The sequence below is a fragment of the Gallaecimonas pentaromativorans genome (genome assembly GCF_003751625.1).
GTDB lineage: Bacteria > Pseudomonadota > Gammaproteobacteria > Enterobacterales > Gallaecimonadaceae > Gallaecimonas > Gallaecimonas pentaromativorans.
Map to the genome: position 1 here is coordinate 283,027 of NZ_RJUL01000005.1, position 56,875 is coordinate 339,901.

At 59.3% G+C, this 56,875-nt stretch carries 48 protein-coding genes and 6 tRNA genes (2 of these 54 running past the window's edge); 17 read left to right on the forward strand and 37 right to left on the reverse strand.

Translation table 11 applies throughout. From position 1 onward, the window contains the following. The 4 genes in view from kdpB to EDC28_RS11205 are tightly spaced (at most 10 nt apart) and all read left to right on the forward strand, a layout consistent with a single transcriptional unit that may run on beyond the window. Positions 1–1,118: the 3' portion of a potassium-transporting ATPase subunit KdpB gene (gene kdpB / locus EDC28_RS11190; RefSeq protein WP_123421647.1), read on the forward strand. It extends 886 nt beyond the left edge of the window; the window shows 1,118 of its 2,004 coding nt (coding positions 887–2,004); the start codon falls outside the window, past its left edge; its stop codon occupies positions 1,116–1,118. Positions 1,119–1,128: 10 nt separating this feature from the next. Beyond that, the gene (locus EDC28_RS11195; RefSeq protein ID WP_050658502.1) at positions 1,129–1,644 is read left to right on the forward strand and encodes a potassium-transporting ATPase subunit C; all 516 of its coding nucleotides are present in this window, start codon (positions 1,129–1,131) and stop codon (positions 1,642–1,644) included. Then, positions 1,634–4,222 carry a sensor histidine kinase gene (locus tag EDC28_RS11200; RefSeq protein ID WP_123421648.1) on the forward strand — a complete coding sequence of 863 codons (2,589 nt, stop codon included), beginning with the start codon at positions 1,634–1,636 and terminating at the stop codon, positions 4,220–4,222. Before EDC28_RS11195 ends, EDC28_RS11200 begins: the two co-directional genes overlap by 11 nt. After that, positions 4,219–4,899, forward strand: a complete 681-nt coding sequence (locus EDC28_RS11205) for a response regulator (protein WP_123421649.1) — start codon at positions 4,219–4,221, stop codon at positions 4,897–4,899. The genes EDC28_RS11200 and EDC28_RS11205 overlap by 4 nt, the downstream gene beginning before the upstream one ends. Here the strand turns inward: EDC28_RS11205 and EDC28_RS11210 are convergent. From EDC28_RS11210 to EDC28_RS11220, 3 genes are all read right to left on the reverse strand, one after another. Further along, a complete protein-coding gene (locus EDC28_RS11210) occupies positions 4,889–5,398 on the reverse strand; it encodes a winged helix-turn-helix transcriptional regulator (RefSeq protein WP_050658505.1) in 510 nt (169 codons plus the stop codon). The two genes, EDC28_RS11205 and EDC28_RS11210, sit on opposite strands and share 11 nt — an antisense overlap. Before the next feature lie 68 nt (positions 5,399–5,466). Then, a complete protein-coding gene (locus tag EDC28_RS11215) occupies positions 5,467–6,174 on the reverse strand; it encodes an SDR family oxidoreductase (protein WP_123421650.1) in 708 nt (235 codons plus the stop codon). A 373-nt stretch (positions 6,175–6,547) separates the two neighbouring features. Continuing rightward, positions 6,548–6,817, reverse strand: a complete 270-nt coding sequence (locus EDC28_RS11220) for a metal/formaldehyde-sensitive transcriptional repressor (protein WP_123421651.1) — start codon at positions 6,815–6,817, stop codon at positions 6,548–6,550. Between the two features lie 94 nt (positions 6,818–6,911). Here EDC28_RS11220 and EDC28_RS11225 point away from each other — a divergent pair, with 94 nt between their 5' ends. Then, positions 6,912–7,751 (forward strand): nickel/cobalt efflux transporter, encoded by an 840-nt coding sequence (locus tag EDC28_RS11225; RefSeq protein WP_123421652.1) that lies wholly within the window; start codon positions 6,912–6,914, stop codon positions 7,749–7,751. Positions 7,752–7,776: 25 nt separating this feature from the next. Here the strand turns inward: EDC28_RS11225 and EDC28_RS11230 are convergent, their stop codons facing one another. From EDC28_RS11230 to leuS, 19 genes are all read right to left on the reverse strand, one after another. Beyond that, a complete protein-coding gene (locus tag EDC28_RS11230) occupies positions 7,777–8,646 on the reverse strand; it encodes a hypothetical protein (RefSeq protein WP_123421653.1) in 870 nt (289 codons plus the stop codon). A gap of 9 nt (positions 8,647–8,655) precedes the next feature. After that, positions 8,656–8,931, reverse strand: a complete 276-nt coding sequence (locus EDC28_RS11235; protein ID WP_148049843.1) for a hypothetical protein — start codon at positions 8,929–8,931, stop codon at positions 8,656–8,658. Positions 8,932–8,964: 33 nt separating this feature from the next. Then, positions 8,965–9,864 (reverse strand): alpha/beta fold hydrolase, encoded by a 900-nt coding sequence (locus tag EDC28_RS11240; protein WP_123421655.1) that lies wholly within the window; start codon positions 9,862–9,864, stop codon positions 8,965–8,967. Positions 9,865–10,233: 369 nt separating this feature from the next. Then, a complete protein-coding gene (locus EDC28_RS11245; RefSeq protein WP_170164100.1) occupies positions 10,234–15,735 on the reverse strand; it encodes a S8 family serine peptidase in 5,502 nt (1,833 codons plus the stop codon). An 11-nt stretch (positions 15,736–15,746) separates the two neighbouring features. After that, positions 15,747–19,451, reverse strand: coding sequence for an MprA protease, GlyGly-CTERM protein-sorting domain-containing form (gene mprA, locus EDC28_RS11250; protein WP_211355737.1), 3,705 nt, complete (start codon positions 19,449–19,451; stop codon positions 15,747–15,749). Between the two features lie 637 nt (positions 19,452–20,088). Beyond that, positions 20,089–21,054 (reverse strand): lipoyl synthase, encoded by a 966-nt coding sequence (gene lipA / locus EDC28_RS11255; RefSeq protein WP_123421658.1) that lies wholly within the window; start codon positions 21,052–21,054, stop codon positions 20,089–20,091. After that, positions 21,051–21,704 (reverse strand): lipoyl(octanoyl) transferase LipB, encoded by a 654-nt coding sequence (lipB, locus tag EDC28_RS11260; RefSeq protein WP_123421659.1) that lies wholly within the window; start codon positions 21,702–21,704, stop codon positions 21,051–21,053. Before lipB ends, lipA begins: the two co-directional genes overlap by 4 nt. Beyond that, positions 21,694–21,957, reverse strand: coding sequence for a DUF493 family protein YbeD (ybeD, locus tag EDC28_RS11265; RefSeq protein WP_050660448.1), 264 nt, complete (start codon positions 21,955–21,957; stop codon positions 21,694–21,696). Before ybeD ends, lipB begins: the two co-directional genes overlap by 11 nt. A 104-nt stretch (positions 21,958–22,061) precedes the next feature. Continuing rightward, entirely contained in the window at positions 22,062–23,219 is a 1,158-nt protein-coding gene (locus EDC28_RS11270; RefSeq protein WP_050660449.1) for a D-alanyl-D-alanine carboxypeptidase family protein, read from the reverse strand. Positions 23,220–23,267: 48 nt separating this feature from the next. After that, the gene (locus EDC28_RS11275; RefSeq protein WP_123421660.1) at positions 23,268–24,095 is read right to left on the reverse strand and encodes a septal ring lytic transglycosylase RlpA family protein; all 828 of its coding nucleotides are present in this window, start codon (positions 24,093–24,095) and stop codon (positions 23,268–23,270) included. Continuing rightward, a complete protein-coding gene (gene mltB / locus EDC28_RS11280; RefSeq protein ID WP_123421661.1) occupies positions 24,085–25,026 on the reverse strand; it encodes a lytic murein transglycosylase B in 942 nt (313 codons plus the stop codon). Before mltB ends, EDC28_RS11275 begins: the two co-directional genes overlap by 11 nt. Positions 25,027–25,036: 10 nt before the next feature. Continuing rightward, entirely contained in the window at positions 25,037–26,134 is a 1,098-nt protein-coding gene (gene rodA / locus EDC28_RS11285; RefSeq protein WP_050660452.1) for a rod shape-determining protein RodA, read from the reverse strand. Beyond that, positions 26,127–28,013, reverse strand: coding sequence for a penicillin-binding protein 2 (mrdA, locus tag EDC28_RS11290; RefSeq protein ID WP_123421662.1), 1,887 nt, complete (start codon positions 28,011–28,013; stop codon positions 26,127–26,129). Before mrdA ends, rodA begins: the two co-directional genes overlap by 8 nt. A 1-nt stretch (position 28,014) precedes the next feature. Continuing rightward, on the reverse strand, positions 28,015–28,482 hold the full coding sequence (gene rlmH, locus EDC28_RS11295; protein ID WP_050660454.1) for a 23S rRNA (pseudouridine(1915)-N(3))-methyltransferase RlmH: 468 nt from the start codon (positions 28,480–28,482) through the stop codon (positions 28,015–28,017). Continuing rightward, positions 28,482–28,799 (reverse strand): ribosome silencing factor, encoded by a 318-nt coding sequence (gene rsfS, locus EDC28_RS11300; protein ID WP_050660455.1) that lies wholly within the window; start codon positions 28,797–28,799, stop codon positions 28,482–28,484. Before rsfS ends, rlmH begins: the two co-directional genes overlap by 1 nt. Before the next feature lie 36 nt (positions 28,800–28,835). Continuing rightward, on the reverse strand, positions 28,836–29,468 hold the full coding sequence (gene nadD / locus EDC28_RS11305) for a nicotinate-nucleotide adenylyltransferase (protein WP_123421663.1): 633 nt from the start codon (positions 29,466–29,468) through the stop codon (positions 28,836–28,838). Beyond that, complete coding sequence (gene holA / locus EDC28_RS11310; RefSeq protein ID WP_123421664.1) at positions 29,465–30,493, reverse strand: DNA polymerase III subunit delta; 1,029 nt, start codon at positions 30,491–30,493, stop codon at positions 29,465–29,467. Before holA ends, nadD begins: the two co-directional genes overlap by 4 nt. Continuing rightward, positions 30,493–30,954 carry an LPS-assembly lipoprotein LptE gene (locus EDC28_RS11315; RefSeq protein ID WP_050660458.1) on the reverse strand — a complete coding sequence of 154 codons (462 nt, stop codon included), beginning with the start codon at positions 30,952–30,954 and terminating at the stop codon, positions 30,493–30,495. Before EDC28_RS11315 ends, holA begins: the two co-directional genes overlap by 1 nt. Before the next feature lie 9 nt (positions 30,955–30,963). Further along, positions 30,964–33,540 (reverse strand): leucine--tRNA ligase, encoded by a 2,577-nt coding sequence (gene leuS / locus EDC28_RS11320; protein WP_123421665.1) that lies wholly within the window; start codon positions 33,538–33,540, stop codon positions 30,964–30,966. A 142-nt stretch (positions 33,541–33,682) separates the two neighbouring features. Here leuS and EDC28_RS11325 point away from each other — a divergent pair, with 142 nt between their 5' ends. Continuing rightward, a complete protein-coding gene (locus tag EDC28_RS11325; RefSeq protein ID WP_170164102.1) occupies positions 33,683–34,147 on the forward strand; it encodes a zinc ribbon-containing protein in 465 nt (154 codons plus the stop codon). A 25-nt stretch (positions 34,148–34,172) separates the two neighbouring features. Here EDC28_RS11325 and lnt read toward each other — a convergent pair whose 3' ends face one another. From lnt to EDC28_RS11360, 6 genes are all read right to left on the reverse strand, one after another. Next, positions 34,173–35,651: an apolipoprotein N-acyltransferase gene (lnt, locus tag EDC28_RS11330; RefSeq protein ID WP_123421667.1), complete on the reverse strand. Its 1,479-nt coding sequence runs from the start codon at positions 35,649–35,651 to the stop codon at positions 34,173–34,175. After that, complete coding sequence (gene corC, locus EDC28_RS11335) at positions 35,648–36,505, reverse strand: CNNM family magnesium/cobalt transport protein CorC (protein ID WP_123421668.1); 858 nt, start codon at positions 36,503–36,505, stop codon at positions 35,648–35,650. The genes lnt and corC overlap by 4 nt, the downstream gene beginning before the upstream one ends. A gap of 18 nt (positions 36,506–36,523) precedes the next feature. Beyond that, the gene (gene ybeY / locus EDC28_RS11340; RefSeq protein WP_123421669.1) at positions 36,524–36,988 is read right to left on the reverse strand and encodes an rRNA maturation RNase YbeY; all 465 of its coding nucleotides are present in this window, start codon (positions 36,986–36,988) and stop codon (positions 36,524–36,526) included. Then, a complete protein-coding gene (locus tag EDC28_RS11345) occupies positions 36,985–37,974 on the reverse strand; it encodes a PhoH family protein (RefSeq protein ID WP_123421670.1) in 990 nt (329 codons plus the stop codon). The genes ybeY and EDC28_RS11345 overlap by 4 nt, the downstream gene beginning before the upstream one ends. A 57-nt stretch (positions 37,975–38,031) precedes the next feature. Then, on the reverse strand, positions 38,032–39,474 hold the full coding sequence (miaB, locus tag EDC28_RS11350; RefSeq protein WP_050660465.1) for a tRNA (N6-isopentenyl adenosine(37)-C2)-methylthiotransferase MiaB: 1,443 nt from the start codon (positions 39,472–39,474) through the stop codon (positions 38,032–38,034). Positions 39,475–39,650: 176 nt separating this feature from the next. Further along, entirely contained in the window at positions 39,651–39,995 is a 345-nt protein-coding gene (locus EDC28_RS11360; protein WP_050660467.1) for a DUF3718 domain-containing protein, read from the reverse strand. A gap of 140 nt (positions 39,996–40,135) precedes the next feature. Here EDC28_RS11360 and EDC28_RS11365 point away from each other — a divergent pair, with 140 nt between their 5' ends. Continuing rightward, on the forward strand, positions 40,136–41,278 hold the full coding sequence (locus EDC28_RS11365; RefSeq protein ID WP_123421671.1) for an FAD-dependent monooxygenase: 1,143 nt from the start codon (positions 40,136–40,138) through the stop codon (positions 41,276–41,278). Between the two features lie 199 nt (positions 41,279–41,477). Here EDC28_RS11365 and EDC28_RS11370 read toward each other — a convergent pair whose 3' ends face one another. The 7 genes from EDC28_RS11370 to EDC28_RS11400 form a co-directional block, all read right to left on the reverse strand. Beyond that, positions 41,478–41,828: a gamma-glutamylcyclotransferase family protein gene (locus tag EDC28_RS11370; protein WP_123421672.1), complete on the reverse strand. Its 351-nt coding sequence runs from the start codon at positions 41,826–41,828 to the stop codon at positions 41,478–41,480. A gap of 88 nt (positions 41,829–41,916) precedes the next feature. After that, positions 41,917–41,991 (reverse strand) — tRNA-Gln (locus tag EDC28_RS11375). Positions 41,992–42,046: 55 nt separating this feature from the next. Then, positions 42,047–42,121: transfer RNA gene (locus EDC28_RS11380), tRNA-Gln, on the reverse strand. A gap of 9 nt (positions 42,122–42,130) precedes the next feature. After that, positions 42,131–42,207 (reverse strand) — tRNA-Met (locus EDC28_RS11385). A gap of 95 nt (positions 42,208–42,302) precedes the next feature. Further along, positions 42,303–42,377: transfer RNA gene (locus tag EDC28_RS11390), tRNA-Gln, on the reverse strand. A gap of 6 nt (positions 42,378–42,383) precedes the next feature. Beyond that, positions 42,384–42,468: transfer RNA gene (locus EDC28_RS11395), tRNA-Leu, on the reverse strand. Positions 42,469–42,476: 8 nt separating this feature from the next. Further along, positions 42,477–42,553 (reverse strand) — tRNA-Met (locus tag EDC28_RS11400). A gap of 269 nt (positions 42,554–42,822) precedes the next feature. Between EDC28_RS11400 and EDC28_RS11405 the strand changes: the two genes are divergently transcribed. Then, entirely contained in the window at positions 42,823–44,202 is a 1,380-nt protein-coding gene (locus tag EDC28_RS11405; RefSeq protein ID WP_123421673.1) for a hypothetical protein, read from the forward strand. Between the two features lie 30 nt (positions 44,203–44,232). On the opposite strand, the gene EDC28_RS11410 is transcribed toward EDC28_RS11405, so the two are convergent. Both EDC28_RS11410 and EDC28_RS11415 read right to left on the reverse strand, forming a co-directional pair. Continuing rightward, positions 44,233–45,441, reverse strand: a complete 1,209-nt coding sequence (locus EDC28_RS11410) for a DUF4861 family protein (RefSeq protein WP_123421674.1) — start codon at positions 45,439–45,441, stop codon at positions 44,233–44,235. Between the two features lie 49 nt (positions 45,442–45,490). Then, a complete protein-coding gene (locus EDC28_RS11415) occupies positions 45,491–48,238 on the reverse strand; it encodes a TonB-dependent receptor (protein ID WP_050660471.1) in 2,748 nt (915 codons plus the stop codon). 316 nt (positions 48,239–48,554) lie between these two features. On the opposite strand from EDC28_RS11415, the gene kduD reads away from it, so the two are divergent. The 9 genes from kduD to EDC28_RS11460 all read left to right on the forward strand — a co-directional run. Then, the gene (kduD, locus tag EDC28_RS11420; RefSeq protein WP_123421675.1) at positions 48,555–49,304 is read left to right on the forward strand and encodes a 2-dehydro-3-deoxy-D-gluconate 5-dehydrogenase KduD; all 750 of its coding nucleotides are present in this window, start codon (positions 48,555–48,557) and stop codon (positions 49,302–49,304) included. Between the two features lie 13 nt (positions 49,305–49,317). Beyond that, entirely contained in the window at positions 49,318–50,160 is an 843-nt protein-coding gene (kduI, locus tag EDC28_RS11425; protein ID WP_123421676.1) for a 5-dehydro-4-deoxy-D-glucuronate isomerase, read from the forward strand. 77 nt (positions 50,161–50,237) lie between these two features. Continuing rightward, complete coding sequence (locus EDC28_RS11430) at positions 50,238–51,215, forward strand: TRAP transporter substrate-binding protein (protein ID WP_211355738.1); 978 nt, start codon at positions 50,238–50,240, stop codon at positions 51,213–51,215. Positions 51,216–51,225: 10 nt separating this feature from the next. Beyond that, a complete protein-coding gene (locus EDC28_RS11435; RefSeq protein WP_050660475.1) occupies positions 51,226–51,696 on the forward strand; it encodes a TRAP transporter small permease in 471 nt (156 codons plus the stop codon). Further along, positions 51,696–52,991: a TRAP transporter large permease gene (locus tag EDC28_RS11440; protein WP_123421677.1), complete on the forward strand. Its 1,296-nt coding sequence runs from the start codon at positions 51,696–51,698 to the stop codon at positions 52,989–52,991. The genes EDC28_RS11435 and EDC28_RS11440 overlap by 1 nt, the downstream gene beginning before the upstream one ends. Positions 52,992–53,000: 9 nt before the next feature. Further along, a complete protein-coding gene (locus EDC28_RS11445; RefSeq protein WP_123421678.1) occupies positions 53,001–53,834 on the forward strand; it encodes an IclR family transcriptional regulator in 834 nt (277 codons plus the stop codon). Positions 53,835–53,836: 2 nt separating this feature from the next. Beyond that, positions 53,837–54,874 carry a LacI family DNA-binding transcriptional regulator gene (locus EDC28_RS11450; protein ID WP_123421679.1) on the forward strand — a complete coding sequence of 346 codons (1,038 nt, stop codon included), beginning with the start codon at positions 53,837–53,839 and terminating at the stop codon, positions 54,872–54,874. Between the two features lie 9 nt (positions 54,875–54,883). Next, a complete protein-coding gene (locus EDC28_RS11455) occupies positions 54,884–56,056 on the forward strand; it encodes a glycoside hydrolase family 88/105 protein (RefSeq protein WP_123421680.1) in 1,173 nt (390 codons plus the stop codon). Positions 56,057–56,120: 64 nt separating this feature from the next. Continuing rightward, positions 56,121–56,875: the 5' portion of a glycoside hydrolase family 28 protein gene (locus EDC28_RS11460; protein ID WP_123421681.1), read on the forward strand. 685 nt of this gene lie beyond the right edge of the window; only the first 755 of its 1,440 coding nucleotides appear in the window; the start codon lies at positions 56,121–56,123; its stop codon lies off the right edge, out of view.

A 56,875-nucleotide genomic window follows, 5' to 3' on the forward strand; every position in this document is an offset into this window, starting at 1 on the left:
TGCTGGATAAAACCGGCACCATCACCTTTGGCAACCGCATGGCCGATGCCTTTATCCCGGCGCCGGGTGTCGACAAAGCCCGGCTGGCCGAGGCAGCGGCCCTGGCCTCTTTGGGGGACAACACTCCCGAGGGCAAATCCATCCTGGTGCTGGCGGCCTTGCCCGGGTGTGAGGAAGCGCCTGGGGACGAGGTGGTGGCCTTTTCGGCGCAAAGCCGCCTCAGTGGCCTTGACCGGGGCGGGCAGCGCTATCGCAAGGGCGCGGTGGACGCGGTGCTGCGCCATTTGGGTCTTGCCGCAGGCGAGGCCCCTGAGCCCTTGATGCAGGCGGTGGACGCCATCGCCCGCCAGGGCGGCACGCCGCTGCTGGTGTGCCAGGGCCAAAGCCTGCTGGGGGCGGTGCACCTTAAAGACATCATCAAGCCCGGCATCAAGGCGCGCTTTCAGGCGCTGCGCGCCCTTGGGATCCGCACCGTGATGATCACCGGTGACAACCCCCTTACCGCCGCCGCCATCGCCGCCGAAGCGGGGGTGGACGATTTTGTCGCCGAGGCCACTCCCGAGAAAAAACTGGCCTATATCCGCCAGGAGCAACAAGACGGCCGGCTGGTGGCCATGTGCGGCGACGGTGCCAACGACGCCCCGGCCCTGGCCCAGGCCGATGTGGGGCTGGCCATGAACGAGGGCACCCAGGCGGCAAAAGAAGCCGGCAACCTGGTGGACCTGGACTCTAACCCCACCAAGCTGCTGGACGTGGTACAGGTGGGCAAGCAGCTCTTGGTAACCCGTGGCGCCTTGACCACCTTCTCTATTGCCAACGACTTGGCCAAGTATTTTGCCATCTTGCCAGCGCTCTTTGTGGCGGCCTATCCCCAACTGGGGGTGCTGAACCTGATGCACCTGGCGAGCCCGCAAAGTGCCATCCTCTCGGCCATCATCTTTAACGCGCTCATTATCATCGCCCTGGTGCCGCTGGCCCTTAAAGGGGTCAGCCTCAAGGGCAGCGCCAGTGCCTTGCTGCGCCGCAATCTGCTGCTGTACGGGGTAGGGGGGCTGGTGGTGCCTTTTGTTGGTATCAAATTGATTGATTTGGCTATTTCGGCCCTGGGCCTAGTGTAAGGAGCCCCTGATGAATGCTATCCGTACCCTGCTGGTGCTCACCCTGCTGCTGGGCCTTGGCTACCCCATGCTGGTCACTGGCCTTGGCCAGTGGCTGTTCCCGGCCCAGGCCAACGGCAGCCTTATTCACGACGGCGCCGGGCGCCTTATCGGCTCGGCCCTTATCGGCCAGGGTTTTACCGGCGCTGGCTATTTTCACAGCCGGCCCTCTGCCACCGGTTATGACGGCGCCGGCTCTGGCGCCACTAACCTTCCCCAAGGTAGCGCCGCGCGCCGCGCCTTTGCCGAGGCTCAGCCCTACAGCCACCCGGCCATGCTCACCAAAAGCGCTTCAGGGGTAGACCCAGATCTGCCCCTGGCGGCGGCCCTGGAGCAGGTGCCGAGGGTAGCGGCGGCCAGGGGGCTACCGGCTGCCAAGGTGCAAAGCCTGGTTCTTAGCCGGCGCCAAGCTGGTATTCTTGGCCCGCAAGTGGTTAATGTGCTGCTGTTGAACTTGGCCCTGGATAAGGAACCCTATGCGCGATGATGTCCGCGCCGACGCCCTGCTGGCCGAGCTGGAACAAGACTCGCCGCGGGGCAAGCTGAAGATATTTTTAGGCGCGGCCCCTGGCGTGGGTAAGACCTACGCCATGCTCCAGGCTCTGCCGGCGCTCATCGCCCAGGGGCTGGATGTGGTGGTAGGAGTAGTGGAAACCCATGGCCGCCAAGACACCCAAGAGCTGCTGGCGGGCCTGGCGGTAGCGCCGCGCCGGCCCTTGGCCCACCGTGGCCAAACCCTTGACGAAATGGATCTCGACGGCCTGTTGGCCCGCCGCCCGCAACTGGCGGTAGTGGACGAGCTGGCCCACAGCAACGCCCCCGGCAGCCGCCATCAAAAGCGCTACCAAGACGTAGAAGAGCTGCTGGCGGCCGGCATCGATGTCTACAGCACCCTCAACGTGCAGCACCTGGAAAGCCTCAACGATGTGGTCTGGCAGCTGACCGGGGTCAGGGTCAAGGAAACCCTCCCCGACAAGGTGCTGCTGGGGGCCGACAGCCTGGTGCTGATTGACCTGCCCCCCAGGGAGCTGCTGGCGCGCCTTAAAGAGGGCAAGGTCTACATGGAAGCCCAGGCGCGGGCTGCCTTGCAGGCCTTTTTCTCCCTGCCCAACCTCACCGCCCTCAGGGAGCTGGCCATGCAGGCGGCGGCCAGTCATGTGGAAGGCCACATGCAGCTGCAATGGCAGGCCCAGGGCCGCGAACAGGCCTCTTTGCGTGGCAAGCTGATGGTGTGCCTGGCCGACAACGGCGCTGCCAGTGCCCTGGTGCGCTATGGCCATCGCATTGCCCAGCGCCGCCAGTTGCCCTGGCTGGTGCTGCATGTGCAAACCAGAGGCACGCCTTCAGCGGCCCTCGCCGATGCCCTGGCGCTGGCCTCGCAGCTCGGCGCCCGGGTTTTGACCCTCGCCAGCCCCTGGGTGGGGGCAACCCTGGTGGATACCGCCCGCAGCCAGCATGTCTCGCAGCTGCTGCTGGGCAAGCCCAAGCCGCGCTGGTGGCGCCGCTCACTGCTTCGTTACCTGTTGGCCAAGGCCAGCCAGTTGGAGCTGACCTTGGTTGACACTCAGGCTGCAAAGCCCAGCCCCTCTCCCTTGCGCGCGCCGGCGCCGGGGCGCTGGGGGCAACTGGTCCTTGGGGGTGGCATCATGACCCTGGCAACCCTGATCGCCCTGGCGGCGGCGCCTTGGCTGCCGGCATCGGCCATGGCGCTGCTGTTTGTGCTGGGGGTGCTGGCCACCGCCCTTTCCACCAGCGTGGTGCCGGCCACCTTGGCGGCGCTGCTGGGCTTTGTGGCGTTCAACTTCTTTTTCACCGAGCCCTATTACACCCTGGCGGTGGCCAGCAACAGCGATCTGTTGACCTTGCTGGCGTTGCTGGTGGTGGGCATGGCCGCCGGCCGGCTGGCCGCCAAGCAGCGCCAGCAACTGGTGGGGCTTCGCGAATCCCACCGCATCGGCACGGCGCTGCTGGGCCTTAGCCAGGCCCTGGCATCGGCCCACAGCAAGGACGAGGTGCTGGGCCTTGGCGCCTCGGCCGTAGCCGACGCCCTGGCGCTCAAGGTGTTTTGCGTGGGTAGCGAAGAGGTGTTGCAGCAGCGCGGCCTTGGCATGACCGATCAGGCGGCGCTGCAATGGTGCCTGGCCCACCAGCAGGTGGCGGGCCACTTTACCCAGACCCTCAACGCCGCCGCCATGCAGTATCAGCCCCTGGGGGAGGGCCAGGCCTTGGCGCTTGAGCTGCCAAATGCTTTGGGTAGCGGCGCCGAGCACCAGCTCCAGGCCATGCTGGCGGATATCCGCGCGGCCCTGGCCAGGGTAGAGCTGGACAACCGCTTGCAGCAAAGCGAATTTCAGGCTGAAACCGACCGGATGCGCGCCGCTTTGTTGTCGTCGGTCTCCCATGACCTTAAAACCCCCCTTGCCAGCATTATGGGGGCCAGCACCACCTTGCTGGACTACGACGATCGCCTGGCCCCGGCTGACAAGACCGAGCTGCAATTTTCCATCTTGCAAGAAGCGCAGCGCCTGCACGGCTACGTGCAAAACCTGTTGGACATGACCCGCCTGGGCCAGCCGGATTTTATCCTTAATCGCGAGCCGGTGACCTTGGCAGCCTTGATTGACGGCGCCGCCGGGCGTTTGGCGGCGGCTCTTAGCCAGCATCCCTTGCAAACCCACCTGGACCCGGCCCTGCCCAGGCTTCGGGTACACCCGGCGCTCATAGAGCAGGTGCTGGTCAATATTTTGGATAACGCCGCCCGCTACTCGCCCCCTGGCAGCCCCATCGAGATACGCGCCATGGTGGCGGCCCCGGATCTGTTGGTAGATATCATCGACAAGGGCGCCGGCATCAACGAAGCGGACCGCACCCGCATCTTCAACCTGTTTTACACCCAGCCGGTGGGCGACGGGGGCAGCCGCGGTACCGGCCTTGGGCTTGCCATCTCCCGGGCCATGGTGGAAGCCCACGGCGGCAAGATCTGGGCCTTTGCCGGGCCCAGCCAAACCGGCACCTGCATGCGCCTGTCCCTGCCTTTGGCCTTAAATACCGAGGAAAGCCGATGATCACCGTGCTTATCGTTGACGACGAAGCGGCCATTCGCCGCTTTTTGCGGTTGAGCCTGGCCGCCGAGGGCTTTGCGGTGCTGGAAGCGGCCACGGTCCATGAGGCCCTGACCCTTTGTCGCCAGCAGCATCCGCAACTGGTGGTGCTGGATCTTGGCCTGCCCGACGGCGACGGCAGCCAGGTACTGAGTGCCATCCGCCGCGACCATGACTGGCCGGTGCTGGTGCTGTCGGTGCGTGAAGACGAAGCCGAAAAAGTGCGGCTGCTGGACGCCGGTGCCAACGACTACATGACCAAACCCTTTGGCATTCAGGAGTTTATGGCAAGGGTACGGGTGCTGCTGCGCCAGCAGCTGCGGCTGACCCAGGGAGGGCAGTTGCGTTTTGCCAGCAGTGACCTGGAATTGGATCTCCCCAGCCAAACCCTTCGTCACCAGGGCCGGGATATTCGGCTGTCCAAGAAGGAATTTGCCTTTTTGGTGGAACTTTTGCGCCATCCCGGCCAGGTACTGACCCAGCAGCAATTGCTGGTGGCGGTGTGGGGGCCAAGCCACAAGGACGACAACCATTACCTGCGCATTGTGGTGGCAAACCTCAGGCGCAAACTCGGGGACGATGCCGAGCAGCCGGCCCTTATCGAGACCCTGCCCGGTATCGGTTACCGCTTTATGGGTTGAGGCGCTCGGCCCGTAACTTGGCATAGCGGGCCAGGCGCTCGCGCTGCTCGGCCGTTGCCGCCGGGCCCGGCGCCATCATGTGGGTAGCGGAGGTCAGGGGTTTGAGGGTATGGGCATCTACCATCATCGGTTCAGCCGGGCGGCCAGTGTCGGTATCGATGATGTCGACGCTATGACCCTCAGGCGCGAAATGCTTGTTGCCCCAGGCCGCAAAGGCCATCAGCACCGGCCGAAAATCAAGGCCCGCCTGGGTCAGGTGGTAGCCATAGCGGGGCGGTTTTTGCTGGTAGAGGCGTTTTTCCAGCAGCCCTTCTTCCACCAGGGTGCCCAGGCGCCGGGTCAGCATGTTGGGGGCAATGCCGAGGCTTTTTTCAAATTCGTCAAAACGGGTCAGGCCGTAAAAGGCGTCCCGCAGGATAAGGATGCTCCACCATTCCCCCACACGTTCGAGACTGCGGGCAATAGGGCAGGGTGTACCGTCGAGTTTTTTGCGTTGCATCTAGGGCCCCTTGGACTTGTCTTCGAGGCATTGTAACAGCGGCGCCCAGAAAAGGGCGCCGCCATCGCTCAGCGCTCCATGGCGGTTAGATACACTGCCTGCTCGGGGCTCAGCCCGGCTTTGACGGCGCGGGTGACATCGTCAGCCAAAATCTCGGTCTTACCGGCTGCCACCTCGGCAATGGCCTGGCGGGCAACACTGGCAGCGCTGACCTTTTCATAGGGCACCTCTTTGGCCATGTCGGTATCCATAAAACCCACATGCAGGGCGCTGACCTGGGTCTGTTGCTCGGCCAGATGCAGGCGCAGGCTGTTGGTGTAGCTCCAGGCGGCGGCCTTGGTGGCGGCATAGGGCCCCAGCAGCGGCGAGCCCAGCCAACTGGCCACCGACAGCACGTTGAGGATGGCGCCGCCGCCATTGGCTTTAAGCACCGGCGAGAAGGCCTGGCTGACCCGGATCATGCCGTAGAAGTTGGTGTCCATCATGCGTTGGGTGGCACTGATGCTGTCTTCTTCGACAAAGCCTTTGAAGTCGGCAATGCCGGCGTTGTTGATAAGAAGCGTCACGTCGCCACAAAGGGCGACGGCTTTCGTAACCTCTTCTGGGCGGGTGACATCCAGCTTCACCGGCACGACCCCTGGCAGGGTGATGCTGGCCGGGTCGCGCGCCGCCGCATAAATTTTGGCAGCGCCCGCCGCTTGCAGCGCTTTGACAAATTCCAGGCCCAGGCCGCGGTTGGCGCCGGTAACAAAGGCAATGACAGGTTGGGTAGACATGGCAAATCCTCACATGGGTAGCGGGTGGGTGATACCCCGGCCTTGGGCATGGCGCATCACTTAACTTTCAAATGTGAAGTAACTATGATCTCGATACTTTCAAAACGCAAGTAACTATAGACGGTGCCTGCGTCTTTGGCCGGCACGTTACTTTTATGGCCTTGAAAAATAAGGGCTTTAACTCCCAGCACACCGGGCCGATTAGGGCCGCCGGAAAAAGCGATGGGACAGGTGGAGGAGGCGGCCGATGTGGGCCTGAAGCCGCAATAGCGACGACCAGCATGATGCTGGGCTATTAAAAAGCCCTTCGCGGGGAAGGGCGGGGCGGCAAAAATGGCTTAATAAGCATGACTGGTGAGGTGAAAATAAAGGCTCACTTCAAGTAGGACCTAATCACCTGCAGGATGGCCTCCGCTTCCTGCTGGCGTGCGCTAAGACTTTCTTCTTCCACCAGATGGTCCACCAGGTGGCCTTCGATTACGGCGCCCATCAGGCCGTTAACGGCGCCGCGAATGGCGGCGATTTGCTGCAAGATGGCGGCGCAGTCCTGTTCTTGGGCCAGCAGTTTTTCCAACGCGCTGGCTTGTCCCTGGATCCGTTTTACCCGTGCCAGCAGCTTGGCTTTGTCCTTGACGGTATGCATCGCTTTTACCTCGCACTCATATACTGGGGGGTAGTATTTTTATACTCGGGGGGAGTATCATCTTGGCCACATTATAAGGCGCATCGGAAAACGGATGGAAACCTTCTCTACCTTGTTGGCCCAAGGCAATGCCTGGCTGTTTATTCCCAGTGCCATTTTGCTGGGCGCCCTGCACGGCCTGGAGCCAGGCCACTCCAAGACCATGATGGCGGCCTTTATCGTGGCCATTCGGGGCACCTTGACCCAAGCGGTACTGCTGGGGCTGGCGGCTACTGTTTCCCATACCCTGGTGGTTTGGGCGGTGGCCATGACCGGGCTTTATTTTGGCAGCCACTGGAATGCCGAGCAGACCGAGCCTTACTTCCAGCTCGCCTCGGGGGGCATTATCGTGGTGGTGGCGTTGTGGATGTTCTGGCGTACCTGGCGCCCGCACCACCATCATCATCATGACCATGACCATGACCATGACCATGACCATGACCATGACCACAGCCACAGCCACAGCCATGCCCACCCTCATGGCGCGGCGCTGATCCTTGGCGACGGTGAATATCAAGACGCCCACGAGCGGGCCCACGGCGAAGACATTCGCCGCCGTTTTAGTAACCGGGAGGTCACCACCGGGCAGATAGTGCTGTTTGGCCTGACCGGCGGCCTTATTCCCTGCCCGGCCTCGATCACGGTGTTGCTGCTGTGCCTGCAACTGAAGAAGGTGGCACTGGGCGCGACCTTGGTGCTGAGTTTCAGCGTTGGCCTGGCATTAACGCTGGTGGCCTCTGGCGCCCTAGCGGCCCTTGGGGTGCGCCACGCCTCCAAACGTTTTGCCGGCTTTGGTGAATTTGCCCGCAAGGCCCCGTATTGCTCCAGCCTGCTTATCGGTATGGTCGGGCTCTATCTCGGGTACCAGGGGCTGGCAGGGTTGATGCACGGATAATAAAAAGGCGCCCTAGGGCGCCTTTTTAGTCTTGAGGCAGTGCCAGCCGCTGCACTGTGGTGCCGGTGACCACCTTGGCGGCGTCCTCTCGCGCTCGCTCCAACCAGTACTGATCGGTATCTGGCAATAGGCGGTTAAAGCTGAAATCCAGCAACAATAGATGCCCAGTATCTAAGGGGCTGGCGTAATAGAGATTATCGGGGCGAAAGCCGTGATAGCCCCATTCGAAGCGTACCCAGGGCATGGCTCCCATCGTCACTTCTTCAAAAAGCGTCGGCACATGGGCGGCATCTGCATTCACAGCGCTGTCGATGTAATCGCCGTAGTCCGCCAGAACCTGCGCCAGATGGGCAGGGTTGGCCTCGCCGTTTACCAACTGCTGGTAATAGGCCTCTACCCGAGCTGGCTCAGACAGGTATTCCCGGGTGGCGCAATAGGCAATGGCTTTTTGCCGTATTTGCCAATTGTGGCCACCCTGGTCATTGAAATGATGCTGGTAGTCGTCTTTAAGGTACTGCGCTAAGGCCGTCGAGGTCGGCTCTACCAAAGAGCGTTTGAGCTTCTCCACGCCCCAGATGGCGGTGACCAAGGTGAAAGGCTCATGTTGATGCTTGTACCAACGTGGCTGGCGATATTGCCAGAGAGTTGAGGCAATGGTGATGCGCGAGTGCAGGGTGCGGCGCAGTTGGCTGGCTTGGGCTTGGTTTGTCGCAAAGTCGGCGGCATCAAGCTGGCAAGGGTAGCTGCTTGGGACGCGCTCTTCTATCAGGCTGCCCGGTTTTAAAAGGTGGATTTGCGCTGTATCAAAGCGGACCTGATGAGACCAGCTGTGCTCAAGGTCGGGACCGCCATGGGTCCCGCTCTGCACCAGTTTTTGTTTTAACGTGTTCAGCAAGACGAGATCCTAGGAGCGGTACTTGGCAACGATACGGGCCCGGTCATGGTTGCCGGTCATGACCAGTTGGTGATAGTAGGTCTCCAGCCCCAGGTAAGGCAAGGTATGGGGGCTTGCCAGGCTGTTCTCGCCGACGACCAGGCCAGCAAATTGCAAGGAACGGATAAGCCCTGAGGGACTTAAATCATTGCCGCCAGCCAAGTTGGGTGCCATGTCGAAGGGGTTATTACGGCTTGATACCATCTGGATCAGCGCCTGTTGGCACACAATGCGTGCGTCGGCCATGCTGCAGCCGGCGCCATGCATGCTGACTTTATGTCAGTTAAGTGGGGTGCCAATTTCCTTAAGGTGCACCCGCACCGCTCTGGCAAAAATAATCGCGCCCTGGCTGTGTGCCACCCAATGGGTTTGCTGGCCGCGCTGCTGCGCTTCATTGAGCACTGCAGCCAAATGGTGGACGTTGTGGCTAAAACCATGGATACGGCCCGCCGCCCTTTTATCGAATGCGCATTCCAGCAAATCTTCCTTAGCGCTTTCACTGGGGTTATGGAACAGGGTGTAGTCGTCTATCCGATGTCCTTTATAGGCCGTTTCTAGGTGAGTGCCCATCAACCAAGTTGCCTTGGATAGCCCGTTGAGCATACCGTTGATGGCGGCGTGACGGGTTTCAATCCTGTGCACTGGCTGAGGAGTCAGGTTGTCCCAGTTGTCAGCTAATTTATCGGCGAGTTCGCTGTCACCCTTGCTTGGATCGAAGGCGGCATAGCCATTGCGTTTTACCCGGTAAAGCGCGTTGCGCTCCATATTGCTGGCCTCTTGGCTACTCAACAGTCGCTTATCAAACAGCACATCATTAACCACGATGTTTGGACCCTCCACGGCAAACATCACCAAATAGTGATACCCCTTAAAAGGATATTGGCTGCGGCGAAGGCGCTGGAAGGCATTCTTGCGCTGCACCGACACATCCGGCGCGCTGGGGTTTTTACAGATGCTGACTATCTCCTCAACCACTTTGAGGCGGTCAAAGTCGTTGAGGCTGCACAGCATTTGAAAGGCTTGGTGTTTGAGTTTTACCCGGGTCTCCAGCCAGGCCGACAGTTTGGCGGGGAGCTTTTTTACCGTCATGGGGCGCTGGGTGTCGTTATCAAACAGCTTGGAGAGCTCGGGGTATTGAACGGCGTCTTTCCAGCCAGCTGACCAAGGTGTTAGCAGCAATGCTGCGCGCTTGCGAAAGAAGCATCTGGCGTGACATGACTCTTCCTTGAGTGTGCCTAAGATCTGAACGCGAAGTATTGGGGAGGAAATTTTGGCGTGCCATGGCATATCGGACATACCTGAACCCGAAAGCCACCACCTAAGGGCGAGGTGCCTGCAGAGAGTGGATGGTTGAAAAATGCTCTGTAGTGCTAATGTTCAACTAAGGGCTTCGGCATTATTTTTACGTTGGTTGGGAATGTTGACAAGGCAATCATGGGAGGTGAGTCAACAGCTCAGCTTGCGAGCGGAACCTGTAAAAACGAAAGCCCCTTATTGGGGGGCTTTCAGTCAAAGCAACCATTTTTTGATGATGGCGTTTTACTTTATTTAATCTGGGAGTTTACGACGGCGCCAAAGCGCTATGCCTGCCAACATCAGGCTGAGTATTGGGCTGCCTGCTCCGCCTCCAGAGTTTTTGCCAGAAGGGGGCGACGAGGACTCAGGGAGCGGAGTTACTGGTAGCCCCTGTTCAGGTGGAACATTATCGGTTGGGGGAAGCTCACTTTGAGTGACCCCAGGAATGGAGACTTGCCAGACTTGCTCATCACCGGCACTGGTTTCGATGAAGTCGTCCACACCTCCGACAACTAAGAACCGTGTACCTGCAATAGTGCCGGCGGGCTGTGCAAGGCGACGATTTCCCAGTACTACCTGTTGCCAAGTATCGCCTACTAAGCGCTCTCCAGTATTGATGCCCCAAACTGTCTGGTTGTTGGTGTTAGATCGGCCAAAAAGCGCATAAACCTCATTTTTATAGCGAAGTAGTAGATGACCTTCACGTGCTTCAATCATGGGAACACCCGCTGCCCAGCTATCGCTGCCGGGTGCCCAATGCCAGACGGCATTGGTGGCCGATGTAGCCGAAGCATTTTCCCATGGCTGATAGTAGCCACCGTAGAGGCTAATCGTGCCATCTGCCGGATTAAACTCAGCTCCAGCATTAGCCACTGCTTGGGGCAGATTAGGGCCTTGACTCCAGCTCATATTACTCAGGTCCAGTATGGCTACATCTGTACTGATATCGCTGGGTAGTACCAATGGATCTGCTGTAAGTTGGCCACCCATGATAACGAGCTTGCCTTCTGCCACCACCACGGTGGCGTTAGCTAGAGGATGGGGTAATGTTGCAACCTGCTGCCAGCCCGGGGTCGCCGGGTTGAATGCGAGAACTTCATCAGTGGGATAACCATCACTGTTAAATCCCCCCACTAAATAGATCAGTCCGTTTTCTGACACAGCCTTAGCTCCGGTGAGGGGGCTAGGCAGTGCCCAGGTGCTGTCGCTGCTGACAGTTAGGCTGGTGGTGTCGACTCTTTCGACAGTGGCGCTGGCGGCGCCACTGTCCTCACCGCCCAGTAACCAGAGATTACCGTCCAGCTCGGTATAGGCCGCGCCAATACGTGGCGACAGGCTGCTGGCCACCTGCTCTGGGTATTCAGCGACGGTGAAGCAGGCACTATGACTGGGATAGGCCATGGGTGGAATGACCTGAACTTCGGCCTGGCCGAAGGGGCTTTCCACCGGAACCCTTACCTCGATGTGGTCATCGCGCCAGGAGAGCACATCCATGGTCAGCTGTTGCTCGCCTTGGATAAGCTTGACCTGACCTGCTTGGTCGCCAAAGTGGTGGCCGCTGAGAGTCAGTACCCGGCCAGGGCCTGCCGCCATGGGGCTCAGATCCCATATGGCGCTGTTGCTGATCACACCAGGAGCCAGGGCCTTGTCAGCGCGCACCATGCCCTGAGTCAGGCTGGTACGGGTCAAATCGATCATGGGTTCGCTGGCATTCATCAGCGCCGCTTTTACATCCAGGGCGCTGGCCGTGGGGTACTGGGCCCAGATCAGGGCGGAAATGCCCGAGACATAGGCGGTTGCCATGGAATTGCCGGTGTTGATGCTGTAACCCAGATCCTGCATGGGGGCCAGGCTGTAGATGTTGAAGCTTGGTGCCAGCAGGTCCACTGAGTTGCAGCCGTAGTCACTCGTGAACATCAGGCCCGGGGCGGAGCTGTCCATACCGCCCACTGCCACCATGGCGGCCAGGGCGTCGTTGGCCGGATAGGTGGGCTCGGTGTCCTCATCCAGGCTGCTGTTACCTGCAGCGGCAACCATCAGCACGCCTGCGTCCTGAGCTGCCTGCAGGGCATCATGTATGGCCTGGCTGTGGCGGTAGCTGCCCCAGCTCATGTTCAACACCACTCTTGGCAGTGCTAGTCTTTCCTTGGTGTCCAGCAGGTATTCAATAGCCTCGACGATGCGGCCATCGTCTACCAGGCCGAAGTCGTCGGCGCCGATGGCGGCCAGCGGCATCAGCTTGACTCTCCATGCTACACCTGCCACGCCCTGGTCGTTATCGCCTTTAGCGCCGATGATGCCTGCTACGGCCGTGGCATGGCTATAGAGTGTGGGGTCGTACGTACCGCCATAGACAGGGTCTTCCACTGGGCTATTGCGGTCTTTGCTTAGGTCAATGCCATGAATGTCATCAATGTAGCCATTACCGTCGTCGTCTAGACCGTTACCGGCGATCTCACCTGGATTGATCCATAGGTTGTCCACCAGCTCTGGATGGTGGGTGTCGACCTTGCCATCGATGATGGCTACCACTACGTCGTCGGCGTCGTGGCGAATGTCCCAGGCCTCGGGGGCGTTGATATCCCGGTCGACCAGACCATAGGCGTGTTGGAACTGCTGGCCATAGTTGTCAAGGCCCCAGCTACGGCGCAGCTCAGGATCATTAGGGTAGGTATTACGTAGTTCCCTCTGGAAGCTGGGTTCGGCGTATTGTACCAAGGGGCTTTGACGAAGGGCCTTGAGTGCCGCCTCGCCTTGGCCATGGACTTCTACGCTCAAAAGACCAGCGTGCTTGAACCACTTGACCGGCTTGCCGCCCACTTGCTCTAGCAGAGCGGTTAACTCGCTTGGCAGTTGCGGTTGGGCACCGCTTTGGTCTGAGACGCCTTTTTTGATCTTGACCAGCAGCAAAGCGTTGTCCACCTCGCTTGCCTGGCTGCCAAATGCCAGCAACAGGCCAAGGGCAAGAAACTTGGTCAAGCGGCGGGTCTTGCGGCGAAGGCCCGCCGCACCCAGCAGGGCCAGCAGCAGGCCGCCAGCCGCACCGCCACCACCGCTGCTTGATAGCGGGGCTGGTTCAGGGTCTGGAGTAGTAGGTTCGGGTTCAGGCTGAGCTATTTGTGGGCGCTCGGCCAGATTGAAAGCCAGCACCTGGCTTGAGAATACGCGGTCGGTAGAATACTCGCTGTTGTCATCCCCAGTGGCGATGCGCTGCTCGCCGCCGACGATAAAAGCTTGCTCCCCGTCCTGAACCACGGCTGTGCCGTTTAGGCCGATATCCACCTGAGTGGCTTTGTGCCACTGGCCGTCGACCAGTATTTCCCCTGAGTCCAGGGTCAGAGTTTGGTAGTTCTGCCAGCCGAACAGGGCATAAACAGCGTCGTTGTGGGTGAGGAGGGAGAATTTGCTGCGGGCTTCCAGCATATCAGGCAGAGCTTGCCAGCTACCAGTTCGTGGGTCGAACAACTGTACCGTCTTGACGGCGTCGCCGCTGGCATCAACAAAGCCGCCTGCCACCACTATGCCTTGGCCTCTGGGGTCGACACTGGCGGCCTGGCCCCAACTGGCTTTGGGCAGACTGGGCCCTGTAGTCCAACTGTCGGCTTTGGGATCGTAGATATAGAGAGTGTCGGAGAAATCCTCGGGCCTCATATCGTACTGGGGCCGTAGTAGGCCGCCCAGGACATAGAGCTTGCCTTGGTAGGCAGCAGCAGCTGCGTAACCGACTTTGCCGGGCATAGGGGCGCCCTGGCTCCAGCTCTGAGTGTTGGGATCGAAGATCTGAGTGTTGTTGATAGCATTGTTGTCCTTGCCAAAACCACCAGCCAGGTACACCTTGCCGTCCAGCACGGCGCTGGCGGCGCCGCTGCTGGCCTGCGGCATAGTCCAGGCACTGTCGGCCTGGACCCTGTGGCTGGCCAAATCAACCCGCTCGACGCTGGCAAGGGCACCATACTGGACCTCGCCACCAAAGACCCAAAGGGCGCCGTCCAGCAAGGCGGCGCTGGCATGGCTGCGGCTCTTGGCAAGATGGGCAAGGCTCTGAGTCTGATCACCCACAGCCAAGCAGGCTTGACCGGACTGCAGATTGCCCCGGGATACCACCAGGCCGGAGGCGCCATAAGGCGCGTCATCGGGAACCAGAACTTTGATGCTATCGTCCTGCCATTGGTCAATGGTCAACTCAGTTGCAGTGCCGTCGCTGCTAATGAGCTCCACCTTGCCTGAGGATTGGCCAAAGCGGACACCTGTTATCGTGACGCTGCTGCCTGGAGCCGCAGTCGTGCTAGACAGACCCCACACCACGGGCCTAGTGCTGTCATAACCTAGGGCAAGATCCGCTTTGATGATGCCTTGGGATAGGGAGTCACCCTGCAGATCGGCCACCGGCTTGCTACTACTCAGCAGAGCGTTTTTCACTTCTCGCCAGTCCCATTCCGGGTGTTGGGCCCAGGTCAGGGCGGCGACACCCGACACCAGGGCGGCGGCGCCCGAGGTGCCGAACAGCAGGCTGACTTCGGCGTGGTCCTTTGCATTGGCGGCCAGGCCTACGATGCCTTCGCCGGGCGCCATCACATCGACGCTGGCGCAGCCCTTGTTGGACACAGGCTCCCTACCTAGATGAGAAATGCCGCTGCCGCCGACTGAGACGATGGCGTCCACAGGGCTACTGGCTGGGTAGAAGGGAATGTGGTCATTGTTCTGGCCGGCGTTGCCGGCGGCGGCGATGATCAGCACCCCGGCGTCGGCCGCGGCAGCCAGGGCCGCGGTCAGGGCCTGGCTCTGCTGGTAGCTGCCAAAACTCAGGTTCATCACCACTTGTTTAAGGCCCAGGCGCGCCTTGGTATCGAGCACGTACTCTATGGCTTCGACCAGGTTGACGTCCTTGATAGCGCCCCAGTTGCGCACCACTTTGATGGGCATCATCTGGGTGTGCCAGGCCACCCCTGTGACCTTCTCGCCGTTGTTACCCACGGCGCCGATGATGCTGGTAATGGCCGAACCGTGGCCGCCCAGGTCATTGTCGACCGGGTCCATGTCGAGGTATTCACCGGCAGGGCCTATGCCGTTGATGTCGTCCACATAACCGTTGTTATCGTCATCGATGCCGTTGTAGGGGATCTCTGTGGGGTTGACCCAGATGTTGTCGTGGATATCGGCATTGTTGATGTCGGCGCCGGTATCCAGCACCGCCACCACCACGTCGGCGGTATCGGTGCGCACGGCCCAAGCTTCGGGAGCGTTGATGTCCCTGTCACCCAGGCCATAGGTGTCGAGGGTGACGTTGTGCTGGCCGTAGTCGTCCAGGCCCCAGAGCACGCTGTAGTACAAGTCATTTGGGCGCTTGGTTTGACCTTGGGGCTGGCGGCTGTGGTTGACTGCGGCAAAACGGGCTCCGGGCAGGCGACCAGCGGCGTCCATGGCGCTGGCAAGAGCGGTACTGGCGGTCAGTTCCACCAGGCCTGTGCGCGGGAAGACTCGGCCTATCGTCAAGCCGGCTTTGGCGGCTGCCTCGACGAAGGCCGGGCTCAGCAACCGGGATTTCAGCTCGGCCGCAGCTATGCCTGGGGCCTGGCGCCGCAGCGCCTCATAGCTTTGGCCAAGGCCGTCGACACTGACCAGTAGCTGGTTGCTGGTGCTGGCCTCCTGTGCCCAGGCCTGTGGGCTGGGGTGCTTGACGGGGCTGGCAGCCAGGGCAGGACCGGTCAGGGCGGTCAGTACCGCCAGGGTCAAAGGAGTGAACTTGTTCTGCATGTTCTTGAGCCTCATTTCGCTAAAGGCTGTTGGTCGGGGCGAGGGGCCAGAGGCACGCGGCGGCGCCTGGCCAGCAGGCCGGTGATAAGAGTCAGGAGTGCGGTCAAAGGAGACAGGGCGCCACCGCCACCGCTCTGGGGCTGAGCCGGTTGTGGGTCTGGTGTCGGCGCTGGAGGCGGTGTATCCATTATGGTGACGGTCAGACCGTCTTCCTGGATAGCGCCTTGCTGGCTGGCAGTCAGGCGGAAGCTGAGTTGAGTATCGTCATCCACAGGCGGGGCATTAAAGCTGGGTGTGGCGCTGAAAGGGTTGTCCAGCACCACTGTCGGGCCTGCTATCTGCTCCCAGCGCAGATGCACATCCTCAATACCGTCACGGTCGAGTAGATTGGCATTGAGGGTGACCAGGCTAGCCTGGCCTAGGGAGTCCAACTCGGCCACTTGCTGGTCTGGGCCAGCATCGATGTGCAAGGGTCTGTTATCGCACTGGGGAGCGTTATCGACTAAGCCTAAGAAGGGGGGAGTTGTAGTGCCGCTGATGGCAACATTGTCCACCAGCCACCCTGTGGGGGAGTTAGTGGAGTTGGACTCGTTAACCGCAGTTCGGAAACGCAGACGGGTTTGGGTGCCAGCCAGGTTGTAGCCGAAGTTGATACGGACATGACTAGAGGTGCCGCTTTGGTTGAGGGTACCGACAAAGGCGGGGCCGTAATCATTGCCAATAGCTGCGCCATTGTAACCGCCTTCCTCGAATATACCGCCCAGAAACAGACTGTTGGTGAATTCGCTGCCGTTGACGCTGACTTCCACCACGCCGCCATCTTCGCCAAGACCTTGGTAAATTTCCTCGAAGCTGTACCAATGATCGAATTCCACTATCAGTGGCTCACTGGTGCTGACATTTAGTACCGGGCCCGTCAGAGTGGTGTTGGCACTGTAGCCGTTGGCTAGACCCACCCAGAGATGGTTGACGCCGCTGGCGCTTGCCGGATCGGCCGAGGCGACCAGCGCCCAATCGTTATAGAAGGGGTAATCGACGCCGCCTGTCTGCCATTGGCGTTGGCTGGCCAAGGGCGTTTCCATGTCATCGACCTGGCTGATACGCGCCAGGCCGTAGTTAACGGTCTGGTGCAACAGCAGGGGGGCTGGCTCCAGTACTCCTTCCACACCATAAGGCTCGAAGTTGATCTGCAGTTGCAGATCCTCACCCTTGTCGGCGCTACCAAGGGTGATCAGGGTAGAAGCGGACACCTGTGCACCAGGTACAATCGGTGCTGGGAAGGTGATAAGGCCGTCATTGGCGAAGCTGGCATCGCCGTTGGAACTGACTCGGGCCATGAGCGGCTGGCTAAGATCGGCCTGCCCACCTGTGTTGAGGGTCAGGGTCAGGCGGGCTGTTTCACCGGCGTCGAGAATGCCATCGTTGCTGCAATATCCCTGTTTGCCGTCGTCAAAGCCGGTGTCCAGCTTGGTCTCGGCCAACTCAAAGTAACCTGCGTCAGCCTCGAAGCTCTCTACAACGCCACTCAGGTCTTCACTGTAACGGGCCGGCCCCTGAGCCCCTATGCCCATGCCGCGCTTGGCAAAGGCTTTGGCGGCCAGTTCCCAATCACGTTCGTCGGTGGCAGCTACCACGGCCAGAATGGCGTCCCTGGCTTCGAGAAAAGTGGGGTCCAGTGGGGTCAATTTTAGGCCACCTATGAGGTAATCCTGCATCCGTTCGCGAGCTTGATCGAAGCTGTAGCGACTGTCGTTCAATAGGCTGGCGTAGAACTCCCACAGGGTATTGGCCCAGATCTCGCCAGCGCTGTGAATTTCGCTGTTGCCTTCGCCGTCCTGACCATAGGCCAGAGGGGCCGAGGTCGGCAGCGCCTGGCCTTCTTGGATATCTTTGAAGGTCAGTGGGTTAACTGAAAAATCAGTGGAGTAGGGCGCGCGGCGAATACCAAAGTAGGGATTGGAGGTGGCATGGAGGCCGATCCCGTAAGGCCCTTGAAAGCGGTCGTTGCCAGGCACTTGGCTGTCTTCCTCACGCACTGTGAGTAGCAGAGCGGCCACATCAGACCAGCCTTCGCCCATAGCCCGTGCCTGTTGGTTACTCAGGCCGTTGCCATCTCCCACCAAACGGTTAGACACATAGTGGAAAAACTCATGGGCGATAACGCCGTTATCTAGGGTACCGTCCCTGTCGGTCATCTTTCGGCGCAGATGTACCTCTACTGGGCCATCGTCCATGGCGGCCAGCAGGGTGTCGCCAGCGGCCTTGGTGATGGACACACTGGGAATGGTGACTGAAGGGTTGTATCCCCCCATAGACATGGGCTGGTCTTGGTCGGTGTTGTCGGCGATGAGCACGGCGATGGCACCGTTTTCCTGAGCAAATTGCGCCTTGAGGTTGAAGTCGCACATGCCTCGACGCAGCATCACTATCTTGCCAGCGACGTTCGTCTGGTTGAGGTAAGGTGTTTGGCAACCGTCGTTGTAACTGCCTTCACCCCAGTCGTCGCTGTTGTCGACACCAATCACCACTTCGGACTGGATGTCGTAGGCAGTAGGACCGAAGTCGGAGGTCCCTATGGCATAGGGGCCAAGGCCGTTGCGGTTGGTGAGAGTCAGCTCACCATCGACTACGCCGTCGAACAAATACATCTGCATCACCGGGCTGGAACCGTCGGACGGGGTATACATGTTGGCGTTGTTGCGGCCAGAGAAATCCTGGCCCTCGGCGAAGATGGGATCGCCCGCCATGCCTCCCCTGCCATAGTTGTCCATTTGGGCATTGCCGGATGTCTCATCCAGGCCGTTGTCGTACCAATCGTCGTGGAGCCAGTTCACCAAATAGAAAAGGTTAACGGCGGCGGCTTTGCGAGCCTCTTCCCCTATGGGGTCGCTGAGGCTTGCGGCAAAATCGAAGCTTTGCTCGCCATTCATGGATGGCATGATGTCGCCGACGTATCGGTCGAAACCATCTAATGCGCCCAAATCGATATAGGCTACGGCGTTGTTACCCCAGGTTTCCGTGGCCCCTTCCGGTAGCCAGGGATCATTGGTGCTGATAGGACCATGTTCTAGGGTGACCAGGGGCTGGTCGGCAGGTATTTCCGTTGCGACGGGCTGGGGCGTAAAGCCCTGGGCAGGTAGGAGTGCGTTGCCGACCGGGCCGTCATAGGGTTGGTGCTTACCTTCATTATCGGCCCAGACCCGGTAGCTGGTGGCTACATCGCTCAGTTGGTTGTGGCGACGCAATACGCGGCCATCCACTGCCGATATGATAAAGGCAAAGGCCTGCTGCTCTTTATCATTGTGGGCGCGAAGCTCCACCTGGTAGGCGGGAATAAGAGCACTGCCGGTCTCGCTTGGGCTGAAGTACAGGGATTTTGTGCGAATTTGCCCCAGCAACTGCCAGGAGCTATTTCCACCAGCCAGGGTGAAGGTTTCGCGGTGGTCCTCGGCGCCCTGACTCTGCAAGTCGCCACTCAGGTTTTCGCCCGTCATCTCGCGAAAGGCGAGGCGTGCTGCCTGGCGGGCATCGACGGCGGAAGCCTCTGCCACCAAGGCGTTGCTTTGGCTGGCAGGGGCAAAATTGCCGGTCAGAGCAATGGGATTTTGGGCTTTATCGAGCAGCACGTTGAGGGTGCGGCCGAACACTTCCTTGCCGTGATAGAGCTGCTGGAAACGGGCAATGGTGGGGCCACCTTGCGGAGCATGCAAAGCCACTAATTTGGCATTGGTTGCGCTAACCACGTCAATGCCGAGGCGTCGGCTGTTGGCTATTATCTGTTGTTTTGCCTTTATTTCCAGTTGGTTTTTATCCGACTTTTTGCTGGTTTTGGAATCGATAATGGCTTTGTTTTTGGTTGCGCTATCATTTTTGAGCCATAAAAAAGTAGGGGTACCTAGTTGTTGGTCGATGTGGGAGGGGTAACCTTTGAATGTGCCTAATTCGGGGCGGCTGGTCTGGGATAAGGGCTGAGTCTGCGTCACCGCCACAGCGGTATGCTGACCCAGTAGTGCACCCAGAAGCGTCAGTGCTGTAGTACTGCGCATGGTGTTCCTCTGTCATGGTTATTAAGGGAATGGTGTTGTCGCCACGGTAGGCAGCAGCGCGTCGCAGTGCACCGAGGCAATGCCTTGGAAAATAGGCGTCTACACGGCTAATTTCTGAAGTGAAGTGTTATATGGCGGGTGGTGTTTGGTTGTCAATTTGTTAACTTGTTAATTTTGTTGTTAACAGAGTTTTTGTGAGTGTTGTTTTAAATTTGAGAGGTGGTGGCTTGGCTTGGCTTGGCTTGGCAGTGCTGGGCTGAAGCCATAAAAAAAGGCGCCCTAAGGCGCCTTTTTCATCGAAGGGCGGTTATTTAACTTCTTCCCCGGCCGCCTGTTTGTCGGCGTGGTAGCTGGAGCGTACCAGCGGGCCGCAGGCGGCGTGCTCAAAGCCCATGTCCATGGCGCTGTCGTGCAGCTCGTCGAACTCGGCCGGGGGCACGTAGCGGGCAACCGGCAGGTGGTGGCGGCTCGGTTGTAGGTATTGGCCCAGGGTCAGCATGGTGACGCCGTGGTCGCGAAGGTCCTGCATTACGGTGCGAATTTCATCGTTCTCTTCCCCCAAGCCCATCATCAGGCCGGACTTGGTAGGAATTGCCGGGTTGCGCTCCTTGAAGCGTTTCAACAGTTCCAAAGACCACTCGTAGTTGGCACCGGGACGCACCATTTTATAAAGGCGCGGCACGTTTTCGAGGTTATGGTTGAACACGTCCGGCGGCGTTTCGGAAAGGATGTCCAGGGCGATGTCCATGCGGCCACGAAAATCCGGCACCAGAATCTCAATCTTGATATTGGGGCTGTATTTGCGAATGGCCTTGATGCAGTCGGCAAAGTGCTGGGCGCCGCCGTCACGAAGATCGTCCCGGTCAACCGAGGTGATCACCACGTACTTGAGCTTCATGTCGCGGATGGTCAGACCCAGCTTTTCAGGCTCGGCAGCATCGGGGGCCAGGGGGCGACCATGGGCCACGTCGCAGAAGGGGCAGCGGCGGGTACAGATGGCACCCAAAATCATGAAAGTGGCGGTGCCGTGGTTAAAACACTCGGAGAGGTTTGGGCAGGACGCCTCTTCACAGACCGAGTGCAGGCCGTGCTTGCGCATGGCGCCTTTGATGTCGTCGATACGCTGGGTACTGGCCGGCAGCTTTACCCGCAGCCAGTCCGGCTTTCTGAGCATCTGCTTGGGCTCGGAAGGCATCACCTTAACGGGGATCAGGGCCATTTTGTCGGCATCGCGGAGTTTAACGCCGGGTTCAATGCGTACGGTCTTGCTCATGAAGCTACATCCAATCCGTCTGTATAGGACCAATCGTCAAAGCCCAGGCGCTTGGCCAGTTTGGCGACCAGTATGGGATCTACATCGTTAAGAGTGGTATCGGGGCGAAGGGCGCTGAGCTGGGTCATTTCCATGCCCGCATAGCCGCAGGGGTTGATGCGGTGAAAAGGCTCTAAGTCCATGGCCACATTGAGGGCCAGGCCATGGAAGGAGCAGCCGCGGCGTACCCTAAGACCCAGGGAGCAAATTTTATTGTCGCCCACGTACACGCCGGGGGCGTCGGCCCGAGGGGCGCTGTCGACGCCAAAATGCGCGAGGGTTTCCACCACCGCCTGTTCGATATGGGTAACCAGCTCCCGTACCCCCAGCTTTTTACGGCGCAGATCCACCAGCACATAAAGCACGCGCTGGCCCGGGCCATGGTAGGTTACCTGGCCGCCGCGATCGGCTTGCACAACGGGGATATCACCGGGGAAGAGCACATGCTCGGCTTTGCCGGCTTGGCCCTGGGTAAAGACGGGGTGGTGTTCGACCAGCCAAAGCTCGTCGGTGCAGTCTGGTCCGCGCTCCTGGGTGAACGCCTTCATGGCGTCCCACACCGGCTGATAGGGCTGCCGTCCCAGTTGGCGGACCCGAAGCTCAGAGCACATATTTGACCAATTCAATGTCCCCGAGGGCCTTATAGAGGGTTTCTATATGGTCCTTGGAGGTGACGGTCACCTGCACTGTTACCGAATGGTAGGAACCTTTGGTGCTGGGGCGCACGCTGGGGGAATAATCACCCGGGGCGTGTTCCTGAACCACGGCCACTACCTTGTCCACCAACTCGTCATGAGCCTGACCCAAGACTTTGAAGGGGAACTGGCAAGGAAACTCCAGATATTTATCGAACTCGGTCTGCATGCTACCACTCCAGACGTTAATGGTGGACAGTGTACCAGAAAGCGACAAAAAAGGCGCCTCGTGGCGCCTTTCTATATGGGGGCAGCTGCGGCGTTTTCAAGGCCTCAGCTAAACCAGCCTTTGACCAGCAGCGTCAGGTAATCCATCAGGCGGGAGAACCAGCCGCCTTGTTTGACTTCGTCCAGAGCCACCAGCGGATATTGGGCGATGTCTTTATCGTCAAGCTTCAAAAACAGGGTGCCGACACGCTCACCTTTGGCCAGGGGGGCCTTGAGCTCTTTGTCCAGTTGGAAGTCGGCCTTGATGTCGCTGGCGGCGCCCCGCGGCACGGTGACCGGGGTGGCGTCCAGCACGCCCAGCCGCACCTGGTCAACGTCGCCCATGTAGATGCGCTGTTTGGCAAATTCCTGGCCGGCTTTAAAAGGCGTTACGGTTTCGTAGAAACGAAAACCCCAGTTCAGCAGCTCTTTGGAGATATCGCGGCGGGCAGCGTTGGACTTGGTGCCGATAACGGCCGAGACCAGGCGCATGCCGTCTTTGACGCCGGAGGCCACCAGCGAGTAACCCACTTCCGAGACGTGGCCGGTTTTGATGCCGTCCACGTTCATGGATTTGTCGTGCAGCAGGGCGTTACGGTTGAACTGCTTGATGCCGTTGTAGGTAAAGGACTCGTCGGAGTAAATCTTGTACTCCTCCGGCAGGTCGCGAATGAGGGCCGCGCCCAGCAGCGCCATGTCGTGGGCGGTGGAGTAGTGCTCCGGGTCCGGCAGGCCGTGGGGGTTTACAAAGTGGGTGTTTTTAAGGCCCAGCTGCTTGGCTTCGGCGTTCATCAGATCGGCAAAGCCGCTGACGGTGCCGGCGATGTGCTCGGCCATGGCCACACAGGCGTCGTTACCCGAATCAATAATGATGCCTTTGTTAAGCTCGCCCACGCTGACCTGGGTGCCCACCTCGATGAACATCTTGGAGGAGTCGGGGAAGTTCTTGGCCCAGGCGTTGTTGGAAACGGTGACCATGTCGTCGCGCTTGATGCGCCCGTCTTTGATCTCCTTACCGATGATGTAGCTGGTCATCATCTTGGTCAAAGAGGCTGGCGGCAGGCGCTCGTCGCCGTTGCTTTCGGCGAGAATTTTGCCGGAGTTAAAATCCATCAGCACGTAGGCCTTGGCGTCAACCTGCGGCGCCTGGGGAACGATGCGGGCGGCCTGAACAGAAAAGGCGGTCAAGCCGAGCAGGCTCAAAGATAAAAGGGCGTTGCGCATAGATAAAGTCATCTTCTTATTTCGAATTTGTATAGGTTACCAGAGGCATCAGGGGATGTTGACCCCATCGGTCCCCTGAGGTTCCGCATAAACCTTGAATGGCCGGGCTATGCCTTGGCCTTTTAGCTTCTCAATCAGGGCTTCGGCTTTGAGCTCGTCGCTGACCGGGCCGAGCTGCACCTTGTACAGGCCCTGGTCCCGCACTACCTGGTAGCCGCAGCCCATCAGCGCCGCATACCGCTTGCCGGCGTCAACGGCGCGGTCCTGGTCGCTGCTGGCCACCACCTGGATAAAGATAGGATGGGTGGCCTTAAGGGGGGCCAGCACCGTTTCTTTTTGTGGCGCAGTGATCACTTCCAGCCTGACCCTGGCCGTGCCCTTTTTGAGCATGTCCAGCTTGTAAGCCGCGGCGTAGGACAAATCGATAATGCGCCCCTGGTGAAAGGGGCCGCGATCGTTCACCCGCACCACCACCTGCTTGCCGTTGTCCAGATTAGTGACCCGCACGAAACTGGGCAGCGGCAAGGTTTTGTGGGCCCCGCTCATGGCGTACATATCGTACACCTCGCCATTGGAGGTGTGATAGCCATGGAACTTGGTGCCATACCAGGAGGCGTAGCCTTCCTGGGTAAAGCCCTGGGGCGTTTTTATCACTTTGTAAAACTGGCCACGCAGCTCGTAATCGCGATTACCCTGGCGCGAGTAAGGCTCGTTGGTGACCTTGGCGTCGCTGACATGGTCAAGCTTGGGCACGTCCACCGGGTAGGCGTCGTTCTGCTGGCTATAGCGGCCGCTTTTGCCGGTGCCGCTATCGGGGGTACTGGAGCAGGCGCCCAGCAACAACAAGGCGCCGTAGCACCAGGCCTTATTTGCCATGGGCGTGCTCCAGCTGTTGGGCCAGGGTCCAGACGGCCCGGGCGTACAGCGGCGAGCGGTTATAACGGGTGATCACGTAAAAGTTGTGAAAGGCCACTTGGTAGTCGGTACCGTCTTTTTGCTCAAAGGCAAAGAGCTTGGCTGGGGTGGCCCCATCCATGGCGATGGCGGGGCTGACTCCGGCCTTGGCCAGGGCGCCAAGGGTGGTGTCTAGCTCCAGGCCGTCGGTCAGCGGCGCTTTGCCTTTAACGGTGGCGCCGGCCAGCACCGGCTCGCCCATTTGCCAGCCGTGCTCGTGAAAATAATTGGCTACCGAACCAATGGCATCGGCGTTGCTGGCAAAGAGGTCGCGCTTGCCGTCGCCGTCAAAATCCACGGCGTAATGCTGGTAACTCGACGGAATAAACTGGCCCATGCCCATGGCGCCGGCATAGCTGCCCAGCGGGCTTTGCTGCCAGCCTTGCTGCTGGGCCAGTTTCAAGTATTGGCCCAATTCCTTGGTAAAAAAGGCGCCCCTGGCCGGGTAGTAAAAGCCGAGGGTATAGAGGGCATCGCGCACCGGGTAGGTGCCCATGTGGGCGCCGTAGTAAGTCTCTACCCCGATGATGGCCACAATCACCGCCGCCGGTACCTGATACTGGGCTTCGGCCTGTTGCAGCAGTGCCTCGTTGGCGCGCCAGAAGGCCAGGCCTTTTTTCAGGCGCTCAGGGGTAATAAAAATGGGGCGATATTGGTACCAGGGTTTGGCTTCCCAGGGGGTGGCGATGGCGTCGAGGATCTTCTGGTTTTTCTCTACCCCGGCCATGGCGTCTTGGACTTGTTGCTCCGTCAGGCCTGACAGTTGGGCCAGGGTCTGGGCCTGGTCCTGTGGGATCTGTGCCCAGGCCGGCAGGGAACACAGCAGCGCCAGTCCCCATTTCCATTTTGTCATCTGACCTCCGTCAGCTATGCAGCAGGCGTTTGTGGGTATGTATCGCCATCAGGATGCCAAAGCCGGCCATCAGGGTCACCATGGAGGTGCCGCCGTAGGACACCAGCGGCAGGGGTACCCCTACCACCGGCAACATGCCCGACACCATGCCGATGTTCACGAATACATACACAAAGAAGGTCAGCATAATGGCGCCACCTAACAGGCGGCTGAACGCTGTTTGAGCCTGGGTGGCCAAGTACAGCCCCCGGCTGATGATGGCCAGGTACAAAAGTAGCAGGCAGCACACCCCCACCAGGCCAAATTCTTCACTTAATACCGCAAAAATAAAGTCGGTGTGGCGCTCTGGCAAAAACTCCAGCTGCGACTGAGTACCGTGCAGCCAGCCCTTGCCCCAAAGACCCCCAGAGCCGATGGCGATTTTCGACTGGATGATGTGATAGCCGCTGCCCAAAGGGTCGGACTCGGGGTTTAGGAAGGTCAGTACCCGCTGGCGCTGGTAATCCTTCATCAAGAAATACCAGAGAATGGGCAAAAAAGCGCCGATGGCCGCCACCGCCGCGCCCACCAGGCGCCAGCTCATGCCCGACAAAAACAAGACGAATACCCCGGAGGCGGCTATCAGAATGGCGGTGCCAAGGTCGGGCTGCTTGGCGATGAGCAGGGTCGGCACTATCACCAGCATAAAGCCTTTGAACAGCTGCAGCAGGGTAGGGGGCAGCGGGTGGCGGGAGATGTAATAGGCCACCATCATCGGCACCGCCAGCTTCATTACCTCAGAAGGCTGAAAGCGCATAAAGCCAAGGTCCAGCCAGCGCTGGGCGCCCTTGCCGATATCCCCCACCACCAGCACCGCCACCAGCATCAGGGTGCCGACGGTGAAAAGCGGCAACGACCAGCGTTTGTAGGTATCAGGGGGGATTTGTGCCAGCAGCACCGTTACCCCAAGCGCCAGGGCCAGGCGCACCATCTGGCGCTCCATCATGGGCGCGGACTGGCCCGAGGCCGAGTACACCACCACCAGGCTGACCCCCATCAGGCACAGCAGGAAAAACAGCAGCCAGCCGTCCAGGTGCAGGCGGTTGAGCAGACTTCGTTGTTCAGTCATGGCTGGCCTCGTCGTCTTTCAGGTGGCCCTCATCCAGCAGGTAATAATCCAGTACCTGGCGGGCCAGAGGAGCCGCTACCGAGCCACCGCCACCAATCACGTTCTCAAGGGCGACAGCGACCACGATTTTCGGGGTCTCGTATGGGGCGTAGGTGATGAACATGGCGTTGTCGCGGTGCCGCTCGGCCACTTTTTTGGCGTCGTATTTTTCGTCTTGGCCGATGTTGATCACCTGAGCCGTACCGGTTTTACCGGTGGCGGTGTAGGGGGCGTCGTTCAGTGCCTTGTGCGCCGAGCCGTGAGGGCTGGTGACGGTAAAGCGCATGGCCGCTTCCACTTCATGCCAATGCAATGGGCTGGCTTTGACCTCGGGCTTGTCTTCCGGCGGCAGCTTGATGATGCCGGTCGGTGAGCCGGTGGCCATCAGCAGCTTGGGTGTATGGTAAACCCCGGCATTGGCCATGATGGTTACGGCGGTGGCCAGCTGCACCGGGGTTACGGTCCAGTAGCTCTGGCCGATACCGATGGGAATGGTGTCGCCTATGTACCAGGGCTGGCGAAACCGCCGCTCTTTCCAGCTGCGAGAGGGCATTACGCCGTTGGTTTCTTCGTGGATATCAATGCCTGAGTACTGGCCAAAGCCGAACTTGGTCATCCAGTTGTGGATGCGGTCGATGCCGAGGTTCAGGGCCAACTGGTAAAAGTAGGTGTCGCAGGACTCGGAAATGGCTTTTTTCATGTCCACCCAGCCGTGGCCCCAGCGCTTCCAGTCGCGCCACTTATGGTCGACATTGGGTAGCTCGAAATAACCTGGATCCCAAATCTTGCTGGTGGGAGTAATTTCCCCCTCTTCCAGGCCCACCAGCGCCATAAAGGGTTTGACGGTAGAGGCTGGCGGGTAGCGGCCCTGTGTGGAGCGGTTAATCAGCGGCCGGTCCGGCGAGTGCAGCAGCTTGTTGTATTCCTTGCTGGTGATGCCCCGCACAAAGAGGTTGGGATCGTAAGATGGGGCGCTTGCCATGGCCAGGATGCCGCCGGTGTGAGGGTCCATGGCAACGATGGAGCCGCGGTGCCCTGCCAGCAGTTCCTGGGCCTTGAGCTGCAGGCCAAGGTCGATGTTCAGGTAGAGGTCTTTACCCGGCACCGGCGGCTCAAAACGCAGGGTGCGGATCACCCGGCCGCGGTTGTTTACTTCCACTTCCATGTAGCCGACCTGGCCGTGCAGCAGACTCTCGTAATAGCGCTCCACCCCCAGCTTGCCAATCTCGTGGGTAGCGGCGTAGTTGGAGAGCTGGTCCTTGTCGGCCAAGTCTTGCAGGTCTTTGTCGTTGATGCGCGCCACATAGCCCAGCACGTGGGTCATGGCATCGCCATAGGGGTAATAGCGCTTGAGCCGCCCCTCGACGGAAAAGCCCGGGTAGCGGTACTGGTTAACAGAAAACTCCGCCACTTGCTTCTCGGTCATTTCTTCAAGCAGGGTGACCCGGTTAAAGCGGCGCACCCCTTTTAGGGATTCTTTGAAATCGCTGATGGTGTCGTCGTCTATGTCCAGCAGCTGCTGCAGGCCCTTGAGGGGCTCGTCCCAGGATTTGACCTGCTCAGGCACCACTTCCAGGGAATAGACGGGGCGGTTCTCGGCCAGCACCACGCCGTTGCGGTCATAGATGATACCGCGGTTGGGGGCCACCGGTACCAGCTTGATGCGGTTGTCGTTGGAGCGCACCTGGTATTGCTTGTGCTCTTCAATTTGCAGGTGATAGAGGTTGGTGACCAGCGCGCCGAAACAGACCACCACCACCAGCAGGCAAAACAAGGCGCGACGCCAGAACAGGGACGCCTCGAAGCTGTGATCGCGGATCTGGACCTTCTTGCGCGCCATCTTACTCTCGGTGGTAGGGGTGGTTGTTGTTGAGGCTCCAGGCCCGGTAAAGGGCCTCGGCCATCACCACCCGCACCAGAGGGTGGGGCAGGGTTAACTTGGAGAGCGACCAGGACTGCTCGGCCGCGGCTTTTACGGCCGGTGCCAGCCCCTCTGGGCCGCCGACCATGATGGCCACGTCCCGGCCGTCAACCTGCCAGCGGGTCCATTGCTCGGCAAGTTGATGGGTATCCCAGGGCTTGCCGGGGATGTCCAGGGTGACAATATGGCAGCCCTGGGCCTGGGCCAGCATCAGCTCGCCTTCCTTATCGAGGATGCGGCTGATATCGGCATTTTTGCCCCTTTTACCGGCCGGCACTTCGATGAGTTCCAGCGGGCAATCGCGGGGGAAACGGCGTTGGTATTCGTTAAAACCTTCGCTCACCCACGAAGGCATCTTTTGACCGACGGCAATGAGTTTGAGCTTCATCAGCCCCAGAGTTTTTCCAGTTGGTAAAAGTCGCGGGTCTGTTCCTGCATCACGTGCAATACCACGTCGCCAAGGTCTACCAGTACCCACTCGCCACCGGCTTTGCCTTCGATGCCCAGCGGCTGCATGCCGGTCTGTTTGGCTTCGGTCACAACGTTCTCGGCAATGGCGTTGACGTGGGTCCGGGAGGTGCCGGAACAGATCACCAGAAATTCGCACACTGACGATTTGCCACGTACATCAAGGGTCTTGATGTCCACGGCTTTCAGGTCGTCGGCCTTATCGACAACAAAATCTTTGAGTTGTTCGCCGTTCATGAAATTACCTGTCAAAAAATTAAGGCGGGGAGTCTATCACGAAGCCTTGTCGGCCCGGTACAGGCCCGATGCCTGAATGTAATCGGCTACCGCTTGGGGCAGCAAAAAATCCAGCCGCTGGCCGTTTTTGGCCCGCGTTCGGATATCCGTGGCCGAGATGGCCAACTCGGTGGTGGTGATGGGCAGGATTTGCCCAGGGCCTGTCACCGGGCCTTCCCCTAAGCGCCAGGAGAGCTGCACGTCCAGGGAGTCGGAGTCGAGGCGATGGCCGGGGCGGCAACATACCGCCAGGGACGCCAGCTCCAGGATGCGCTGCCAGCCGTGCCAGGAGGTAAAAGACAACAAGCTGTCCATACCCATCATGAACAGCAGCGGCCGGCCGGGAAATTCCCGTGCCACGTCTTCAAGGGTATCGACGGTGTAGGAGTCGCCGGGGCGTTTGAGCTCCCGTTCATCCACCACCAACCCCGGCACCGCCTCGACCGCCAGGCGGGTCATGGCCAGGCGCTGCTCGGCGCTCGCCAGCGGCTGGGGCCGGTGCGGCGGCACCTTGTTGGGCAGCAGGTGCAGCGATTCGAGCTCGAAGGTTTCCATCACCTCGATGGCCATGCGCAGGTGGCCAAGGTGGATGGGGTCGAAGGTGCCGCCAAAAAGGCCCAGCGGCTTCATTGCACGTACCCCGGGCGAATAACCGGCAGCGCCGGGCGCTTGCCGGGGAAGAAGGCCAGGGTCAGATCGTTAAGCCCTTGCTCGACGCCGCGCCCGTCCTGGGTTTTAAATTGCTGGTCAAGCCAGGCAAGGTGGCGGCCGATTTGCCGCAGCCGGCCGGCGGATAGCCGTTTGATGGCGGCCAGGTACAGGCTCTTGCGCTGAGGGGGCATGCGCCTTTTGGCAAGCTCTCCTTGCGGGTTGCCGGAGGTAACCAGCGCCAGCAGGGTATCTAGCTCCCGGCCAAGGGCCCACAGCAGCAGCGGTGGCTCGGTGCCTTCTTCCATTACCCGGGTCAGAACCCGCAGCGCCTTGGCGGCGTCGTCGCCCAAGAGGGCGTCGGTCCACTGGAAGAGATCAAAACGGGCGTGGTCCAGCACCGCACCGGTGATGTCGTCTTCGCTCAAGGGCCCTTGGGGATGCAAGAGGGCCAGTTTTTCTACTTCCTGGGCGGCAGCCAGCAGGTTGCCTTCGGTGAAGTGGGCCAGGGCCTGGACCGCCTCCGGGGTGGGTTTAAAGCCGGCATCTTGCAGCTTTCTGGCCAGCCAGCCAGGAAACTCGCGCTCGCCAAGGGGGTAGAGGGGCAGGTAAATACCCTGCTCGCTCATGGTTTTAAACCAGGGGGCGTTGGTGATGCCTTTTTCGGCGCGGGGGCCGCGCAGCACCAGCAACAGATCGGGATTGGGGTGTTGGGTCAGTTCCTGCAGCACCGCTTTACCGGACTCGTCCGGTTTTTGCTGCAGGTTTATCTCAATGATGCGTTTGGAGGCGAACAGCGACAGGCTCTGGTATTCCTCACGGATAACCGCCCAGTCAAAGCCGCCTTCCACGGTAAAACTCAAGCGTTCTTCCACGCCCCAGCGCTGGCCATGGCGCCGTATTTTGTCGAGGGCTTCTTCCACCAGAAAGGCGTCGTCCCCAAACACCAGCACCCACAGGGGCTGGCGTTTGAGGGCGTCATTCAATTGCTGGGGGCGAACCTGCATCAGCCCTGGGCCAGTTGGCGTACCAGGCGGTCCGCCGCTTCTTTGCGCATTTCGTCAACCAGCAGTTCCCGTTCCTTGTCCTTGGCGAGGATCTTGGTGGGGTCGTCCTGGTAGTCGCGGCGCACTTCGATGGTGAGATCCCGCGGATCTTTGTCCTTCTCGATGATCTGCCAGGTGAGGGTGTAGACCAGCTCGTATTCCGCCACCTGGCCGGTGCTGAACAGACTCAGGGTCTGGCGGTCCAGGTGGTCGGCCACCAGGTGGATCTCCGGGCCATTGCCGCCAATGAGGTTAACCCCACTGGCGGTCAAGCTCTTGGTAACCGCCTTGGTGATGCTGGCGTAGGGGTCAAAACTGGTGAGGTTCACCGTTTTGAAGCTGCTCGGCATCTCATAGCTGCCCTGGAGGTGAAAACCGCAACCTCCGAGCAGCAACAGGGTGGCAAAGACAAGCCAGCGCATATCCATTCCTTAGTTGGCGACGATATTAACCAGTTTACCAGGCACGACGATGACCTTACGGACCGTTACCCCGTCGAGGAAACGTTTGACGTTGTCGTCGGCCATGGCCATGGCTTCGAGGTCAGCTTTGCTGATGTCGGCAGGCACCGTGACCTTGCCACGCACCTTGCCGTTTACCTGTAGCACGATGAGCTTTTCGTCTTCCACCAGGGCGTCCTGGTCGGCTACCGGGAAGCTGGCATCGCAAATATCGCCCTGGCCGCCCAGCGCCTGGTAAAGGGCAGTGGTGACGTGGGGGATGATGGGATGCAGCAGCAAGGTCATGCTCATCAGCGCTTCTTGCAGCAAGGCGCGGTCCTGCTCGGACTCCTGCGGAGCGCGGGCCAGCTTGTTCAGAAGCTCCATCACCGCAGCAATGGCGGTGTTGAAGGTCTGGCGGCGGCCAAGGTCATCGTCCACTTTGGCGATGGTCTTGTGCAGCTCGCGGCGAAGGGCCTTTTGGTCGGCGTTGAGGGCCGCGACATCAAGCTGACTGACGGCACCTTTGGAAAGGTGCTCAAAGGCCAGCTTCCAGACCCGCTTGATAAAGCGGTTGGCCCCTTCAACGCCGGACTCAATCCACTCCAGGGTCAGCTCCGGAGGCGCGGCAAACATCATAAAGAGGCGCACGGTGTCGGCGCCGTAACGCTCCACCATCACCTGCGGGTCGATGCCGTTGTTCTTGGACTTGGACATCTTCGACATGCCGTCGTAGATCACCTCACGGCCGGTGTTGTCGGTGGCCTTGATGATGCGGCCTTTCTCGTCGCGCTCAACGGTCACATCCAGCGGTGATACCCACTCGCGGCCGCCTTTGTCGTTGACGTAGTAAAAGGCATCGGCCAGTACCATGCCTTGGCACAACAGGCGCTTGAAGGGCTCGTCGGAGTTCACCAGGCCTTCGTCGCGCAGCAGCTTGTGGTAGAAGCGCGAGTACAACAAGTGCATCACCGCGTGCTCGATGCCGCCCACGTACTGGTCGGCCGGCAGCCAGTAGTTGGCTTTGGTCGGGTCCAGCATGGCGTCGTCGGTGTGGGCACTGGCGTAGCGGGCGTAGTACCAGCTTGACTCCATAAAGGTGTCGAAGGTGTCGGTTTCAAATTCCGCGCTCTGGCCGTTATAGGTGGTTTTACGCCACTCGGGGTCGGCCTTGATGGGGCTGGTAATGCCGTCCATCACCACGTCTTCTGGCAGGCGCACCGGCAATTGATCTTGTGGTACCGGCACTGTGGTGCCGTCTTCCAGGGTCAGCATGGGGATAGGGGCGCCCCAGTAACGCTGGCGAGACACGCCCCAGTCGCGCAGGCGATAGTTAACCTTGCGCTTGCCGCAGCCAAGGGCCTCGAGCTTGTTGGCGATGGCGTCAAAGGCGCCCTGGAAGGCCAGGCCGTCAAACTCACCAGAGTTGATTAAGGTGCCGTCTTTGCCGGTCAGGGCCGCTTCTTTGATGTCACCTTCAGCAAAAGCAATCACTTGCTTGATGTCGAGGCCGTATTTGCTGGCAAACTCGTAATCGCGCTGGTCATGGGCCGGTACCGCCATTACGGCGCCGGTGCCGTAATCCATCAGCACGAAGTTGGCGACCCAAATCGGCACTTCTTCGCCGGTTAAGGGGTGGATGGCCTTAAGGCCGGTGTCCATGCCCTTTTTCTCCATGGTGGCCATGTCGGCTTCGGCCACCTTGGTGTTTTTGCACTCTTCGATAAAGTCGGCCAGCTCCGGAAAGTTGGCGGCGGCTTTGTCGGCCAGGGGGTGACCGGCGGCAATGCCCACGTAGGTCACGCCCATCAGGGTGTCGGGGCGGGTGGTGTACACATCCAGGGTGCCGGTTTCGCCTTTGACGGCAAAGCTCAGCTCCACACCCTCGGAGCGGCCAATCCAGTGGGCCTGCATGGACTTAACGGTCTCGGGCCAGCCTTCGAGGGTCTCAAGGTCGTTGAGCAGCTCTTCGGCGTAGTCGGTTATCTTCACGAACCACTGGGGAATTTGCTTTTGTTCCACCAGGGCGCCGGAGCGCCAGCCGCGGCCGTCAACCACCTGCTCGTTAGCCAGCACGGTTTGGTCGACCGGGTCCCAGTTGACGGTGGCCATCTTCTTGTAGACCAGGCCTTTTTCAAACAGCTTGGTGAAGAACCACTGCTCCCAGCGATAGTACTCGGGGGTACAGGTGGTCACTTCCCGGGTCCAGTCGTAGCCAAAGCCCAGGGTTTTGAGCTGGCCTTTCATGTAGGCGATGTTTTCGTAGGTCCACTTGGCCGGGGCGCTTTTGTTTTTTACCGCGGCGTTTTCCGCTGGCAGGCCGAAGGCGTCCCAACCCATGGGTTGCAGCACGTTCTTGCCCTGCATGCGCTGGTAACGGGAGATCACGTCGCCAAGGGTGTAGTTACGCACGTGGCCCATATGGAGGCGGCCGGACGGGTAGGGGAACATGGAAAGGCAGTAGAACTTTTCCTTGGCCGGATCTTCGTTAACCACGAAGGTGTTGTTCTCTTCCCAGTGGCGCTGCACCTGGGGCTCGATAGCGCTGTGATCGTATTGTTCTTGCATGGGTTACCGCGTCGCGAAAACTAGGCTTGAAAATAATCGCCATAGGATACCTTGCACAAAGGCCCCCCGCCACCCACCCGTGCCCCTTCTTGCAATCTGGGCTAAGGCGGCGTATCACAGAGAAAAAACACGGAGTGAAACCATGGCAGTAAAAGGTTATCAACGCCTGCTCGACGAGCTGAAAAAACGCATTGATGAAGGCAAGGTCGAAGCGCGCTTCGACGCCTTGGTAGAAGAGGCCAAGGGCCTGTTGCACGCCGCCGGCGAAATGACCAAGGACGAGCTGGCGCTGATTGAAGCCAAGCTCAAGGACGATCTATACGCTTTGTCCGAGCACGAAGGGGCGCTGGATGTGGACCCGCGCACCGAAGAGCTGTGGAAGCTCCTTTATGAGGGCGCCGACCAGACGGCTCTTGCCTGGCAGAGCTTTGCCAACGACCTCAAGCACCCCGACGGTTACCGAGCCGAAGACTACATCGGCTTTGGCGCCTTGCGCTGCCAGCGCTGCGGCTTTGTGATGCATTTCTACCACCCTGGGCGCATTCCCCTGTGCCCGCAATGCTCCAATGACCACTTCCAGCGGGAATATCGCCCCGAACAGGAATAACAAAACCGGGCCTTGGCCCGGTTTTTTAATGGAGGCGAAAGCGCCAGGCAATGGCGCCCAGCGGCACCAGCAACCAGCACCACAACAGGCCAAAGCGGGCATAGGGGGTTTGCCCTGTGACCAGCGGCAGCTGGTCGGTGAGGGTGGCGGCCACAAAGCGCGGCAGCTCGCGGCGGATATGGCCCTCGGCATCGATAGTGGCGGTGACCCCGTCGTTGGTGGCCCGCACCATGGGCCGGCCCAGCTCCCGGGCCCGGGTCTGGGCAATTTGCAGGTGTTGCAAGGGGCCGATGGAGTCGCCAAACCAGGCATCGTTGGAGATGGTCATCAGGATATCGGTGTCTTTGTCCACGTTGGCCCGCACTTGCTCGCTAAAGGCCACTTCGTAGCAGATGGCCATGGCGCCGCGGAAGCTGCCCAGTTTGAGGTTGGGCTGGATGTAGGGGCCTTCTGAGAAGTCTGACATCGGCAGGTTGAAAAAGGGCGCCAGGGGCCGCAGCAGATCGCCAAAAGGCACAAACTCGCCGATGGGCAGCAAGTGGTGTTTGACGTAACGGTTGGCATCGCCGTAGTGGTAGTGGCCGTCCAGCACGATGGCGGTGTTGTAGTAGCGCTGGGTGTGGTAGCGGTAATCGATGATGCCGGTCACCAGGTTGTTGTTGCGAAAGGCGGCAATGCTATTGAGCTGGTCGAGAAAGTCCTGCTCGGCTTCTTCCACGTCGGGGATGGCCCCTTCTGGCCACAGCACTAGGTCGGCATCCATATGGGGCCGGGACAGATCCAGGTACTTGTACAGGGTGGGGGCCAGGGCGGAGGGGTCCCATTTCAGGCTCTGGGGAATGTTGCCCTGCACCAGGGCCACGCTCATTTCCTGGCCCCGTTCATGGACCCAGTCTTTGGGCAGCAGCGCGGAAAAGCCGATAAGCCCCAAGGCGGCCAGGGCCCAGGGCTTTTTATAGCGGCCATAGGCCAGCGCCCCGGCGCACAGCACCAACATGAAACCGGCCAGGGCTTCCGAGCCAATGGGCAGGTAATTGCCAAAGGGGGTGTCGAGCTGGCTGACTCCAAGGTTAAGCCAGGGAAAGCCGGTCAGTACCCAGCCGCGCAGCCATTCACTGACCATCCAAAAAATGGGCAGCGCCACCAAGTAGCGGGGCCAGGTCAGCACCGGGAAAAACCGGTTCAAAAGATACCCCACCAGGGCCGGGTAGAGGGCGAGGTAGAGGGCCAGTACCGCCATGATGGCCATGCTGACAACAAGCGGCATGCCGCCATAAGTGGCGATGGCCACATGGACCCAGGCCACCCCGGTGACAAAAAAGCCGAAGCCGAAGTAAAAACCGAGCCAGGCACCCTGGCGCGGGCTTTTGTCCTGCAATTGCCAGAGCCACAGGGGCAGGGTGATCAGCAGCACAAAGGCCATGTGATAGGGGGCGAACGCCATATGGCTGATCGCCCCCAAAACCCAGACCCAAAGCGCCTGGCCTATACCGATTTTTTTCATCCCTGCTCTTCTGGCAGTGTGACCTGGAGCTGGATCAGCCGGCGTTTGTCGGCGCGGGTGACCTTAAATTGCAGGCCGCCCAGCACCACCGACTCGCCCCGGGCCGGCAGGTGGCCAAAGGCATGCATCACCAGGCCGCCGATGGTGTCCACATCCTCGTCGGAGAAGTGGCTGGCGAAATGGTCGTTGAAATCTTCGATGGAGGTGAGCGCCGCCACCGCGAAGGTGCGGTTGGTGAGCTTGCGAATTTCTTCGCCTTCGTCGTCCTCGGCGTCGTATTCGTCTTCGATGTCGCCGACGATCTCCTCGAGGATATCCTCGATGGTCACCAGGCCCGACACGCCGCCGAATTCGTCAACCACAATGGCCATGTGAAAGCGCCCGGAGCGGAATTCTTTGAGCAGCACATCCACACGTTTGGACTCGGGCACAATCACGGCTTCGCGCTTGACCTTGTCCAAATCGAACGCTTCTGCCTGGCCAAAGGCGTATTTCAACAGATCCTTGGCCAGCAAAATGCCTTCGATGTGGTCTTTGTCTTCGTTGATGATGGGAAAGCGGGAGTGGGCCGACTCGATGATGGTGGGCAGAAAATCCTGCACCCCTTGGCTCTTGTCGATGGCCACGATTTGGCTGCGGGGGATCATGATATCCCTGACCCGCAGTTCGGAAACGTCCAGCACGCCTTGCAGCATGTCTTTGGTCTGGACGTCGATAAGCTCGCGTTCGGTGGCACTTTCAATGACCACCATCAGGTCGTCACGGTTCTTGGGCTCATCAGAAAAGAAATGGCTGATACGTTCAAGCCAGCTCTTGGAAGAGCCCTGACTCGAGTGCGGGTTGTCGTCGCTCATAGTCCTTTAAACCAAAATTTAAATGTCGCGGTCGCCGTAAGGGTCCGGGTAGCCAAGGCCCTGAAGAAGCACAATTTCTTTGCCTTCCATCAGCTCCGCATCCTCGTCCTTTATATGGTCATACCCCAGCAAATGCAAGGTGCCATGTATGACAAGATGTGCCCAGTGGGCGGTGGCGTCTTTTTGCTGCTCGGCGGCCTCACGGGCCACCACGCCAGCGCAGATAACCAGGTCCCCCAAAAGTGGCAGCTCGATGCCCTCTGGCACCTCAAAGGGAAAGGACAACACGTTGGTGGCGTAGTCCTTGCCCCGGTAGGTGCTGTTGAGCTCTAGGCCTTCTTCTTCATCGACGATACGCACCGTCAGTTCGGTCTCGTCCCGGCCGCTGTCTTTGAGGGCCTCGGCCACCCACAGCTCGAATTGCTCGAGGCTGGGAATGGCTTTGGCGTCAGAGGCGATTTGCAGATCCAAATCCAGGCTCATGGGCGGGTTTCCTGCTGCTCACGGTCGCGCTTGCGCTCGGCCTTGAGGCGCTCTTGCTGCTGCTCAAAGGCATCGTAGGCGTTGATGATTTTTGACACCACAGGGTGGCGCACTACATCGGCGGACTGGAAGAAGTTAAAGGACAAGTCTTCCACCTCTTGCAGCACCTCGATAGCGTGGCGAAGCCCAGAGCGGGCATTGCGGGGCAAGTCCACCTGGGTGATGTCGCCGGTGATCACCGCCTTGGAATTAAAGCCAATGCGGGTCAGGAACATCTTCATCTGCTCGACGGTGGTGTTCTGGCTTTCATCGAGGATGATAAAGGCGTCGTTCAAGGTGCGCCCGCGCATGTAGGCAAGGGGCGCCACTTCGATGACGTTGCGCTCAATCAGCCGCTCTACCTTCTCAAAACCCAGCATCTCAAAGAGAGCGTCGTAGAGGGGGCGAAGGTAAGGGTCGACCTTCTGGCTCAAATCCCCCGGCAAAAAGCCCAGCTTTTCGCCTGCTTCCACCGCCGGGCGGGTCAAGAGGATGCGGCGAATCTCCTGGCGCTCCAGGGCGTCCACGGCGCAGGCCACCGCCAGGTAGGTCTTGCCGGTACCGGCCGGACCAATGCCGAAGCTGATGTCGTGGTTCAGGATATTCTGGATGTACTGGCCCTGATTGGGGGTACGGGGCTTGATGACGCCGCGCTTGGTCTTGACGAAAATCTCACGGTTTTCATCGAGGCTGCCTTCGGCTTCCAGCACCTGCAGCTCCTGGATGGCCAGGTGCACCACTTGCGGGTCCAGGTCTTGGATTTTGCCTTTAACCGGCGCCGTTTCCACGTACAGATCCCGAAGGAGGTCAGCCACCGCCTTGGCGGTAATGGCGCGGCCTAAAATCTGGAAGTGGTTGTCGCGGTAGTTGATCTCAACGCCCAGGCGGCGCTCAATCTGCTTGAGGTTGTCATCGAAGGGCCCGCACAGGGACGCCAGGCGGTCCATATGGGCGGGCTCGAGATGTACGCTGACAGTCAGTAAAGGGTTAGCCAATGGTTCCTCTTACGCTGTAGGGTCAAAAGTGGCGACGCCCAGGGCGTCGGCCTTGCCGTTACGGGCGTCATATTGCGCCACGATATCGGCCGGGTTTACCGCCACGCGCAGCCCCATGTCGGGCTCGGTGCGGACAATGCGGCCCCGCAGGGAGTGGGGATACACGTCGGTTATCTCCACGTCCACGAAGCTGCCAATAAGATTGGGGTCGCCTTCGAAGTTTACAACCCGCATGTTCTCGGTACGGCCGCGAAGTTCCATCAGGTTCTTCTTGGACGGGCCTTCAACCAGGATGCGCTGCACTGTGCCGAACATCTGGCGGCTGATGTTCATGGCCTGCTGGTTGATGCGTTCTTGCAGCACGTAAAGGCGCTGCTTTTTGGTGTCTTCGGTGACATCGTCGGGGATATCGGCGGCCGGGGTGCCGGGGCGGGCCGAGTAGATAAAGCTAAAGCTCTGGTCAAAGCCCACATCCGCAATCAGCTTCATGGTCTGCTCGAAATCCTCGTCAGACTCGTTGGGGAAGCCGACGATAAAGTCAGAACTCAGGCAGATATCCGGGCGCGCTTCGCGTAAGCGGCGCATCTTCGACTTGTACTCGATGGCGGTGTGGTTGCGCTTCATCAGGTTCAGCACCCGGTCCGAGCCGCTTTGTACCGGCAGGTGCAAGAAGCTCACCACTTCCGGGGTGTCGCGGTACACCTCGATGATGTCGTCGGTAAATTCCACCGGGTGGCTGGTGGTGTAGCGAATGCGGTCAATACCGTCAATGGCCGCCACCAGGCGCAATAGCTCGGCAAAGCTGCCGATGCCGCCGTCGTGGGTGGCGCCGCGAAAGGCGTTGACGTTCTGGCCAAGGAGATTCACTTCCCGCACGCCCTGTTCGGCGAGCTGGGCGATTTCATAAAGCACGTCGTCCACCGGGCGGCTCACTTCCTCGCCGCGGGTGTAGGGCACCACGCAGAACGAGCAGTATTTGGAGCAGCCTTCCATGATGGACACAAAGGCGGTAGGGCCTTCGGCCTTGGGCTCGGGCAGGCGGTCGAACTTCTCAATCTCGGGGAAGGAAATATCAACAACGGCCGACTTGCTGCCGCGCACCTGGTTGATCATCTCCGGCAGGCGGTGCAGGGTCTGGGGCCCGAACACGATGTCCACATAGGGCGCTCGCTCGCGCAGAAATTCCCCTTCCTGGGACGCCACGCAGCCACCGACGCCGATGATGAGGTCGGGGTTGGACTTTTTCAGTTCCTTCCAGCGACCCAACTGGTGGAATACCTTCTCCTGGGCCTTCTCGCGGATGGAGCAGGTATTGAGCAGCAGCACGTCGGCCTCTTCGGGTACTTCGGTGACGCTTAGGTCGTGGGTGCTGCCCAGCAGATCTGCCATTTTGGCGGAATCGTACTCGTTCATCTGGCAACCCCAGGTTTTAATGTGCAACTTCTTGCCCATATGACTCGCTACCTGCAACTTCTAATCGGGATGGAAAATGACCGCGTATTCTACCCTATGCGCCTGGCCGCTACCACAATGCCGGGCCGCTTGTTGGCGACCATCTTGGCAAGTGGGCAACAGACTTTGCTGATCCAGAACAGGCCACCCCCACAGCGGAGGTGGCATGCTGGTACTTAGAAGGACACCGACCAGTCTGTATTGCTGGCGGTTTTGCTGAGGTCTTCGATGGTTACCACGCCCATGCGGCCACGGCTGAAGATCTGGGCTGCGGTGCGGTCGGCGCCTCTATCCATGGCAAAGTTGTAAACGCTTTGGCCGTTGCAGACCAGTTTGTCGGCGACAACCGGGTAGCTCAGGCGATGTTCCTTGAGGGTGCCGCTGAGCACGAAGGGCTTGTTGCTAATGGATGCCTTGCACACTGCTATCAGGGCATTTTCGATTTGGGGGTCCATTGCCGCCAGGGCCGGGGTGGACAACATAACCACGGCAGCCCCGGCGAGAACAAAGGTACGTTTCATGATGCATCTCCACGTTTGCCGGGTGGCAGTGCATTAGACAAAAGAAGGTTGTCTTTTATTCCTTGCGCAAATGTAAGGGTTTTTGTCAGTCCCGCCGGGGCGCTTTGGGTACAATGGCGCCAGCCTAAGAAGGAGCAGTGATGAACGTGGATCTGGTTATCAATGGCGGCGGCATGGTGGGTGCGGCCCTGGCTCTCGCCCTTGGCCGCCAAGGCATGCAAGTGGTACTTATTGAGCAGCAAGCGCCGCGGCTGCCGGCCCAGCTTGACCCAAGGGTCAGCGCCATCAGCGAAGGGGCGGTGCGTTACCTTGAAAGCCTCGGCGTTGCCTTGCCTGCCGCCCATTGCCAGCCCTACCAGCATCTGGCGGTATATGAAGGCGCCCAGCAATGCCTTTTTAGCAGCGATGAAATCGGCTGCGAGCAGTTAGGGGTCTTTATCGAAAATACCCGCCTGCAACAGGCGATTTGGGATGCATTGCCCGCCGCCGTAACGGTAAAACTGGCCCGTGCCAGTACCTTTACTCACCACAGTGATGGGGTCAGCCTGACCTTGGATAATGGTGATGCCATTCATGCACGGCTCGCCATTGCCGCCGACGGCGCCAACTCCTGGCTGCGCGACCAGGCCGGTATTGGCCTGACCGGCTGGGACTATCGCCAGCGCTGCCTGCTGGTGGCGGTAAAAACCCAGGGCCAGATGAGCGATACCACCTGGCAGCAATTTACCCCTACTGGCCCCAAGGCCTGGCTGCCGATGGTCGACAACCAGGCGGTGCTGGCCTGGTACGACAGCCCTGGCGAGATAAAAAGGCTGGCGGCCTTAAGCCCGGCGCAATTGGCCGAAGAGGCCAAAAAGGTATACCCGGCGCAGCTTGGGGAAATCGAGGTGCTGAGCGCCGGCAACTTTGCTCTTACCCGCCGCCATGCCCAGCGTTATGGCCAGAATGGCGTCTGGCTGGTGGGGGACGCCGCCCACACCATTAACCCGCTGGCAGGGCAGGGGGTGAACCTCGGCTTTCGCGATGTGGAAGTACTCGGCCGCCTTATCGGCGCCGCCTTCACCCAGGGCGAGCCCTGGTGGAGTGACAGCCAGCTAAAGGCGTACGAGCGTGCCCGTAAACCCCATAATCTCTTGATGCAAACCATGATGGACGCCTGCTACAAGGGCTTTTCCAACGACAAGCCGCTGCTTGGCAAATTGCGTGGCCTGGCGGTAATGGGCCTTGATTTCCTCCCCCCCCTCAAAAAACAGATCCTGCGCTACGCCGCGGGGCTCAGCTAGAAAGCAAAGCGCTGCTTTGCTGCCATTGTGCGCGACAAGGACGCCGGGAGCGTCCTTGAACATCGCAGGTAACCTGCGATGGCCCGAAGGGGGAGGTTCAGGACGAACCGACTAACACAGGAAGTGCGAAGTGGCATGAGCCGCCAGGGATGGCTTTCAACTTGGGACATCACGGAAGCAAAGCGTCGCTTTCCCTTCCTTAGCCCGCTTGATACTCACTGGCATCGGCATAGATCCAGGCTGTTTGCCCTGACGCCATAACGGCTTCAACACGCCGGTATTCTTCCACCTCGTAAGCGTCAGACTGGGCCAGCTCGCGGTCGGTGAGCAAAAATACGGTGCCGGGTACCTGGTCACTGGCCTTGCCGGTGTATTGGAGAATGGGGTGGATGGCGGTACCGCTTTTGCGGATCACTTCCGGGTCGCGGATGGTGATGCTGGCCAGCACATAACCTGGCAGACTGTCTTTATCGCCTTGCAGCAACCGGCCAAAGGTTTCCTGTTGTACCTGAGGCAGTTGCAGGGTGCCGTAGGAAAAGAGCTTGTGCATGGGGCTGTCCTTGAAAGGGGAAATAGCCCTTAAGATGCTGGCGGAGACAGAAAAAGAAAAGGCCCGCACAAGGCGGGCCTGGATGTAATGGCTGGAGTACCAGGATTCGAACCTGGGAATGGCGGGATCAAAACCCGCTGCCTTACCGCTTGGCGATACTCCAGCAAAACCGTTTTTTCTTTTTATCCGACACCCACCTCGGCAGGCATCAAAATGAATGGCTGGAGTACCAGGATTCGAACCTGGGAATGGCGGGATCAAAACCCGCTGCCTTACCGCTTGGCGATACTCCAGCAAAATCATGGTGGCTATGGCGGGATTCGAACCTGCGACCCCATCATTATGAGTGATGTGCTCTAACCAACTGAGCTACATAGCCACGCTTATTCTTTGGGCTGGCAATTATTCAAAACCCTGAAGGCTTCGTCAACTGCTGCCGTGATACCCGCACTAGAAAGGCCAGTATCAATAAAATGGCTGGAGTACCAGGATTCGAACCTGGGAATGGCGGGATCAAAACCCGCTGCCTTACCGCTTGGCGATACTCCAGCAAAATGGTGCGGAAGGAGAGACTTGAACTCTCACGCCTCGCGGCGCCAGAACCTAAATCTGGTGCGTCTACCAATTTCGCCACTTCCGCATTGTTCATGGTGGCTATGGCGGGATTCGAACCTGCGACCCCATCATTATGAGTGATGTGCTCTAACCAACTGAGCTACATAGCCAACGAGTGAACGGCGCGAATTATGCCGATACCAGAGCATAGCGTCAACGGTTTAACCGCCAGAGTGGAACTGTTTGCCGACTATTTAGGCAAGCGCCCGAAACTTCCCGGTTTAATGGCAACCAAGGCTGGCCTGGCCCCGGCTGGTGAGTGTAAAAACCGGCAAGGCATTTTAATGATTTTGGAATGTTAAGTCGCTAAATGACAAGGACGCGACTTTGGGCCCGCCAGCCTGGCCGGGCAGTTAAGCAGTAAAGAAGACAAGGAATCATGTTAAGGATATTTTCTGTTTCAGTACTGGCAGCGGCCCTGCTGTCAGGGTGTGCCAGCAAGGCTATTGACGGCAAGCCGCACTATCCCAAGAGTCACATCACCGTCAAATACCGCATTCGCCATTTTGATATCGACATCTCCAAGTCATTTGACCGCCTCGGTAAGCGCATGCTGCCCGAAGAGCAGGGCAAGGCGCTGGCCAGGCAGTATCTTGATACGCGCCTTCAAGATGAGGGGTTATTGGCCAGCCAGGACGACCTTAATGTCGTGGATTTAGATATCTTTATTGACTACCACCAGCGTTTTGTGGGGGATAAAACCCCGTTCCCGGTGGACAAAATGGTCAATCCCACCATGCAGTTTTTCACCAAGCATTATCTGGGCGACGAAATGCTGGAGCAGGACATCAGCCCGGTATTCGACCCGCAAAACCTTAATAACTTTATTTCCGGCGTTCCTCTTAATGGCATGTTTACCGACGACTCCAAGCTCGAATACCGTTATCTGAGCGCGACCGTTAACAATGTCATTGAATACATCCAAGCCGATCGTCAGTACGACGCTAACGCCTTTGCTTTTAAAACCAAAGGGTTGGATAAGGCTGCCATTCTTGCCAAGCGCCAGGCCCGCAGTGAACAAGCTAAAGCGGCCGACATCAAGCCGGTGGGGCTTACCTCTGCCGATTACATCCCGGCCGAAATCAACGCGCCTTATATTGCCGGTATTAAAAGTACTGACCGCGATCAGCGCATCGATACCGACAAATCCTTGTTGAAGGTTTGGCTCTACAGCGACGCCCTGTATGGCCTGGTGCAAAAGCAAGTGCTGGACAACTACCAAAGCAGCGACCCGGCGGCTATAGAAGAAGCCACCTGGGCCGCCAAGGCGCTGGCGCTCTCTGGCCTTGAAAAGTACCGCCCGACGGTGCAACTGGTGGCAGACAAGGGCGCGACTGAAGCGCTGCAAAAGTACGCCAAGCGTTATTTGCTACAGATGGATTATCACAGCCGCCTAGCCAAGCAAATTCATGACGTGTCCACCATGGACCCGTCTCTTGATTGGCGTGGCAACCAGCTGTCGAACATGCTGCGCACCGGTGACGACGACCAGCGCATGTATGCCATTAAGGACATTGCCCGCAACTACGGCACCAATCCGTATTTGCTGGCCCAGCTGAGCCATATTCTCGATACTGAAGCCCGTATCAGCCGTTTTCGCTTCCAAAAGCAGGATAATTTCTACGCCTGGATCTGCCGTATCCTCGGTAAATCCGGCAACAAGAGCTACCAACCGCTATTGGAAGACATTGCCGCCCACGGGGTTTACAAAAAGACCCGCAAATACGCCGAGGCGTTTGCCGACAAGTTGGCAGGCTAAAAAAGCCCCCGAAAGGGGGCTTTTTTATGGTCAGTGCCAGTCTACCTGGCTGACTTTCAACGGGCTGGCCAGGCGGGTCAGCTGTTCGGTCAAAAGCGCCTTGAAGTGGGCTTCGTCGCCGCTGCTGGCCTTGGCTGGGTCGGGCCAGTAGCTCATCAGGTAATAATGTAGCGGCTGCTCGGAGGCGGTAAATTGCAGCATATGGTCGTGGTCGCCTTCACTGACCTTGGCCACTTCGCTGGCTTTATAAAAAAGTGCCAGGCCCAGGTTGTCGTCCTTGCCTGATAGGCTTTGCTTGCCCCAGGTGGCCATGTAGTGCCAGTCGCCGCTGCTGCCTTTTAACAGCTCGGTAGCGGGGAGCTTAACCAGGCCTGTGACCAGGTTTTGGGTGGCAGGGCGGGTGCTGACAGTCACCTTGCTGGCGTAGCTGCCGGCATCAATCTGGTAGCGGCTGTCCACATCCAGGGTTTCGTCATTCACCTTCCAGCCCCGGTAATGCACCTTGAAGGCTGAGCGCAGGCCGCCGTCTTTTTCCAACTGGTAGCGGGTGTCTTTAACGTCTTTAAAATGAGCGATGCCTTGGCCGGTGAGGCGGCCAAGGGAGCCAATGCCTAAGGATTTACCCACCTTGAGCACGTCCATGCCCCAGTCGCTCAGGTGGTGATAGCTCTCATAGCCGTCCTGGCCCACGTCTTTTAGCACCATGTCGCTGGTGCGTTTGCCGAACACATCCGAGGCGTTGCGCCAATCGAGATAAAGCCGGTAACCGATTTTGTCGCTCTCCCAGCCCGGCCCCTCGTAGCGCAGGTAAAAGGAGTGGTCGGTCAGTTGTGGCGGGGTCTGGTATTGGTCGGCCTCTTTAAAAGTAAAACCGTCGGCCACGTACTTTTGGCCCTGCCATTTACCGCCCTGGCGCACCGACAGCTCGGCATGGGTACGGGCCATAGGTTTGGCATTGCCCTGGCTGATATTCACCTGTTGCTGGCCATTGGCCGGCACCGTTACCCACAGCAGCAGGGTGTCGGCTTTGCCGTCGCCGTTTTTGTCCTCGGTGTCCACCTCGCCGCTATCGCTTTTGAGCATGGCCGGTAGGTTGTGGCCGGCCAGGGGCACTTCCAGCACCTGAGACAGGGCGGCGGGGTTGGGGTTGTGAATGGTCAGGGTCAGTAGCGGCGCGGCGGCCATGGCCGGGGCTGTGGCCAGGGCCAGCACGGCGAGGGTGAAGGCTTTGCAGTCCATACATCTACTCCATTGATAAAAAAGGGGGGAGCAAGCTCCCCCATGAGGCTTAGAAACTGGCCCTTAGGCCCAGGAAGTATTGCCGGCCGGTGTGCAGCACCTCGTAGGGGCGCTGGGCGTCCCGGTCAACCCAGAAGAAGCTGTACTCATCGGTGAGGTTGATGGCTTCAAGGCTGATGGAGAGGTTGTCGTTGATGTTGTAGAAGGCCGAGAAGTCGAGGTAACCCACGTCTTTAAAGCCGTTGGAATCGTTGCCGTTGTTGCTGGTGGTACCCAGGTTGTTGAGGTACTTGTCCCGGTAGTTGTAGGACAGGCGGGCACCGTAAACATCGGTTTCGTAGTAGAGGGTGGCGTTGTAGCTGATTTTCGACAGCCCGGTGATGGGGGCCGAGTCAAAGACACCGTCTTCTTTTTCGTAGTCGGTCTTGGCATCCACGTAGGTGAAGTTGGTCACCACCCCGAAGTTCTTCAAGAAGCCCGGCAGGAAGCTAAAGGGCTGCTGGTAGATGAACTCGTAACCGAGGATATCAAAGCCGGGAGAGTTCACCGGGTTGGTAAAGGCAAACTGGTCGGTGGCCGGGTTGAAGTAGCTGGTGTCCAGGTTGTACTCGGTGACTTCGCTTGGGGTCAGCAGGCGGCTTGAGTTTTCGGAGCTGATCCACTGCTCGATGTCTTTATAAAAGACACTGGCACCCACCATGCTCTCATCTTCCCCATACCACTCCAGGCCCAAATCAATCTGGTTGGCACGGAATGGCTCAAGCTTGGGGTTGCCGGAGCTGATTTTCTGGTTGACCGAGCTGGGGTTAACGGCGCCTGCCAGGCTGCCAAGGCTGGGGCGGGTAATGGCCTTGGCCATGGAGAAGCGGCCTACCAGCTGGTCGGTCAAATCCAGGGCGAAGTTGGCCGAGGGCAATACGTCGGTGTAGAAGTTTTCAAAGTTGACGAAGGCATCCACGTCACCACCTACATAGGTGTCGGAGGTGGTCTTGGTGCGCTCGACCCGAACCCCGAAGTTATAACGCAGGGTCTTGCCAAAGAGGCTCGATACGTTATCGAACTGGGCATAGGCGTTGTAGATGGTTTCACTGACCCCAAACGAGCGCTGGCCAGAGAGTTCCTGTTCGGTGCCCGGTTGGCCCATGTAGGCGGCCATAAAGGCGCCGTAGTTGGGGGTTAGCCAGTTGCTGGCGTTGGGGAAATAGGTTGGGTCCAGGCCGTCGCCGTAATCGCCAAGGGGCAACAGGTGGGCCATATCGCCGGTGACCGGGTCGCCGTCGAAGTTGTTCTCGCCACTGTTGCGATAGTCCCGAAACTCCATCTCGTATTTGCGATAGCCGGCGCCAAAATGCAGCTTGGCGTCGTCTTTACCCAGGTAGGTGAAGTTGAACTCCGCCACCTTGTTGGAGTTGTCGGTCTTGGTGGAGCGCACCCGCATCAAGTCCACTACGTAATTGTTCGGATCGGTGGTATCAAAGCCCCACACCATGTTGGGCATGTCCATGTTCCTGACCGCCGTGCCGTTGGTGATGTTGTTGACATCGATGTTGCTGGCATAGCTGTAGGAGAAGGTGCTGTCGTTGTTGGCGATACCCACGGTGTTTTGCAGCGGGTTCTTGTAGGTTGAATCGCCATAGCCCAGCAAAATGTTGGCTTTGAAGTCGTCGGTGATCTGCCAATCGGTATTGAAGGTGTACTGGTCAAAGTCGGTTTCCATGCGGTCACGGCGATACTCCGACACCGTGGACACATGCTCGAATTTACCGGCCACAATCTCGTCGCCGTTCAGCACCGCCGCCACCGGCGTTATTTGGGAGGTGTTCTTGGAGAGCGGCGCCGAATATTGGTACTCGTCCCGGTCGTTGTTGAGCTCGGCATGGAGCACGTCCAGGGTCATTTCTACCTTGTCGCTGGGGCGATATTGAAAGGAAGCCGTTACGCCTAAACGCTTTTGCTCGTTCAGCACCCCGGTTGCCCGAGGGAAACGTGGGTAAAAAGAGCCGTTCAGCTCACCATTGGCATTGGCGCCTACCGCCGAAAAATTGTTTTTTTGCCAGCGCACCGTGGTGTGGCCTTCTTCGCGAATGGAACGCTTGGAGTAAGCCACCGACAGCAGGGCGCCCAAGGTGTCGTCGGCAAAGGTGTCAGAGATCAAAAACGAGGCCCGAGGGTCGGTTTTATCCGGCAGCTCAGAGTAAGCGCCCTTGAGCGACAGGGCGGTTTTAAAACCGTCAAAGTCAAAGGGGCGGGCAGTGCGCATGTTAATGGCGCCAGCCAGGCCCACATCGCGAGATGCTTCCGGAGTTTTGTACACGTCCACCTGCTTAAAGAGCTCTGAGGCGAAAATGTTGAAGTCGAAGGCGCGGCTGGTGTTAACACTGCCCGAGGCGTCGGAGCCACCGGTGGCAGCGGCAGAGTCCATGCCGTTGATGGTCACCCGGGTAAAACTGGGGCCAAGGCCTCGCAAGGAGACTTGGCGGCCTTCGCCTGCTTCACGGGTGATGGTAATGCCGGGAATACGCTGCAGGGCTTCGGCAACGTTCAAGTCAGGAAACTTGCCGATATCTTCAGCCATGATGCTTTCTTTGGAGCCCACGGCGGCACGCTTATCCAGCATGGAGCGGTTTAAGCTAGCCCTATACCCTGTAACTTCAATGACTTCCATATCATCTGCTGTCTGCTGGGTACCCTCTTTGGCAGGCTCTTCGGCGGCCATAGCAAGGCTCGCTCCCCCAAAATAAAGACCGGCCACTACCAGGCTGGACGCAATACGATTCAGTTTGAACTTGGGCTGCATTCTTGTTCTCCCCCTAAGTGATGAGTACTGCCCTTGCAGGCCTGGTTTGCTGTAAACGCTTTATATGTGAACCAGGCTGCTTTGTGCTTTGCCACCGGTGGCATCATTTGGTTGACATTCTGGCCTTCGCATGACAAAGCTTAGCTATATGTGTAATTACTGTTACGTAAAGGTCAAAGCCTTACCTTAAGGGAAAGCAGCCAAAAATGAAAAAAGATTCAAATCTGAAATTCCCCGGCTACAGCCCCTTTACCTTGGGTTTTGCATTTAGTTATTTGATTTTTAAAGAAAGATTGGCAGCGGTAGGAGACGCATCATGTTCAGCCTGACAGGAAAACGCGCTTTGGTAACCGGCGCCAGCCGTGGTTTGGGGCAAGCCATGGCACTGGGGTTGGCCGAAAATGGCGCCGAGGTGATCTGTGCCAGCTCACGAGAAGGTGGCTGCGATGACACGGTTGCCAAAATTCGTGCCCTCGGTGGCAAGGCTGTGGCCTTGGCGGCTGACCTGGGTGACAGCGACGCGGTGCGGGCCTTGGCTGACAAGGCCCTGGCCGGTGGCAGGGTTGACGTGCTGGTCAACAACGGCGGCTGCATTTATCGGGAAGACGCCCTGGATCACCCCTTGGCCGAATTTCAAAAGGTGATGCAGGTGAACTTGGAGTCGGCCTTTTTGCTCAGCCAATTGCTGGGGCGGGAGATGGTGGCCAAAGGCAGCGGCAAAATCATCAATATCGCCTCCATGCTCTCATACAGCGGCGGTATCAGGGTGCCGGCCTACACCGCCTCCAAACACGCCATCGCCGGGATCACCAAGGCCCTGGCTAACGAATGGGGGCGCTTTGGGGTGCAGGTCAACGCCATAGCGCCGGGCTATTTTCGCACCGACAACACCCAGGCCCTGCAAGACGACGCGGCGCGCAGCCAGGAAATTGAAAACCGTATTCCCGCTGGCCGCTGGGGCGAGCCGGAAGATTTAAAAGGGGCCGTGGTGTTCCTGGCGTCAAGCGCCAGTGACTACATCAACGGCCAGGTGCTGGCGGTCGACGGCGGCTGGCTGGCCCGATAACAGGAGGTAACCGATGACAACCCATTACGAGGTGCGCTACGCCCTTGGCAAAAATGAGGTCAAGGCCATGGACACCGAGCAGCTGCGCAGCGCCTTTTTGGCCGAGCAGTTGATGGTCGAAGGCGAGGTGAACTGGGTTTACAGCCATTACGAGCGCTTTATGGTAGGGGGCGCCGTGCCCGGCAAAACGCCGCTGGCCCTGGAGGCCATCGACCCGCTAAAAGCGCCTTTTTTCCTCTACCGGCGCGAGCTTGGCATCATCAATGTGGGTGGCCCCGGTCGGGTGGTCGCCGATGGCAGCGCTTTTGAGCTGGATTTTAAAGAGGCGCTTTACCTTGGCACCGGCAACGAAGCGGTGCGCTTTGAAAGCATCGATAGCCAGAACCCGGCGCGTTTTTACCTTAATGCCGCCCCGGCCCATGCCCGTTATCCCAATAAGAAAGTCGGCAAGAGTGACGCCAAGGTGCTGCATCTTGGCAGCAGCGAAACCGCCAACGAGCGCTATATCAATCAGCTCCTTATCAATGGCGTGGTAGAGACCTGCCAGTTGCAGATGGGGCTGACCGAACTGGTTAGCGGCAGCGTCTGGAACACCATGCCGGCCCACCAGCACGACAGGCGCAACGAGGTGTACTTCTACTTCGGCCTGCCACAAGGGCAGGGGGTGTGCCACTTCATGGGCGAGCCCACCGAAACCCGCCATATCTGGGTGAAAAACGAGCAAGCGGTTATTTCGCCGCCCTGGTCCATTCACTGTGGCGCCGGTACCCAGAGTTACAGCTTTATCTGGGGCATGGCCGGTGAAAACCTCAATTACGACGACATGGACAAGTTCCCGGCCGATGTCCTGCGTTAACGGCGCCGGCTTATAACAACAGCACTATCAGCAGCAACGGCAGTCCGGCAGCAGGGACTGCAACAATGGGGAAATTTATGCGAGCCCTTATCGGTAAATTGCTACCGGTGGCATTGGGCCTGATGCTCCTGGGGGGGTGTCATCAGGAATCCAAGGTCACGGTGCTACGAATGGCACACACCCTGGACAGCAAGCACGTGGTGCACCAGTCCATGGAGTACATGGCGCAGCGCCTGGAGCTGTATTCTGGCGGCCAGATGCGCCTGATGATCTACCCCAACGGCCAACTGGGCACCGAGCGCGAGCTGGTGGAGCTCTTGCAAATCGGCAGCCTGGCCATGACCAAGGTCTCGGCCAGTACCCTTGAGGGTTTTGTACCGCAGATGCAGCTCTTTTCCATTCCTTATGTCTTTAAGGACCGCGACCAATTCTGGCGGGTGCTGGACAGCGATATCGGCCAGAACCTGCTGGCCCAGACCCGGCCCGCACACCTGATTGGCCTGGGCTACTACGATGCTGGCAGCCGCAGCTTTTATTCGTCCAAGGGTTTTATCCAGAGCCCGGCCGACATCAAGGGCAAGAAGATCCGGGTACTCAACAGCCCCACCGCCGTGAAGATGATCAACACCATGGGCGGCGCCGCTACCCCCATCGCCTGGGGTGAGCTTTACGCCGCCTTGCAACAAGGGGTGGTGGACGGCGCCGAGAACAACCCGCCCAGCTACTACCTCTCCCACCACTACGAGGTGGCGCCTTATTACAGCCTGGACGAGCACAGCTTCGTGCCGGACGTGATTTTGGCCAGCCAAAAGGTCTGGGACAGCCTCAACCCCCAGCAGCAAAAGTGGCTGCGCCAGGCGGTAGACGACTCCATCGTCTTTGAGAAAAACCTCTGGCAAAAAGCCTCCGACGACGCCATCAAGGCGGTGGAAGCCAAAGGGGTAGAGGTGATTCGCCCGGACAAGGCGCCCTTTATCGCCGCCGTTAAACCCATCCACGACAGCTTCAAGGGCACGGCGGTTGGCCGCCTCCTTGAGCGCATCAAAACCATGTGAGGGCGGCGCCATGAAATTACTGACGCAAATGTTGGACCTGGCCCTCAAATGGGTGCTCATTGCCGCCATGGCCGCCATCGTGCTGGTGGTGAGCTGGCAGGTGCTGTCGCGCTACGTGCTGCAAAGCCCCAGCTCCAACACCGAAGAGATGGCCCGTTTCCTGCTGATTTGGGTGGGCATGCTGGGAGCCGCTTACAGCTACCGGATGAAGGCGCATTTGGGCCTGAGCCTGTTAACCGACCGCCTCGGCCCGGTGCAGGGGCGGCGTGCTGATGCTCTGGTGCACCTTTGCGTGCTGCTGTTTGCCGGCGCGGTGATGGTGGCCGGCGGTTATCACCTGATGTCGCTGACCCTTGAGCTTAAACAAGTGTCGGCGGCCATGGGTATTGAGATGGGCTGGGTGTATTCGGTGGTACCGCTGTCGGGGCTGCTGATGATGTTTTATGCCTGTGAGCACTTGCTGACCAGGAGGGCCGGCTGATGGCGTTATCTGTTGTGGTCTTGCTGGCGCTGTTTTTTGTGCTGCTGCTCATTAACGTACCCATTTCCTTTTGTATCGGCATCGCTACCGTGGCCACCTTGCTTATCAATGTGGACTTTGAAACGGCGGTCAGTACGGTGTCCCAGCGTATGGTGGGGGGCATCGACAGCTTTGCGCTGCTGGCCATTCCGTTTTTCATTCTCTCGGGGCTCATCATGGGCCGGGGCGGCATTGCCCGGCGGCTGATTGAGTGCGCCATGGCGCTCATTGGCGCCTTGCCCGGCGGCCTAGCGCTGGTGAACGTGGTGTCTTGCATGTTGTTTGGGGCCATTTCCGGCTCGGCGGTAGCGGCCACCTCGGCCATCGGCAGCTTTATGGTGCCGCAGATGGAGAGCAAGGGTTACAGCCGTGATTTCAGCGCGGCAGTCACTGCTGCCGCGGCCACCACCGGCATGCTCATTCCCCCCAGCAACATCCTTATCATCTACGCCATCGCCAGCGGCGGGGTGTCCATCGCCGCGCTCTTTGTGGCCGGTTACCTGCCGGGGATTTTGCTGGGGCTGGCGCTGATGCTGGTGTGCGCCATTTATGCCAAGGTCAAGGGCTACCCGGTGGGGGATAGGCTGCAATGGTCGCAGGTATTGCCCAAAGTGGGGGCAGCGCTACCCAGCCTGCTGCTGATTGTGGTGGTGATTGGCGGCATTATCGGCGGCATCTTTACCGCCACCGAGGCCGGCGCCGTGGCGGTGATTTACGCCCTGGTGCTGTCCATGGTGTTTTATAAAGAGGTCAAACCCAGCCAACTGCCGGGCATTTTGCTCAAAGCGGTGGAAACCACCGCCATCGTCATGTTCCTTATCGCCTGCTCCAGCGCCATGTCCTGGCTGCTGTCTTTTGAGCAAATTCCCCAGGCCATCAGCCAGGCGCTGGTGACCCTGAGCGACAACCCCATCGTTATTTTGCTCATCATCAACCTGGTGTTGATTGTGGTGGGGGCCTTTTTGGACATGACCCCGGCGGTGCTCATTTTTACCCCCATCTTCTTGCCGGTGGCCGAGTCGCTGGGCATGTCGCCGCTGCACTTTGGCATCATGATTGTGCTCAACCTCTCTATTGGCCTGTGCTCGCCGCCGGTGGGCAGCGTGCTGTTTGTGGGCTGCGCCGTAGCCAACACCACCATAGAACGGCTGCTCAAACCCCTGTTACCACTGTACATCGCCATGTTTGCGGTGCTGATGCTGGTTACCTATGTGCCGGCCATCAGCGAAGCCTTGCCGCGATGGATGGGACTCTAGGAGGGAGACATGGATAAGTATCAAATTCCCAGTGTTGCCAAGGCCTGCCAGCTGCTGCAGCTGCTGGCCGCCAACAGTGACGGCTTGTCCGCCACCCATCTGGAGGCCGAGCTTGGCCTGCCCCGCACCACGGTGTTTCGGCTGCTTAAAACCCTGTGCGCCGAGGCGCTGGTGGAAAAACGCGGCAAGCAGTTTGTCAGCGGCCCCGGCATGCTCAATCTCGGTTTTCAGGCCCTGCAATCGGACAAACTTCGCCAGCAGGCGGCCGGGCCGGTACAGCAACTGGCCCAGCGCACCGGTCTGGGTACGCATCTGGCGGTACCCAACAGTGAGTCGAGCCTGATTATCGAGGTGTGCAACAGCGCCCAGCACCCCAAAATTGCCTGCCGCCCCGGCGTCAGCACCCTGCTGCACGCCTCGGCCACCGGCAAGGTGTTCCTGGCGTTCAAGCATTTTGACCAGTTAGAAAGGCTCTTTGCCGGGCGCTACCTGGCGGCGCTGACCTGCCGCACCATCACCGAGCCCGAGGCCCTTCGCAAGGAGCTCAAAAGGGTGATTGCCCTGGGCTATGCCCTGGACGACCGCGAATACCACGACGAGGTGAGCTGCCTGGCGGTGCCCATTCGTGACACCGATGGCACTGTGGTAGCAGCTTTGGGCTGCACCGGCCCTGCCGGGGATTTCAAAGGCGAGCGCATCACCCAACTGGTTGGGGAGCTCAAAGACACCGCCAGCGCCATTTATAAAGCGGTGTATCATCGCCAGCCTGAGCCGCGCGAGAAAAGCGCGCTGCCGCTAACCTACGGCATGCAGGCCTGCAGCCCGCTGATGATGAGCAGATGATTATGTTAATGAAAAAACCCACCATCAACGATGTGGCCCGGGCCGCCAATGTGTCCAAACGCACGGTTTCACGGGTGCTGAACGACTCGGCCAGCGTCGGCGAAGAGACCCGCAAGCTGATCCAGAAGATCATTGCCGATCTCAACTACCAGCCCGACAAACAGGCCAGGGGCCTGGCCTCAAGCCGCTCCTATTTTATCGGCATCATCTACGACAACCCCGACGCCCTTTATATCGACCAGGTGCAACGGGGCCTGTTGGATGTGTGCTCGCGCCAGGGCTACGAGTTGGTGGTGCACCCTTGTAAATACGACAGCCCCACCCTGGTGGAAGACTGCCTGGCCTTTGTGGGCCGCTCCAAACTGGACGGCGTTATCGTGCTGCCGCCGGTGTCAGAGAGCAAAGTGCTGGCGGCCGCCCTTCGTGACGAAGGCACCCCCTATGTGCGTATGGCGTCCCTGGATTTGGACGACCACACCAATATCGTGGTCTCGGACGACCGCACCGGCGTTCGGCAAATGGCGGCGCACCTGGTGGGCCTTGGCCACCGAGACATCGGCTTTATCACCGGGCCCATGCACTACCACTCCTCCACCGAGCGTTTTGAGGGTTTTTGCGGCGCCCTAAAAGACTTAGGGCTGCCCATACCCGAGGGGCGCATCAAACATGGCAAGAACAACTATCAAAGCGGCCTTGAATGCGCCCGCACCTTGCTGGCCGGCGAGGGCAGGCCCACCGCCATTTTTGCCAACACCGATGAAATGGCGGCCGCGGTGCTGAAAGTGGCCCATGAGCTTGGCATCAAGGTGCCAGAGGAGCTGTCGGTGTGCGGCTTTGACGACAACATCCTGGCGTCTCGCATCATCCCGGCGCTCACCACCATTCGCCGGCCGGTTACCGACATGGCGGGCCTCGCCGCCCAGAAAATCATCAGCGCCATTGAAAACAAAGACGAAAAAACCACAAGGGTGAACTACATAGTGCAGCCCAGTCTCATCATCCGCGACTCCACCAGTCAGCGGCTTGGAACAGAGCAATAGGGGGAGAGAATGCAGCAATTATTAAAAGCCGGCGCGCTGGTGCTGGCAGGCTGGCTGGCGCTGACGGGCGCGGCATCGGCCAAGGACAGTTGGGCTAAACGGATGGCCGATGCCGAGATGGCCCGCCATCCACAGGCCTGGACCATAGAGGGCTATAAAAAGCCCAAATGGAACTACACCCAGGGCCTGGTGCTGACCGCCATGCTGCGCCTCTACCAAGAGAGCGGCGACAAGCGCTATTTTGACTACGCCAAGGCCTATGCCGACACCCTGATTGACGAAACCGGCGACATTCGCGGCTACCAGCAGAGCGATTTCAATATCGACATGATCAACGCCGGTAAAATTCTCTTTCCGCTCTATGAGCAAAGCCATGACCCGCGCTACATCGCGGCCATGCACCTGCTCAGGAAGCAACTGGCGGGGCAGCCGCGCACCAGCGAAGGGGGCTTTTGGCATAAAAAACGCTACCCCTTTCAGATGTGGCTGGACGGCCTTTACATGGGCGCACCTTTTTACGCCCAGTACGGCCAGTGGTTCAGTGAAGGTAGCGACAGTTTTAGTGATATCGCCCAGCAGTTTCGGCTGATAGAGCGGCACGACAAAGACCCGAAAACGGGCCTGCTTTACCACGGCTGGGACGAGAGCCGCCAGCAGCGCTGGGCCAACCCCGAAACCGGCACCTCTCCTAATTTTTGGTCCCGCGCCCTCGGTTGGTACGCCATGGCGCTGGTGGACGTGCTGGACCACTTCCCTAAAGGCCATAAGGACCGAGGCTTTTTGATTGCCACCTTCAACGAGCTGGCGAAAAACGTCAGCGCCTTTCAAGACAGCTCCGGGCTTTGGTATCAGGTCACCGACAAGGGCGCCGGCAACGGCAACTACCTGGAGGCCTCCGGCAGCGCCATGCTGGTCTACGCTCTGGCGCGCGGCGTTAACCAAGGCTACCTGCCCGAAAAATACCTGGCGGTGGCACAAAAAGGCTTTAAGGGCCTCACCGACAAACTCATCAACACCGACGGCGGCCAGGTGACCATCACCCAGGTCTGCGCCGTCGCTGGCCTTGGCGGCGAGCCCTATCGCAGCGGCAGCTTCGAGTACTACGTGGGGGAGCAAAAACGCGACAACGACCCCAAAGCCGTGGGCCCCTTTATCCTGGCGGCCTTGGAGCTCAAACAATGAACCGGCTTTTCTTGAAGTGCCTTTGCCACCGGTGGCAGGTTGTATTTGCAGGGGAGGTAACGCCATGACGCTGCCAAGACGCGATTTCATCAAGGCCCTGGGAGCGGGGCTGGTGCTAAGCCAGCTGCCAGCCTGTGCAGGCAACCCTAAAACCCGAGCGCCGGCAGACGACTGGGCCCTGGCGGACGACATTGTCCGTAATACCCAGCTGCCCAGCTTTGCCGAGCGCGACTTTCCCATTACCGACTTTGGCGCCGTGCCCGGCGGCAAGGTGCTTAACAGCGATGCCATCGCTGCCGCCATTGCCGCCTGCGTGGCAGCAGGGGGTGGGCGGGTACGGGTGCCCCAGGGGCGCTTTTTAACCGGCGCCATCCACCTTAAATCCAACGTCAACCTGCACCTGGATGAAGGCGCGGTGCTGGTGTTTTCCCCCAACCCCGACCATTACCTGCCAGCGGTGTTCACCCGCTGGGAAGGCATGGAGATGATGGGGCTGTCGCCGCTCATCTATGCCTATGGCCAGAGCAATATCGCGGTGACCGGCCAAGGGATACTGGACGGCGGCGCCGACGACAACACCTGGTGGCCCTGGAAGGGGCCGCACCCGGAGGGCCATTGGCGCCAGGACCCAGTCGCCCAAACCCAAAAGGCGGCAAGGGACCAGTTGCAGCAAGAAGTGCTGGCCGGCACCGACCCGCGCACCCGCCTGCACGGTAAAGGCTCCTTCCTGCGCCCGGCCTTTATCCAGCCTTATTTGTGCCAGAAGGTGCTGATTGAAGGGGTCACTCTGGTTAACTCGCCGTTTTGGCTGCTGCACCC

Bases quoted from the DNA above. Each gene is read 5' to 3' on its own strand.
- EDC28_RS11195 (WP_050658502.1), top strand. From the start codon at position 1,129: ATGAATGCTATCCGTACCCTGCTGGTGCTCACCCTGCTGCTGGGCCTT.
- EDC28_RS11200 (WP_123421648.1), top strand. From the start codon at position 1,634: ATGCGCGATGATGTCCGCGCCGACGCCCTGCTGGCCGAGCTGGAACAA.
- EDC28_RS11205 (WP_123421649.1), top strand. From the start codon at position 4,219: ATGATCACCGTGCTTATCGTTGACGACGAAGCGGCCATTCGCCGCTTT.
- EDC28_RS11210 (WP_050658505.1), bottom strand. From the start codon at position 5,398: ATGCAACGCAAAAAACTCGACGGTACACCCTGCCCTATTGCCCGCAGT.
- EDC28_RS11215 (WP_123421650.1), bottom strand. From the start codon at position 6,174: ATGTCTACCCAACCTGTCATTGCCTTTGTTACCGGCGCCAACCGCGGC.
- EDC28_RS11220 (WP_123421651.1), bottom strand. From the start codon at position 6,817: ATGCATACCGTCAAGGACAAAGCCAAGCTGCTGGCACGGGTAAAACGG.
- EDC28_RS11225 (WP_123421652.1), top strand. From the start codon at position 6,912: ATGGAAACCTTCTCTACCTTGTTGGCCCAAGGCAATGCCTGGCTGTTT.
- EDC28_RS11235 (WP_148049843.1), bottom strand. From the start codon at position 8,931: ATGGCCGACGCACGCATTGTGTGCCAACAGGCGCTGATCCAGATGGTA.
- EDC28_RS11245 (WP_170164100.1), bottom strand. From the start codon at position 15,735: ATGCAGAACAAGTTCACTCCTTTGACCCTGGCGGTACTGACCGCCCTG.
- lipA (WP_123421658.1), bottom strand. From the start codon at position 21,054: ATGAGCAAGACCGTACGCATTGAACCCGGCGTTAAACTCCGCGATGCC.
- lipB (WP_123421659.1), bottom strand. From the start codon at position 21,704: ATGTGCTCTGAGCTTCGGGTCCGCCAACTGGGACGGCAGCCCTATCAG.
- ybeD (WP_050660448.1), bottom strand. From the start codon at position 21,957: ATGCAGACCGAGTTCGATAAATATCTGGAGTTTCCTTGCCAGTTCCCC.
- EDC28_RS11270 (WP_050660449.1), bottom strand. From the start codon at position 23,219: ATGCGCAACGCCCTTTTATCTTTGAGCCTGCTCGGCTTGACCGCCTTT.
- EDC28_RS11275 (WP_123421660.1), bottom strand. From the start codon at position 24,095: ATGGCAAATAAGGCCTGGTGCTACGGCGCCTTGTTGTTGCTGGGCGCC.
- mltB (WP_123421661.1), bottom strand. From the start codon at position 25,026: ATGACAAAATGGAAATGGGGACTGGCGCTGCTGTGTTCCCTGCCGGCC.
- rodA (WP_050660452.1), bottom strand. From the start codon at position 26,134: ATGACTGAACAACGAAGTCTGCTCAACCGCCTGCACCTGGACGGCTGG.
- mrdA (WP_123421662.1), bottom strand. From the start codon at position 28,013: ATGGCGCGCAAGAAGGTCCAGATCCGCGATCACAGCTTCGAGGCGTCC.
- rlmH (WP_050660454.1), bottom strand. From the start codon at position 28,482: ATGAAGCTCAAACTCATTGCCGTCGGTCAAAAGATGCCTTCGTGGGTG.
- rsfS (WP_050660455.1), bottom strand. From the start codon at position 28,799: ATGAACGGCGAACAACTCAAAGATTTTGTTGTCGATAAGGCCGACGAC.
- nadD (WP_123421663.1), bottom strand. From the start codon at position 29,468: ATGAAGCCGCTGGGCCTTTTTGGCGGCACCTTCGACCCCATCCACCTT.
- holA (WP_123421664.1), bottom strand. From the start codon at position 30,493: ATGCAGGTTCGCCCCCAGCAATTGAATGACGCCCTCAAACGCCAGCCC.
- EDC28_RS11315 (WP_050660458.1), bottom strand. From the start codon at position 30,954: ATGCGCTGGCTTGTCTTTGCCACCCTGTTGCTGCTCGGAGGTTGCGGT.
- leuS (WP_123421665.1), bottom strand. From the start codon at position 33,540: ATGCAAGAACAATACGATCACAGCGCTATCGAGCCCCAGGTGCAGCGC.
- EDC28_RS11325 (WP_170164102.1), top strand. From the start codon at position 33,683: ATGGCAGTAAAAGGTTATCAACGCCTGCTCGACGAGCTGAAAAAACGC.
- lnt (WP_123421667.1), bottom strand. From the start codon at position 35,651: ATGAAAAAAATCGGTATAGGCCAGGCGCTTTGGGTCTGGGTTTTGGGG.
- corC (WP_123421668.1), bottom strand. From the start codon at position 36,505: ATGAGCGACGACAACCCGCACTCGAGTCAGGGCTCTTCCAAGAGCTGG.
- ybeY (WP_123421669.1), bottom strand. From the start codon at position 36,988: ATGAGCCTGGATTTGGATCTGCAAATCGCCTCTGACGCCAAAGCCATT.
- EDC28_RS11345 (WP_123421670.1), bottom strand. From the start codon at position 37,974: ATGGACCGCCTGGCGTCCCTGTGCGGGCCCTTCGATGACAACCTCAAG.
- miaB (WP_050660465.1), bottom strand. From the start codon at position 39,474: ATGGGCAAGAAGTTGCACATTAAAACCTGGGGTTGCCAGATGAACGAG.
- EDC28_RS11360 (WP_050660467.1), bottom strand. From the start codon at position 39,995: ATGAAACGTACCTTTGTTCTCGCCGGGGCTGCCGTGGTTATGTTGTCC.
- EDC28_RS11365 (WP_123421671.1), top strand. From the start codon at position 40,136: ATGAACGTGGATCTGGTTATCAATGGCGGCGGCATGGTGGGTGCGGCC.
- EDC28_RS11370 (WP_123421672.1), bottom strand. From the start codon at position 41,828: ATGCACAAGCTCTTTTCCTACGGCACCCTGCAACTGCCTCAGGTACAA.
- EDC28_RS11405 (WP_123421673.1), top strand. From the start codon at position 42,823: ATGTTAAGGATATTTTCTGTTTCAGTACTGGCAGCGGCCCTGCTGTCA.
- EDC28_RS11410 (WP_123421674.1), bottom strand. From the start codon at position 45,441: ATGGACTGCAAAGCCTTCACCCTCGCCGTGCTGGCCCTGGCCACAGCC.
- EDC28_RS11415 (WP_050660471.1), bottom strand. From the start codon at position 48,238: ATGCAGCCCAAGTTCAAACTGAATCGTATTGCGTCCAGCCTGGTAGTG.
- kduD (WP_123421675.1), top strand. From the start codon at position 48,555: ATGTTCAGCCTGACAGGAAAACGCGCTTTGGTAACCGGCGCCAGCCGT.
- kduI (WP_123421676.1), top strand. From the start codon at position 49,318: ATGACAACCCATTACGAGGTGCGCTACGCCCTTGGCAAAAATGAGGTC.
- EDC28_RS11430 (WP_211355738.1), top strand. From the start codon at position 50,238: ATGCGAGCCCTTATCGGTAAATTGCTACCGGTGGCATTGGGCCTGATG.
- EDC28_RS11435 (WP_050660475.1), top strand. From the start codon at position 51,226: ATGAAATTACTGACGCAAATGTTGGACCTGGCCCTCAAATGGGTGCTC.
- EDC28_RS11440 (WP_123421677.1), top strand. From the start codon at position 51,696: ATGGCGTTATCTGTTGTGGTCTTGCTGGCGCTGTTTTTTGTGCTGCTG.
- EDC28_RS11445 (WP_123421678.1), top strand. From the start codon at position 53,001: ATGGATAAGTATCAAATTCCCAGTGTTGCCAAGGCCTGCCAGCTGCTG.
- EDC28_RS11450 (WP_123421679.1), top strand. From the start codon at position 53,837: ATGTTAATGAAAAAACCCACCATCAACGATGTGGCCCGGGCCGCCAAT.
- EDC28_RS11455 (WP_123421680.1), top strand. From the start codon at position 54,884: ATGCAGCAATTATTAAAAGCCGGCGCGCTGGTGCTGGCAGGCTGGCTG.